62 protein-coding genes and 3 tRNA genes (2 of these 65 only partly in view) are annotated in these 55,101 nt (G+C 54.5%); 38 read left to right on the top strand and 27 right to left on the bottom strand.

Going from position 1 to position 55,101, the window contains the following annotated elements:
* Positions 1–123, top strand: partial view of a very short patch repair endonuclease gene (locus EDF81_RS05290; RefSeq protein ID WP_123346911.1) — the 3' portion only. The gene continues 399 nt to the left of window position 1, outside the view; 123 of the gene's 522 nt are visible here — the last part of the coding sequence; its start codon lies beyond the left edge, outside the window; the stop codon is at positions 121–123.
* Here the strand turns inward: EDF81_RS05290 and yedA are convergent.
* On the bottom strand, positions 76–993 hold the full coding sequence (yedA, locus tag EDF81_RS05285) for a drug/metabolite exporter YedA (protein ID WP_123346909.1): 918 nt from the start codon (positions 991–993) through the stop codon (positions 76–78). The two genes, EDF81_RS05290 and yedA, sit on opposite strands and share 48 nt — an antisense overlap.
* A 184-nt stretch (positions 994–1,177) precedes the next feature.
* Here yedA and EDF81_RS05280 point away from each other — a divergent pair, with 184 nt between their 5' ends.
* The 3 genes from EDF81_RS05280 (at position 1,178) to dgcQ (ending at position 4,093) form a co-directional block, all read left to right on the top strand.
* The gene (locus EDF81_RS05280; protein ID WP_123346906.1) at positions 1,178–2,089 is read left to right on the top strand and encodes a DUF808 domain-containing protein; all 912 of its coding nucleotides are present in this window, start codon (positions 1,178–1,180) and stop codon (positions 2,087–2,089) included.
* Positions 2,090–2,167: 78 nt separating this feature from the next.
* The gene (locus tag EDF81_RS05275; RefSeq protein WP_184999482.1) at positions 2,168–2,350 is read left to right on the top strand and encodes a YodC family protein; all 183 of its coding nucleotides are present in this window, start codon (positions 2,168–2,170) and stop codon (positions 2,348–2,350) included.
* 75 nt (positions 2,351–2,425) lie between these two features.
* Positions 2,426–4,093: a cellulose biosynthesis regulator diguanylate cyclase DgcQ gene (gene dgcQ / locus EDF81_RS05270; protein WP_404851446.1), complete on the top strand. Its 1,668-nt coding sequence runs from the start codon at positions 2,426–2,428 to the stop codon at positions 4,091–4,093.
* Here the strand turns inward: dgcQ and EDF81_RS05265 are convergent.
* Both EDF81_RS05265 and yodD read right to left on the bottom strand, forming a co-directional pair.
* Positions 4,090–4,905 (bottom strand): mannosyl-3-phosphoglycerate phosphatase-related protein, encoded by an 816-nt coding sequence (locus EDF81_RS05265; protein ID WP_123346900.1) that lies wholly within the window; start codon positions 4,903–4,905, stop codon positions 4,090–4,092. The genes dgcQ and EDF81_RS05265 overlap by 4 nt on opposite strands.
* 278 nt (positions 4,906–5,183) lie before the next feature.
* Complete coding sequence (gene yodD / locus EDF81_RS05260) at positions 5,184–5,405, bottom strand: YodD family peroxide/acid resistance protein (RefSeq protein ID WP_123346898.1); 222 nt, start codon at positions 5,403–5,405, stop codon at positions 5,184–5,186.
* A 133-nt stretch (positions 5,406–5,538) separates the two neighbouring features.
* Here yodD and dsrB point away from each other — a divergent pair, with 133 nt between their 5' ends.
* Positions 5,539–5,727 carry a protein DsrB gene (gene dsrB, locus EDF81_RS05255; protein ID WP_184999466.1) on the top strand — a complete coding sequence of 63 codons (189 nt, stop codon included), beginning with the start codon at positions 5,539–5,541 and terminating at the stop codon, positions 5,725–5,727.
* A gap of 52 nt (positions 5,728–5,779) precedes the next feature.
* Here the strand turns inward: dsrB and rcsA are convergent, their stop codons facing one another.
* The 14 genes from rcsA to fliF all read right to left on the bottom strand — a co-directional run bounded on the left by rcsA (position 5,780) and on the right by fliF (position 17,345).
* The gene (gene rcsA, locus EDF81_RS05250) at positions 5,780–6,403 is read right to left on the bottom strand and encodes a transcriptional regulator RcsA (protein WP_123346896.1); all 624 of its coding nucleotides are present in this window, start codon (positions 6,401–6,403) and stop codon (positions 5,780–5,782) included.
* Positions 6,404–6,666: 263 nt separating this feature from the next.
* A complete protein-coding gene (gene fliR / locus EDF81_RS05245; RefSeq protein ID WP_123346894.1) occupies positions 6,667–7,467 on the bottom strand; it encodes a flagellar biosynthetic protein FliR in 801 nt (266 codons plus the stop codon).
* An 8-nt stretch (positions 7,468–7,475) separates the two neighbouring features.
* On the bottom strand, positions 7,476–7,745 hold the full coding sequence (fliQ, locus tag EDF81_RS05240) for a flagellar biosynthesis protein FliQ (protein ID WP_123346892.1): 270 nt from the start codon (positions 7,743–7,745) through the stop codon (positions 7,476–7,478).
* A 10-nt stretch (positions 7,746–7,755) separates the two neighbouring features.
* Positions 7,756–8,493, bottom strand: coding sequence for a flagellar type III secretion system pore protein FliP (gene fliP, locus EDF81_RS05235; RefSeq protein ID WP_123346890.1), 738 nt, complete (start codon positions 8,491–8,493; stop codon positions 7,756–7,758).
* Positions 8,493–8,867, bottom strand: coding sequence for a flagellar biosynthetic protein FliO (gene fliO, locus EDF81_RS05230; RefSeq protein ID WP_123346888.1), 375 nt, complete (start codon positions 8,865–8,867; stop codon positions 8,493–8,495). The genes fliP and fliO overlap by 1 nt, the downstream gene beginning before the upstream one ends.
* A gap of 1 nt (position 8,868) precedes the next feature.
* Positions 8,869–9,288 carry a flagellar motor switch protein FliN gene (fliN, locus tag EDF81_RS05225; RefSeq protein ID WP_123346886.1) on the bottom strand — a complete coding sequence of 140 codons (420 nt, stop codon included), beginning with the start codon at positions 9,286–9,288 and terminating at the stop codon, positions 8,869–8,871.
* The gene (gene fliM, locus EDF81_RS05220; protein ID WP_123346884.1) at positions 9,285–10,289 is read right to left on the bottom strand and encodes a flagellar motor switch protein FliM; all 1,005 of its coding nucleotides are present in this window, start codon (positions 10,287–10,289) and stop codon (positions 9,285–9,287) included. The genes fliN and fliM overlap by 4 nt, the downstream gene beginning before the upstream one ends.
* A 4-nt stretch (positions 10,290–10,293) precedes the next feature.
* Positions 10,294–10,764, bottom strand: a complete 471-nt coding sequence (gene fliL / locus EDF81_RS05215; protein WP_123346882.1) for a flagellar basal body-associated protein FliL — start codon at positions 10,762–10,764, stop codon at positions 10,294–10,296.
* A gap of 104 nt (positions 10,765–10,868) precedes the next feature.
* Positions 10,869–12,113, bottom strand: coding sequence for a flagellar hook length control protein FliK (gene fliK, locus EDF81_RS05210; RefSeq protein ID WP_123346880.1), 1,245 nt, complete (start codon positions 12,111–12,113; stop codon positions 10,869–10,871).
* Positions 12,110–12,553, bottom strand: coding sequence for a flagellar export protein FliJ (gene fliJ, locus EDF81_RS05205; protein ID WP_123346878.1), 444 nt, complete (start codon positions 12,551–12,553; stop codon positions 12,110–12,112). Before fliJ ends, fliK begins: the two co-directional genes overlap by 4 nt.
* A gap of 21 nt (positions 12,554–12,574) precedes the next feature.
* Positions 12,575–13,945, bottom strand: a complete 1,371-nt coding sequence (fliI, locus tag EDF81_RS05200) for a flagellar protein export ATPase FliI (protein ID WP_123347680.1) — start codon at positions 13,943–13,945, stop codon at positions 12,575–12,577.
* The gene (gene fliH, locus EDF81_RS05195; RefSeq protein ID WP_123346876.1) at positions 13,945–14,652 is read right to left on the bottom strand and encodes a flagellar assembly protein FliH; all 708 of its coding nucleotides are present in this window, start codon (positions 14,650–14,652) and stop codon (positions 13,945–13,947) included. Before fliH ends, fliI begins: the two co-directional genes overlap by 1 nt.
* A complete protein-coding gene (gene fliG / locus EDF81_RS05190; RefSeq protein ID WP_123346874.1) occupies positions 14,645–15,640 on the bottom strand; it encodes a flagellar motor switch protein FliG in 996 nt (331 codons plus the stop codon). The genes fliH and fliG overlap by 8 nt, the downstream gene beginning before the upstream one ends.
* Positions 15,633–17,345, bottom strand: a complete 1,713-nt coding sequence (gene fliF / locus EDF81_RS05185; protein ID WP_123346872.1) for a flagellar basal-body MS-ring/collar protein FliF — start codon at positions 17,343–17,345, stop codon at positions 15,633–15,635. Before fliF ends, fliG begins: the two co-directional genes overlap by 8 nt.
* A 227-nt stretch (positions 17,346–17,572) precedes the next feature.
* On the opposite strand from fliF, the gene fliE reads away from it, so the two are divergent.
* From fliE to yedD, 3 genes are all read left to right on the top strand, one after another.
* On the top strand, positions 17,573–17,890 hold the full coding sequence (fliE, locus tag EDF81_RS05180) for a flagellar hook-basal body complex protein FliE (RefSeq protein WP_123346870.1): 318 nt from the start codon (positions 17,573–17,575) through the stop codon (positions 17,888–17,890).
* Positions 17,891–18,297: 407 nt separating this feature from the next.
* Complete coding sequence (locus EDF81_RS24210; RefSeq protein WP_123346868.1) at positions 18,298–18,489, top strand: cold-shock protein; 192 nt, start codon at positions 18,298–18,300, stop codon at positions 18,487–18,489.
* 116 nt (positions 18,490–18,605) lie between these two features.
* Positions 18,606–19,019: a lipoprotein YedD gene (yedD, locus tag EDF81_RS05170; RefSeq protein WP_123346866.1), complete on the top strand. Its 414-nt coding sequence runs from the start codon at positions 18,606–18,608 to the stop codon at positions 19,017–19,019.
* A gap of 66 nt (positions 19,020–19,085) precedes the next feature.
* On the opposite strand, the gene fliT is transcribed toward yedD, so the two are convergent.
* From fliT to fliD, 3 genes are read right to left on the bottom strand one after another with little or no spacing between them, the layout of a single operon-like run.
* Positions 19,086–19,463 (bottom strand): flagella biosynthesis regulatory protein FliT, encoded by a 378-nt coding sequence (fliT, locus tag EDF81_RS05165; protein WP_123346863.1) that lies wholly within the window; start codon positions 19,461–19,463, stop codon positions 19,086–19,088.
* Positions 19,463–19,873 (bottom strand): flagellar export chaperone FliS, encoded by a 411-nt coding sequence (gene fliS, locus EDF81_RS05160; protein WP_123346861.1) that lies wholly within the window; start codon positions 19,871–19,873, stop codon positions 19,463–19,465. The genes fliT and fliS overlap by 1 nt, the downstream gene beginning before the upstream one ends.
* Positions 19,874–19,882: 9 nt before the next feature.
* Positions 19,883–21,307, bottom strand: coding sequence for a flagellar filament capping protein FliD (gene fliD / locus EDF81_RS05155; RefSeq protein ID WP_123346859.1), 1,425 nt, complete (start codon positions 21,305–21,307; stop codon positions 19,883–19,885).
* 388 nt (positions 21,308–21,695) lie between these two features.
* On the opposite strand from fliD, the gene EDF81_RS05150 reads away from it, so the two are divergent.
* The 15 genes from EDF81_RS05150 (at position 21,696) to sdiA (ending at position 38,775) form a co-directional block, all read left to right on the top strand.
* A complete protein-coding gene (locus EDF81_RS05150; protein ID WP_123346857.1) occupies positions 21,696–22,532 on the top strand; it encodes a flagellin in 837 nt (278 codons plus the stop codon).
* Between the two features lie 207 nt (positions 22,533–22,739).
* The gene (locus tag EDF81_RS05145; RefSeq protein ID WP_123346855.1) at positions 22,740–24,143 is read left to right on the top strand and encodes a hypothetical protein; all 1,404 of its coding nucleotides are present in this window, start codon (positions 22,740–22,742) and stop codon (positions 24,141–24,143) included.
* A 45-nt stretch (positions 24,144–24,188) separates the two neighbouring features.
* Positions 24,189–27,542, top strand: coding sequence for a bifunctional class I SAM-dependent methyltransferase/glycosyltransferase (locus EDF81_RS05140; protein WP_260232652.1), 3,354 nt, complete (start codon positions 24,189–24,191; stop codon positions 27,540–27,542).
* Positions 27,543–27,585: 43 nt separating this feature from the next.
* Positions 27,586–28,743, top strand: a complete 1,158-nt coding sequence (locus EDF81_RS05135; RefSeq protein WP_123346851.1) for a DegT/DnrJ/EryC1/StrS aminotransferase family protein — start codon at positions 27,586–27,588, stop codon at positions 28,741–28,743.
* Complete coding sequence (locus EDF81_RS05130) at positions 28,740–29,729, top strand: hypothetical protein (RefSeq protein WP_123346849.1); 990 nt, start codon at positions 28,740–28,742, stop codon at positions 29,727–29,729. The genes EDF81_RS05135 and EDF81_RS05130 overlap by 4 nt, the downstream gene beginning before the upstream one ends.
* Entirely contained in the window at positions 29,716–30,993 is a 1,278-nt protein-coding gene (locus EDF81_RS05125) for an ATP-grasp domain-containing protein (RefSeq protein ID WP_123346847.1), read from the top strand. The genes EDF81_RS05130 and EDF81_RS05125 overlap by 14 nt, the downstream gene beginning before the upstream one ends.
* Positions 30,994–31,054: 61 nt before the next feature.
* Positions 31,055–32,092 (top strand): FkbM family methyltransferase, encoded by a 1,038-nt coding sequence (locus EDF81_RS05120; protein WP_184999465.1) that lies wholly within the window; start codon positions 31,055–31,057, stop codon positions 32,090–32,092.
* Positions 32,089–32,778: a WbqC family protein gene (locus tag EDF81_RS05115; protein ID WP_123346843.1), complete on the top strand. Its 690-nt coding sequence runs from the start codon at positions 32,089–32,091 to the stop codon at positions 32,776–32,778. The genes EDF81_RS05120 and EDF81_RS05115 overlap by 4 nt, the downstream gene beginning before the upstream one ends.
* 279 nt (positions 32,779–33,057) lie before the next feature.
* Positions 33,058–33,777 (top strand): RNA polymerase sigma factor FliA, encoded by a 720-nt coding sequence (locus EDF81_RS05110; protein WP_123347679.1) that lies wholly within the window; start codon positions 33,058–33,060, stop codon positions 33,775–33,777.
* Between the two features lie 60 nt (positions 33,778–33,837).
* On the top strand, positions 33,838–34,389 hold the full coding sequence (gene fliZ / locus EDF81_RS05105) for a flagella biosynthesis regulatory protein FliZ (protein WP_123346841.1): 552 nt from the start codon (positions 33,838–33,840) through the stop codon (positions 34,387–34,389).
* 86 nt (positions 34,390–34,475) lie between these two features.
* Positions 34,476–35,276, top strand: coding sequence for a cystine ABC transporter substrate-binding protein (gene tcyJ, locus EDF81_RS05100; RefSeq protein WP_123346839.1), 801 nt, complete (start codon positions 34,476–34,478; stop codon positions 35,274–35,276).
* 95 nt (positions 35,277–35,371) lie between these two features.
* The gene (gene dcyD / locus EDF81_RS05095; RefSeq protein WP_123346837.1) at positions 35,372–36,358 is read left to right on the top strand and encodes a D-cysteine desulfhydrase; all 987 of its coding nucleotides are present in this window, start codon (positions 35,372–35,374) and stop codon (positions 36,356–36,358) included.
* A gap of 21 nt (positions 36,359–36,379) precedes the next feature.
* Positions 36,380–37,048, top strand: a complete 669-nt coding sequence (gene tcyL, locus EDF81_RS05090) for a cystine ABC transporter permease (RefSeq protein ID WP_123346835.1) — start codon at positions 36,380–36,382, stop codon at positions 37,046–37,048.
* Complete coding sequence (gene tcyN / locus EDF81_RS05085) at positions 37,045–37,797, top strand: L-cystine ABC transporter ATP-binding protein TcyN (RefSeq protein ID WP_123346833.1); 753 nt, start codon at positions 37,045–37,047, stop codon at positions 37,795–37,797. The genes tcyL and tcyN overlap by 4 nt, the downstream gene beginning before the upstream one ends.
* 255 nt (positions 37,798–38,052) lie before the next feature.
* A complete protein-coding gene (sdiA, locus tag EDF81_RS05080) occupies positions 38,053–38,775 on the top strand; it encodes a transcriptional regulator SdiA (protein WP_123346831.1) in 723 nt (240 codons plus the stop codon).
* A gap of 71 nt (positions 38,776–38,846) precedes the next feature.
* Here the strand turns inward: sdiA and EDF81_RS05075 are convergent, their stop codons facing one another.
* Positions 38,847–39,071, bottom strand: coding sequence for a DUF2594 family protein (locus tag EDF81_RS05075; protein WP_123346829.1), 225 nt, complete (start codon positions 39,069–39,071; stop codon positions 38,847–38,849).
* A gap of 458 nt (positions 39,072–39,529) precedes the next feature.
* Here EDF81_RS05075 and uvrY point away from each other — a divergent pair, with 458 nt between their 5' ends.
* The 7 genes from uvrY (at position 39,530) to EDF81_RS05040 (ending at position 43,784) form a co-directional block, all read left to right on the top strand.
* Complete coding sequence (gene uvrY, locus EDF81_RS05070) at positions 39,530–40,186, top strand: UvrY/SirA/GacA family response regulator transcription factor (protein ID WP_123346826.1); 657 nt, start codon at positions 39,530–39,532, stop codon at positions 40,184–40,186.
* Positions 40,183–42,015, top strand: a complete 1,833-nt coding sequence (gene uvrC, locus EDF81_RS05065) for an excinuclease ABC subunit UvrC (protein ID WP_123346824.1) — start codon at positions 40,183–40,185, stop codon at positions 42,013–42,015. Before uvrY ends, uvrC begins: the two co-directional genes overlap by 4 nt.
* Positions 42,016–42,071: 56 nt before the next feature.
* Entirely contained in the window at positions 42,072–42,620 is a 549-nt protein-coding gene (pgsA, locus tag EDF81_RS05060; protein ID WP_123346822.1) for a CDP-diacylglycerol--glycerol-3-phosphate 3-phosphatidyltransferase, read from the top strand.
* Between the two features lie 153 nt (positions 42,621–42,773).
* Positions 42,774–42,849: transfer RNA gene (locus tag EDF81_RS05055), tRNA-Gly, on the top strand.
* Between the two features lie 51 nt (positions 42,850–42,900).
* Positions 42,901–42,974, top strand: a tRNA-Cys gene (locus tag EDF81_RS05050).
* Between the two features lie 12 nt (positions 42,975–42,986).
* Positions 42,987–43,072: transfer RNA gene (locus tag EDF81_RS05045), tRNA-Leu, on the top strand.
* Between the two features lie 220 nt (positions 43,073–43,292).
* Positions 43,293–43,784: a hypothetical protein gene (locus tag EDF81_RS05040; RefSeq protein WP_123346820.1), complete on the top strand. Its 492-nt coding sequence runs from the start codon at positions 43,293–43,295 to the stop codon at positions 43,782–43,784.
* Positions 43,785–43,882: 98 nt separating this feature from the next.
* On the opposite strand, the gene EDF81_RS23885 is transcribed toward EDF81_RS05040, so the two are convergent.
* Complete coding sequence (locus EDF81_RS23885; RefSeq protein WP_148049907.1) at positions 43,883–44,287, bottom strand: hypothetical protein; 405 nt, start codon at positions 44,285–44,287, stop codon at positions 43,883–43,885.
* A 154-nt stretch (positions 44,288–44,441) separates the two neighbouring features.
* Here EDF81_RS23885 and EDF81_RS05035 point away from each other — a divergent pair, with 154 nt between their 5' ends.
* Positions 44,442–45,107, top strand: coding sequence for a YecA family protein (locus tag EDF81_RS05035; protein ID WP_123346818.1), 666 nt, complete (start codon positions 44,442–44,444; stop codon positions 45,105–45,107).
* 61 nt (positions 45,108–45,168) lie between these two features.
* On the opposite strand, the gene tyrP is transcribed toward EDF81_RS05035, so the two are convergent.
* Complete coding sequence (tyrP, locus tag EDF81_RS05030) at positions 45,169–46,380, bottom strand: tyrosine transporter TyrP (RefSeq protein ID WP_123346816.1); 1,212 nt, start codon at positions 46,378–46,380, stop codon at positions 45,169–45,171.
* Between the two features lie 205 nt (positions 46,381–46,585).
* Between tyrP and EDF81_RS05025 the strand changes: the two genes are divergently transcribed.
* A complete protein-coding gene (locus tag EDF81_RS05025) occupies positions 46,586–46,825 on the top strand; it encodes a YecH family metal-binding protein (RefSeq protein ID WP_123346814.1) in 240 nt (79 codons plus the stop codon).
* Positions 46,826–46,864: 39 nt separating this feature from the next.
* Here EDF81_RS05025 and ftnA read toward each other — a convergent pair whose 3' ends face one another.
* Together ftnA and yecR are read right to left on the bottom strand one after the other, a co-directional pair.
* Positions 46,865–47,362, bottom strand: a complete 498-nt coding sequence (ftnA, locus tag EDF81_RS05020; protein WP_123346812.1) for a non-heme ferritin — start codon at positions 47,360–47,362, stop codon at positions 46,865–46,867.
* A 212-nt stretch (positions 47,363–47,574) separates the two neighbouring features.
* Entirely contained in the window at positions 47,575–47,913 is a 339-nt protein-coding gene (gene yecR / locus EDF81_RS05015) for a YecR family lipoprotein (RefSeq protein ID WP_123347678.1), read from the bottom strand.
* Positions 47,914–48,208: 295 nt separating this feature from the next.
* On the opposite strand from yecR, the gene EDF81_RS05010 reads away from it, so the two are divergent.
* A complete protein-coding gene (locus EDF81_RS05010) occupies positions 48,209–48,847 on the top strand; it encodes an RpiB/LacA/LacB family sugar-phosphate isomerase (RefSeq protein WP_123346810.1) in 639 nt (212 codons plus the stop codon).
* A gap of 43 nt (positions 48,848–48,890) precedes the next feature.
* Here EDF81_RS05010 and EDF81_RS05005 read toward each other — a convergent pair whose 3' ends face one another.
* Positions 48,891–50,312, bottom strand: coding sequence for an MFS transporter (locus tag EDF81_RS05005; RefSeq protein ID WP_123346808.1), 1,422 nt, complete (start codon positions 50,310–50,312; stop codon positions 48,891–48,893).
* Between the two features lie 211 nt (positions 50,313–50,523).
* Between EDF81_RS05005 and azuC the strand changes: the two genes are divergently transcribed.
* Complete coding sequence (gene azuC, locus EDF81_RS05000) at positions 50,524–50,607, top strand: stress response protein AzuC (protein WP_014229869.1); 84 nt, start codon at positions 50,524–50,526, stop codon at positions 50,605–50,607.
* A gap of 114 nt (positions 50,608–50,721) precedes the next feature.
* Positions 50,722–50,970, top strand: a complete 249-nt coding sequence (locus EDF81_RS04995) for a DUF2766 family protein (protein WP_123346806.1) — start codon at positions 50,722–50,724, stop codon at positions 50,968–50,970.
* A 63-nt stretch (positions 50,971–51,033) separates the two neighbouring features.
* Here the strand turns inward: EDF81_RS04995 and EDF81_RS04990 are convergent, their stop codons facing one another.
* Positions 51,034–52,377, bottom strand: a complete 1,344-nt coding sequence (locus tag EDF81_RS04990; protein WP_123346804.1) for an anaerobic C4-dicarboxylate transporter — start codon at positions 52,375–52,377, stop codon at positions 51,034–51,036.
* Positions 52,378–52,650: 273 nt separating this feature from the next.
* Between EDF81_RS04990 and EDF81_RS04985 the strand changes: the two genes are divergently transcribed.
* From EDF81_RS04985 to araG, 3 genes are all read left to right on the top strand, one after another.
* Positions 52,651–53,208 carry a DJ-1 family glyoxalase III gene (locus EDF81_RS04985; protein WP_123346802.1) on the top strand — a complete coding sequence of 186 codons (558 nt, stop codon included), beginning with the start codon at positions 52,651–52,653 and terminating at the stop codon, positions 53,206–53,208.
* Between the two features lie 313 nt (positions 53,209–53,521).
* Complete coding sequence (locus EDF81_RS04980; RefSeq protein ID WP_123346800.1) at positions 53,522–54,502, top strand: arabinose ABC transporter substrate-binding protein; 981 nt, start codon at positions 53,522–53,524, stop codon at positions 54,500–54,502.
* Between the two features lie 72 nt (positions 54,503–54,574).
* Positions 54,575–55,101, top strand: partial view of an L-arabinose ABC transporter ATP-binding protein AraG gene (gene araG / locus EDF81_RS04975; RefSeq protein WP_123346798.1) — the start only. The gene runs 988 nt beyond the window's last position; 527 of the gene's 1,515 nt are visible here — the first part of the coding sequence; its start codon is at positions 54,575–54,577; its stop codon lies beyond the right edge, outside the window.

The raw sequence follows: 55,101 nt of genomic DNA, 5'->3' as shown, positions 1-55,101 counted from the left end.
CTGGAAGAGTGGATCTGCGGCGGCGGCGCTGCCGCGCAGATCGACACTCTGGGTATCCAGCAGTTAGATGACCCGTCAGGAACTCTTGCTGCTGTCGCACGGCGCGGTGACAACGCGCGGTGAGAACAGATATTTTCCGAGGGTAACCAGCACCACGGCGAAAATAATAATCGCCAGCGCCATCCATTCCATCCCAGACAGCATTTCGCCCGCAAAGGTGGTGCCCAGCAGCACAGCTACTACCGGGTTGACGTAGGCGTAGCTGGTGGCAATCGCCGGTGTCACATTGCGAATCAGATACATGTAAGCGTTGATGGCAATAATCGACCCAAAGACCGCCAGGTAACCGACCGCGAGGAAGCCCGATAGCGTGGGCAGGGTGGTCATTTTCTCTCCGGCAATCAGCGAGGCGGCCAGCAGCACAATTCCGGCCGTCAGCATCTCAATCGCGCCCGCCATCATACCGCTGGGCAACGCAATACGTGAACCGTATACCGATCCAAATGCCCAGCTCATCGACCCTATCAGAATAAGCAGCGCGGCCCAGGGATTACCGCTCAGGCTACCGCCGCTGTTAAGCAGGATAATACCGGCGAGGCCGATGGCGATGCCCAGCCATTCGATCTTACGCGTCGCAATACCGAACAGACGGCTAAAGCAGAGGGCAAATAGCGGCACGGTCGCCACCATCACCGCCGCAATACCGGACGGCACGTGCTGGTGTTCGGCCACCGTAACGGCACCGTTACCGACGGCCAGTAGTAAAACGCCCAGCAGGGCCGCATTGAGCAACTGACGACGCGGGGGCAGTTTATGCCCCGTCAGCATCAGCCACAGCATCAGCACCACGCCGGCGGAAAAGAAACGCACGCCCGCCATCATCAGCGGTGGCCAGCTTTGCACACCGATAGCGATGGCGAAATAGGTCGAGCCCCAGATAATATAGAGCGAGAAAAGCGCCCCGATGAGCGGTAAAACTTGCCTGAAACGCATACTCCCTCACGACAAAAGACAAAAATAGAAAGGTCGCTTACAGTAAACGTGAAAATAGTCACACTGGCGAGCGTTTAATTGCTAACGTAAGGTTGTTTAAATGTTGACTTTCAGTAATCCGACGGTCGACGACGGCTTGCGACAGACTTATTGAATAAATCAGAAAATAATCAGGAGTTTTATTTTGGCAGGTACAAGTTTACTAACGCTGCTGGATGATATCGCCACGCTGCTGGACGATATTTCGGTGATGGGAAAACTGGCGGCAAAGAAAACCGCCGGCGTGCTGGGGGACGATCTCTCCCTTAATGCACAGCAGGTGTCCGGCGTGCGTGCCAACCGCGAACTGCCGGTGGTGTGGAGCGTGGCAAAAGGCTCACTGCTTAATAAAGTGATTCTTGTCCCGCTGGCGCTGCTGATCAGCGCTTTTCTGCCCTGGGCGATCACGCCTCTTCTGATGGTTGGGGGTGCTTTCCTGTGCTTCGAAGGCGTAGAGAAAGTACTGCATACCCTGCATGCGCGTAAGCACAAAGAGAGCCCGGAAGTCCGCCAGCAGCGGCTGGAAGCGGTCGCCAGTCAGGATCCGCTGGCGTTTGAACGCGAAAAGGTCAAGGGTGCGGTGCGGACCGACTTTATTCTTTCGGCTGAGATTGTGGCGATCACCCTGGGAATTGTGGCGGATGCGCCGCTGTTAAATCAGGTGCTGGTCCTGTCGGGCATTGCGGTGCTGGTGACTATCGGCGTTTATGGCCTGGTCGGTGTTATCGTCAGGCTGGATGATATGGGCTACTGGCTGGTGGAGCGCAGCAGCGCGTTCGCCAAAGCGCTGGGGCAGGGCCTGCTGGCGCTGGCACCACGGCTAATGAAAACGCTGACCATTGTCGGAACCCTGGCGATGTTCCTCGTGGGCGGTGGGATTGTGGTACACGGGCTGTCGCCTTTGCACCATGCGATAACGGACTTTACTGCCGAGCAAGCAGAGGTTGTGCAGTGGGTGCTGCCAACGCTGCTGAATCTGGTGCTCGGCTTTATTATCGGCGCGCTGGTGGTCGGCGCGGTGAAAATCGTCTCGGCGCTTCGCGGAAGTACCCACTAAAAAAAGCCGCTGCGGTTATGCAAACTCGCCGAATTTCGTCTAAGGTGAAAAAGTTTCACCCTGATACCGGAGGCAATGATGGTCTTTGTAGTCAGCGATGAAGTTACGGCGAAAAACGGCGGGCCGCGTATGGTGGTAACCGGCTACTCCAGCGGAATGGTGGAGTGTCGGTGGTATGATGGCTATGGCGTTAAACGCGAAGCCTTTCGTGAAGATGAGTTGATGCCCGGTAGTCGACTATCGGGTCAGGAACAGACATAACCACCACGCCCGGCTATGCCGGGCGTTTTACTGGCGCGGCGAGTGGACGTCAGGGGTCAGTATCAGGGAGCGTATGTGCGTCGTGATAACCGAGTGAAGCATCCTCGCTGGCTGGCGCAGCTCAGCCAGCAATCCCGCCCGGGGCGGGTGGTCAACCTCTGCTTTATTATTGTCTTATTGCTGTCAACGGTGCTGACCTGGCGAGAAGTCGCGGTACTGGAGGACGCCTACGTCACCGGGCAGCAAACTAGCCTGGTCAATGTTGCACGCGCCTTTGATGCGCATATGCAGCTCAGTATCGATGATATAAGGATTTATCACGACAGCATGCCGGAGGCGATAAACGCGCCGCTCCCCTTTGAGGCGCTGCGCCATGCGAAAAATGACTTCGACGCTCTGCGAAAGCTGCCCGAGTGGGTCATTTCGCTTGATGTGATGCGCACGATCCCTGTTAAAGGCGTGTCTGATGCCTTTGTTGAAGAGACGCACCTGCTGTCACGGGCGCATCCCTGGCTTGAGAATGAGCTGACGGCGACCCTGGAGCTGGGCTATCTGATGTACCTCTCACGTCATGCCAGCCGCTTTGCGTGGCGCACACAGTACATTTCCCGCGCCGGTTTCTATCTCTCCTCTGAGGATCTGCACAATACCGACGGGACGGATATCCTCTCCAGCTACTATTCGCGCGAGTCTGAGCCGTGGATGGTGGAGCAAACCCCGCAGGCGAACCCGTCGCGTAAACTTCGCTGGTACAGCGCTATGACGCCCGAGGTCACGCTGACCGCCAGTATGCCCGTGGACTATCGTAACCAGTGGCTTGGCGTTCTGGCGATGGATTTCGACCTCTCTGCTATCAATACGTTTTTAGCCAACGCAGCGGCCGGAGAAGGGGATGGTCGGTTTCAACTGTACGACCGGCATATGAATCTGATTGCCTGGTCTGGTGATGTAGTGACCCTGAGCGAACGGGAAAATGCGCGTCTGGCCGGTGCAATTGCAAAAAAAAGTCGGGGCGGAATCCGATTTACGGGAGGTTACGTTAGCTGGCAGCGCCTGGCTGATTTTGACGGCGTGATGCTTCGGTTTCACACCTTTGGTGAGGGCGTGCGCAGCGATTTTGGCACTATCTCGATAGCCTTAACCCTCGTATGGCTGCTGTTTACCAGCATGCTGCTGATCTCCTGGGGCATTATTCGCCGGATGGTGCTCAATATGAGCGAGATGCAGCGATCGCTGGAGTGGCAGGCGTGGCACGATCCGCTGACGCGTCTGTACAACCGCGGTGCGCTCTTTGAGCGGGCGCGGCAGCAGACCAACCTTTGCCAGCAGAGGCAGGAGCCGCTGGCGGTGATTCAGCTGGATCTCGACCATTTCAAAAACATTAACGATAGCTGGGGACATCAGGCCGGCGATCGGGTTCTGGTGCACGTGGGCGGGCTTATCGGCAGTTCGCTGCGCGGTGGGGATATTGCCGGTCGGGTGGGCGGGGAAGAGTTTTGTATTCTGCTGCCGGGTACCGACCTTGCTGACGCGTACCAGATAGCGGAACGCATCCGCCAGCGTCTTAACAGCAAGGAAATTTTACTCTCCAGAGGCACGACGATACGTATCAGTGCCTCCCTGGGCGTGAGCAGCAGCGAAGAGCATCAGCAGTATGACTTTGAACAGCTCCAGTCGGTGGCGGATAACCGGCTCTACCGGGCAAAACAGCAGGGGCGTAATCAGGTCCAGGCCACCGATTAAAGGGGGCCGAGAAAGTGCTCCAGTCCTTCGCTCCAGCCGTTCGGGCCTTCCTGAGTCGTGTGCCAGACGCGCTGAGGGCGGTCATCGCGTAGCGTCACGCCCTGGCGGTTAAGCCCCTTGATCACCACCGCAAAATCGACGCAGTCCAGCAAAGGGGCGTCGTTAGGACCATCGCCCAGACCCAGGGTCGTGTAGTCGAGACGCTCCCGCTGGCGGTATTGTTCGGTCAGCCAGCGACAGGCTTTATCCTTACCGGCCTGCTGGTCGAGAACATGCCAGAAGCGGGCACCCTGCATAAAGCGCAGGCCGTACTGTGCCAGCGCCGCGCTGAAGGCGGCCATTTGCGCGTCGTCATCGCGCCAGATCAGCGTTTCCGACGCGATATGCAGCTTCGCCAGTCCCGCCTGGCTGCGGCTGACCCCGGTCCAGTCAGCAATCGCCTGGTCGTCGACTTCAGCAAAGCAGGTGAACTTATAGCCTCCCTCTTCGCGCAGCTTCTGCAGGATACGCAGGATATCTTCCACGGAGGCGCCGGTAATCAGCCGGGGGTAGTGTGGATCGGCCTCCCAGCGGGTATCGAGCTGGATGACCGCGCCGTTCTCCGCAATCAGCGGCAGACCTTCCAGCCCCAGGGTTTTCTGCAGCTGGGTCATTTCCGCCGCCGTCTTACTGCTGCACAGAATGACCGGCACCTGTGCCTCACGCAGGCGCATCAGCCAGGGAGCGGCAGGCTGCCAGTCGAGGGTATGGATGTCGAGCAGGCTGCCGTCCAGGTCGGTGAACACCAGCAATGGATTGTGCAGATTCGGCATGGGGTCTCCTCGATGATGAGCGGTTTATCCCAGGAATAATCTTAAAAATAATCGCAGGGATGATTTTATCTGGCCGGGATCGATCCCAGCGATATCAGGGCCTGCCGAAGCCTTATTCCGCTTCTCGTATGCGTTATGGTCATTCAGCATGATGATATATCTTGTCTTGCAAAATAATTGTGGATAATGTGTTCCCGACATCAGACTTCCTGATGTAACGAATTTTATGTGGCTTTAGTTTCACAGTATTTCATCCCGACCTCCCGGTCGGGTTTTTTTTAGCGGTTTATCTCCGACACGCTAAAGTCGTGAACATCGAGTTCAAATGCTTCTGCCAGTTCCCGCCATGTATGATAGTCATGCCCGTTTACGCTAAGCCGGTTCGGATCGTCACCGTCGGCAAAACGCACCTCACTCTCGCTGATCTCATTAATGGCGGCCAGCAGCGCCTCTACGTCAACGCCCGGGTCACGGTCGCTGTACTCTTTAGCGGTTTTCATTACCTTTGCCTCACAGGGTTGCGTGCTCGCCCTTAAGTATAGACGGTTGAGAAAATCACCACTTGCGCAGGCTGACTCTGCCCGCCGACGGGGTTTTGTTCTACACTGGCGTAAACGTGAAAGGAGGTTATCTATGCAGGTCAACGATCGGGTCACGGTCAAAACGGACGGGGGTCCTCGCCGCCCGGGTGTCGTACTGGCGGTGGAAACGTTTAGCGAAGGCATTATGTATCTGGTGTCGCTGGATGACTATCCGCTGGGGATTTGGTTTTTTAATGACAATGGGCACCCGGACGGGATCTTTGTGGAGAAGGCGGACTGAGTGGAGTGGAGAGCAAACGAACTGGCGGAGCAGACCGCCAGTTCGCGACTGCTTAACGCATATTAACGAAAATGCCGTTGGTGACATTATCGGTCAGACGAACCACGTGATAGATCACCTGCTTGTTGTGCGTCTTGATTTTCCTTTTAATATTTCCTTTATGTGAAGAGACGGTCTTCGCTTTTATATTCATTTGGTCGGAAATCTGAATCGTTCCCTGGCCGGACATCCACATTTTGAGCATGCTCGATTCCGTTCGGCTTAATGAAAGAGTCGGAAGATTGACATCGTGTGCGTCCGCAGTTTCCTTTTTAAGGTGGTCGCCAATAATATCGTCCAGTGATTCGGGCTTTATTGACTTGGAACTGATTAGCAGATTTTTACGCACCAACAGATATTCATCGAAATGTACGTTGGCAATCGCCATAAAAACGATAAACAACGTGCCGGGATGTTGATTAATGATCTGCTTGATATGCTGACTGCTTGCGGGATCGTGGATAAAACAGTCTTCATTAATAAACACCACACTGGGCTTGCGCGCATGGCAAACCGCTTCGAGATCGTCGACACCCGTTAGTTCGTCAATGTCTCGTTTCTTCACCCCCCGACTAACCAGGTACCCGGCTAATCCCAACCGGGTGTAACTGCACAGATCCATAATAATCGTCGACATGGCATACCCTCACTCAATGCGTAACGATAATTCACCCATACCTGAAGTTACACAATCGCCATATGGCTGAAAAATTTATGAAATATAACCACAAAAAGGCGATGGTAACCCGGCAAACCCACTATCCAGTAAAGTTACGTATAATTTGCCAGGAATCTTCTTAAAGTAAAGTAAATATTAGCTTCTGTGAGTGAGGTAAAAACAATTAAACCGCGCCAGGGATATCCTGGCTGAATTATTGACGATTTATTTTAAGATTTTCCTCAGGGTGAACTGACGCCGGAGGTGGGCAGTTCGCCAACAACATCCGCTAACAGATTGAAAACTTCGCTGAATAAACGTTCACAGTAAGGCGCGATTAACGGCATCAGCGCCGCCATCAGCAAAATACCGACCGTCAGGGTCAGGGGAAAACCGATCACAAACACCGACAGCTGCGGCGCCATGCGGTTGAGCATCCCCATGGCCAGGTTAAGCGCCAGCAGCAGCGTAAGAATGGGCAGCGCCAGCATCAATCCGTTGAGGAAAATCATGCTTGCCGCGCGGGTCAGGGCGAGAAACGCATTGCTGCTCAGCGGCTCACCGCCGATAGGCAGGGTGTGGAAGGTATCCACCAGCATCGAAATCAGCCACAGGTGGCCGTTAAAGGTCAGAAACAGCAGCAGCGCCAGCATATCGATTAAACGCGCCAGCACGGGCATGTTCAGCTTGCTGCCGGGGTCAATAAAGGTGGCGAACGACAGGCCCATCGCCAGGCCAATATACTCGCCCGCGGCACGGACCGCAGCAAAGGCGAACTGCATGGTAAAGCCCAGCGCAATACCGATCATAATCTGCTGCGCGGCGACCCACAGCATCCCGCCGGAAAACGGTGTGATTTCGGCGGGCGGCAGGGTCGGGGCAACAATATACGTAATCATCACCCCCAGACCGAGCTTCACGCGTTTCGGGATGGAGCGTTCGGCCAGAATAGGGGCGGTGGAGATAAGCGCCAGCACGCGCAGCAGAGGCCAGAAATACATACTGAACCACTGCACCCACTGATCGCTACTGATCTCTACCATAGGTTCGCTTAGCCGATGATATAAGGCAGATTGGTGAACAGGCCGCGCATATAGTCGAGCAGCAGATTCAGCATCCAGGGGCCGGCCACGATGATGGCGATAAACACGGCAACGATTTTCGGAATGAACGAAAGTGTCATTTCGTTAATCTGGGTCGCGGCCTGCAGGATACTGATGATAAGACCGGTGATAAGGGCAACCAGCAGCAGCGGTGCCGCCAGGGCCAGGGCCACTTTCATGGCCTCTGTCCCCATCATCATGACCGATTCTGGCGTCATTTGCGGCTCCTCAACTGTAGAAACTTTGCGCCAGCGATCCCACCAGCAGCTGCCAGCCGTCAACCAGCACGAAGAGCATTAGCTTAAAGGGTAACGCAATGGTTGCCGGTGGCACCATCATCATCCCCAGTGCCATTAGCACGCTGGCGATCACCAGGTCGATCAGCAGGAACGGAATAAAAATGGTAAAGCCAATCTGGAAGGCGGTTTTCAGCTCGCTGGTCACATAGGCCGGAAGCAGGATGCGCATGGGGACTTCTTCCGGTCCCTGCAGCGTGCCGGTATTCGACAGGCGTGCAAACAGGGCCAGGTCGGCCTCACGCGTCTGGCGCAGCATAAATTCACGCAGCGGCTGAGCGCCGCGCTCTATCGCCACATCCATTGAAATCTGGTTCTGGCTGAACGGCTGATAGGCGTCGGTATAGATCTTATCGATAACCGGCGACATGATAAAAAAGGTCAAAAACAGGGCCAGTCCCAGCAGCACCTGGTTAGGCGGTGCAGAAGGCGTGCCAAGAGCGTTACGCAGCAGGCCAAAAACAATGATGATGCGGGTGAAGCTGGTCATCATCAGGAGAATGGCGGGCAGGAAGGTCAGTGAGGTAATAAAGACCAGGGTCTGCACCGGCAGCGACCAGGTCTGGCCTCCGCCCGGCAGCGGCTGGGTGACTAAGCCCGGTAATTGCGCAAAGGCAGAGGGTGCCACCAGCCAAAGTCCGGCCAGCAACAGGCATAACAAACGGCGCATCAGGATCTCCCGGAACGCTTGAGTATTGACTTCATCAGTGACGGAAAATCGCTGGCGGCGGCTTTCGGCTCTGCGCTTTGCGGCGGAGCAGGGGGAAGCGTGTGCAGCAGGGTGATCTGTGCTGAAGTGACGCCAAGCACCAGCCTTGCGTCTTCAACATCGACAATCACCACGCGCTCACGCGGGCCCAGCGAAGTCGCGGCGCTGACTTTCAGGCCGCGGGTGCTGGCGCCTTTGACGCCCATACCTAAACGCTTTGCCAGCCAGGCGGCGGCGAGTATCAGCAGTATAATGCCAAACAGCGCGCTGCTGACCTGCACCAGCGGAGAGCTGGGGGCCGCAGCAGGCTGTGTGACCGTCGCCTGGGTTTTCATCTTAACGGCTCAGGCGGCGCATACGCTCGGACGGCGTGATGATATCGGTAATACGCACGCCGTATTTATCCGCAACCACCACAACTTCACCCTGGGCAATCAGGTAGCCGTTGATCAGGATATCCAGCGGTTCACCCGCCAGACCTTCCAGCGACACCACGGAACCCTGCGTCAGGCGCAGCAGCTCTTTGATGGTCATCCGGGTACGACCCAGTTCAACGGTCAGCTTGACCGGAATATCCATGATCAGGTCGATATCCTGCAGCGTACCGCTGACATCGCCACCGCCAAGCTGCTGAAATACGGAGTCAGCCGGGCTTTTATTGCCGCTGGTGGTGGTTTGTTGCTCGTTCAATGCATCAGCCCACAGATCGTCCAGTGCTCCATTGTTCTCGTCGGACGGATTATTCATATCACTCATTTGGGCTGTTCCTCGTTCAGCGAGTTCAAAATTGGGTTGATCAAATGCTCTACGCGCAGCGCGTACTGACCGTTAACCGTGCCATACTGGCTTGTCAGTACCGGTACGCCATCTACATGGGCGATAATGCGATCGGGTTTATCAATCGGCAGCACGTCGCCTGGCTGCAGCTTCAGGATCTGCGACAGGCGCAGAGGAACATCGGCAAAATTCGCAATCAGCTCCAGCTCAGAGTGCTGAACCTGACGAACCAGGTTTTCACGCCAGTTCTGATCTTCATGGCGGGAGTTTTCCAGCGGCGGATTCACCAGCGTTTCACGCAGCGGCTCAATCATGCTGAAGGGGAGACAGATATTGAACTCGCCCGTCAGGTTACCGATTTCTACATGGAACGGTGTATTTATCACGATGTCGTTAGGTGACGTGGTGATATTGGTGAATTTCACCTGCATTTCGGAACGCACATACTCCACGTCGAGCGGGTGAATGGCTTTCCATGCATCGCTGTAAGCTTCCAGCGCCAGTTTCAGCATACGGTTAATAACACGCTGTTCCGTATGCGTAAATTCACGGCCTTCCACCTTCGTCGGGAAACGTCCGTCGCCGCCAAACAGGTTATCCACGGCGATAAACACCAGGCTTGGCGAGAAGACGAACAGACCCGTACCGCGCAGCGGCTTCAGGTGGATCAGGTTAAGGTTGGTCGGTACCGGCAGGTTACGTGCGTATTCGTGATACGGCTGAATACGGATGGCACCTACCGTGATGTCCGGGCTACGACGCAGCAGGTTAAACAGTCCCATACGGAACTGACGCGCAAAACGTTCGTTAATGATTTCCAGCGCCTGCAGACGTTCACGAACAACGCGACGTTGCGTATTGGGGTCATAAGGACGTACTCCGCCGTCACCGGCTGCCCCCAACTGCGGTTCATCGCTCTTGTCGCTGTCGCCGTTCAGCAGCGCATCAATTTCGGCCTGAGAGAGAATGCTATCGCCCATGTCGTTACCGCAAAATGAAAGCTGTATACAGAACGTCAGTGACTTCCTGCTTCGGCTGACCCGGGACCAGTGGCGGCGCGATGGTTTCTTTTATCGCGTTGACCAGATTCTGTTTACCGGCATCGGTCGCAAGCTGAGTCGCATCCTGACGAGAGAAAAGCAACAACAGACGGCTGCGCACATCCGGCAGGTATTCGCTGATACGTGCACGGGTTGCATCGTCTTTCAGACGCAGGGTGATACCCACATACAGCACCCGATCGGCATCGCCAAGGTTTACGGTAAACGTATCCAGCGCGAAAAAGACCGGCGTCGGCGGCGGCGGTGGTTCTGCGGCTGCGGCTGGCGCAGACGGCTCCTGATGCATACGCCAGTAACTATAGCCCGCGGTAGCGCAGGCGGCGAGGGTGATCAACACCAACAGCGGGATCCAGATAGAACGCTTACGTTTTTTGTTGAGGGCTGAGTCAGTCATCTGATACGGGCTTCCTGTTTCGGTACTGCTTATGGCCTGATTATCCCGTGTCCTGTCCACGTCAAAGCGTGGAAAAGACGAGGATAATCACGCTACCTCTGGCGTTAGGCGAAGATATCGACCGCGCCATTCCCTCGAGCGACGGACTGCAGGCTGGCCGGGACATTCAGGGGCTCATCCTCTTCAGCGCCAAAATTGCCCGTGCCGGATGTTCCGGAACGCTGCGCCTGCTGCTGCTGTTGAGAGGAGGATTGCTGCTGTCCGGCAAAGCTTTCACTGCTGATGCTGCTCTGGCCCAGCTGAATGCCGCTCTCTGCCAGATGGGTGCGCAGAACCGGCAGAGCCGCTTCCAGCGCCGCACGCACGTGGCTGTGGGCAGAAATCATCTGTAGCTGAGCCTGGTTGTCATCAAGCTTCAGGGTGATCTGGATCTGGCCCAGATCTTCAGGGTGCAGACGCAGCTCGGCGGTCTGCTGGCCCTGACGGGTGAACATTGTTATATGCTGGCTGACCGACTGCTGCCAGTCCGGACTGCCGAGCGGAGCGTTAATCAGCGGTGCGGCAATACCCGACGGCGCGGCTGCGGTGATATGGCTGGCAGCGGACGGTGCCGCGATGATTGTCGGCGCGGTTGGCGTCGGGGTCGTGTCAACCTCTACCTTCGTCGCGTTCACCGGCGCGGCGGCCAGCTGCTGCGCAAAGGTCGTCATGTCGTTACCTTTTGCTGCCGCGTTGCTGTCTTTACCTTTACCCGCCGCCAGTGCTGCGGCATCAGTGCTCAGGGCACCTTTTGCGGATGCGGCGGCTGCAGAAGCCAGAGAAGCGGTGCCGCCAGCGGCCGCTGCCGTCGTCGGCGTGGTGGTTGCGGTCTGCTGATGCGGGAGCATCGCCAGCAGGGCGCTCAGGCCAGCCAGCTCTTCTTCGCTCAGAGAGCTGTCGACATCGGCGGTCAGATCGCTGCCACGCTGGGCGCTTTTGGACAGGGCACTCAGCGCATCGGTTTTCAGCGGTGTTGTCGTCAGACCCGTCAGCAGGCTCTGCCCGGCGGTCAGCTGAGCCAGCGAATCGTCGGCCAGAGTGTCCTGGTGGGCCAGAAGCTCGTTGAGTTTTGCGTTCAGCGCCAGCTTAGCGTCTTTACCCGCAGCAAGATCCGGCAGGCCTTTTTGCAGACGCGCGCCTGCGGCCTGTAAATCCGCCAGAGAAAGGGCTTTATCGCCCTGCATCGCGCCATCACCCAGCGCACCAGCCAGCAAAGCCAGAAAATCCTGCGCGCCGTCTCCGCCTTTGGCCGACTGGCCAAAGATCGAGGTATCGGCATCGCTTGCTACAATTTTTGGCAAAGAAATCATTCGGGTTTCCTCATGGTTGCCCGCTGGGCAAACTCATCCATTTTTTTCTGGTCAAGACGGTTTTCCGCCAGCAATGCTGCGGCAGCCTGTCTGTCCTGTAGTGTCTGCCACGCCTGCAAACGTTGTTTCTTTTCACGCCAGAAGTCGAGCGCCAGCTCAACTTTTTTTGTCCACTGCGCCAGCTGCATCCGGTGCTGGTCAATGGCTTTTTCCAGCGTCTGAATAAACTGCTGGTAGTTCAGCCATCGCTGGCTGCCGATACCCTGACTCATGTCGCTATTCAGGTTCAGACTGTACTCATGCTGATAATCAATCAACATTTTTAGCTGCTCTTCGGCCTGCTGGCAGCCGCGTCGCATATCGCCTAGCTGAATCGCTGCACTTTCAACTTCTTTTTCGGCCAGTTCTTTCAGCGTTGTTAAAGCGCCATTCTGCGTCATAATCGTCGATCTCCCGCATCATTACGCCGTTGGGAAGATAAGCTCAAGTGCCTGCAGCGAATCTTCCCAGCCTGCTTGTTCGTAAATACCCTGCTGAAGGTACGATTCCAGTTGTGGCCACAGGGCAATGGCCTTATCCAGCATAGGGTCGCTGCCCCGGGCGTAGGCGCCCACGCTGACCAGATCGCGGTTGCGCTGGAAACTGGAAAGCAACTGCTTAAAGTGTCTCACGCGCGCATAGTGCTGTTCAGTGATCAGCGATGTCATCGCACGGCTGATCGAGGCTTCAATATCGATGGCCGGATAGTGACCGGCTTCTGCCAGGCGGCGCGATAGCACGATGTGACCATCGAGAATGGCGCGCGCCGAATCGGCAATCGGGTCCTGCTGATCGTCGCCTTCGGTTAATACAGTATAGAAAGCGGTGATGGATCCGCCTCCATGAATACCGTTACCGGCGCGTTCAACCAGCGCTGGCAGTTTGGCGAACACCGAAGGCGGATAGCCTTTGGTCGCTGGCGGTTCGCCGATAGCCAGGGCGATTTCACGCTGGGCCATCGCATAGCGGGTCAGGGAGTCCATAATCAGCAGGACGTGCTGACCGCGATCGCGGAAATCTTCGGCGATACGGGTGGCGTAAGCGGCACCCTGCATACGCAGCAGCGGTGAAACATCGGCCGGGGCGGCGATAACCACCGAGCGGGCACGACCTTCAGCGCCGAGAATGTTTTCAATAAAGTCTTTTACTTCACGACCACGTTCGCCGATCAGCCCGACCACGATGACATCCGCCTGAGTATAGCGGGCCATCATGCCGAGCAGGACGCTTTTACCCACGCCGGAACCGGCGAACAGGCCCATACGCTGGCCGCGACCAACGGTGAGCAGGGCGTTAATCGGGCGCACGCCGGTATCGAGCACGTGTTCGATGGCGGTACGCTGCAGCGGGTTAAACGGCTGGGTGATCAGCGCGCCGGTTTCGGTGGTATCGGGCGAGGGCAGGCCGTCCAGCGGTTTACCGGCACCGTCCAGGACGCGACCGAGCAGGGCAGGGCCAAGCGGCAGTTGCTTACCGCTTTGCAGGCCTTCGCCAAAGGTGCTGCGCGCGTAGACGCGAGCGCCGGGCAAAATACCTTCGACTTCTTCCAGCGGCATCAGGAACAGCCGCTGTCCATTAAACCCGACGACTTCGCTTTCGACTTCGCGCATTTCAGTGCCGTCGTGGCGCTCAATAATGCAGGTTGCGCCCAGCGGGAGCTGCAGGCCGGTGGCTTCAAGGACCAGACCGGTCGCCCGGGTCAGTCGGCCATAGCGGCGCGTTGCGGGCAGCTGGGCCATCTTCGCTTCAAAATTATCCAGCGTGGTCAGCCAGCGCGTCAGTCGGGAGGTCATCAGCAGGCTCCCGGTGCCGCCAGGCGGCACAGTTCCTGCCAGCGAGTGGCGACGCTGGCATCCAGATCGCCTTCATCCGCAGAGACTTTGCAGCCGCCCGGATGCAGGGTCGGATCGGCGCGCAGGCGCCAGCCGTGCAGGCTGAGGGTCGCCCCCAGCATATCTTCGACACGCTGGAGATCGTCAGGATGCACGCGCAGCTGCGGTTTACCGCTAAACAGCGGCTCCTGCTGCAGCAAGAGCTGAATCTGTTTAATCAGCGCCGAGTTGTCGACGGAAGGCGAATAGCCAATGACCTGACGTGCCGCTTCCAACGCCATCTGCATCAGACGCGAGGCGATAACGCTGTCCAGCGCGTCAAGGGTGTTCTGAAATTCGCTCACCAGTTGCTGCATGCGGGCATGAATCGGTGCCTGCTGCTGCTGGGCCTGAAGTCGACCCTGCTCCAGACCCTGGGCCAGCCCTTCCTGATAACCCTGGTCCTGGCCGAGTTTACGACCTTCGGCCAGACCGTGGTTATAACCCTGTTCGTGCGCCTGAATCTGAATCTGCGCCAGCTGCTGCTGTTGCAGCTGCTCGGCAGACAGCTCTTCTTCGTCTTCTTCCGCATCCAGCGGCTGCTCAATAAGCACCTGCGGAACAAATTCCGTCATCGGTGGAAGGAGGTCATCAGGCCTCCAGACTTTCCACTGCGGCTGGTTAGACATAGGTATCCTCGCCGCTGCCAATTACCATCTCGCCGGTTTCGGCCAGACGACGCACGATAAGCAGGATAGCTTTCTGTTCGTTCTCCACCTGAGAGAGACGGACCGGGCCACGGTTGGCAAGGTCGTCGCGCAGGATGTCCGCAGCACGCTGAGACATGTTGCGCAGGAATTTCTCGCGCAGCGGCTGTTCGGCGCCTTTGAGGGCGATAAGCAGCGATTCGGAGTCCACTTCCTGCAGCAGGCGCTGGATACTGCGATCGTCCACTTCGACCAGGTTTTCGAACAGGAACATCTCGTCGATAATTTTCTGCGCCAGTTCGCCGTCGAATTCGCGAACGGCGGTAATAACGGCTTCTTCCTGCTGGGTCTTCATCAGGTTGATGATTTCCGCCGCGGTTCTCACGCCGCCCATTTTGCTGCGCTTGAGGTTCTGGCCGTCGAGGAGGCTGTTAAGCACTTCGGTCAGTTCCGCCAGCGCCGCCGGCTGGACGCCGCCGAAGGTGGCAATACGCAGCATCACGTCGTTACGCAGGCGCTCGTCGAAGAGGGCCAGAATATCGGCCGCCTGACCACGCTTAAGATGCACAAGAATGGTCGCGATAATCTGCGGGTGCTCGTCGCGGATAAGGTCTGCCGCGCTCTGAGGCTCCATAAAGTTGAGCGTTTCGATACCGCTGGCGGTATCGCGGGTTTCGAGAATATCTTCCAGCAGGCTGGAGGCACGCTCTTCGCCCAGGGCTTTCACTAGCACCGAACGCAGGTAGTCGTTGGTGTTGATGTTCAGCGCGGTGTACTGCTCGGCATCCTGCTCAAATTCCTGCAGCACCTGGGTCAGCTGCTGGTTGGAAATCTGCCGCACGTTGGCCATCGCCGAGCTGAGGTGCTGAACTTCACGAGGGGAGAGGTGTTTAAACACCTCTGCCGCACGGTCTTCGCCGATGGTCATCAGCAGAATGACGCTTTTTTCCGTTCCGGTCAGATTACTCATTTTCGTTACTCATCCACTGGCGAATGACCAGCGCAACCACGCGCGGATCGTTGTCTGACAATTCACGTACGCGCTGGCTCATCACCTCAGCGCCCAGACGCTGGTTAGCACGACGCTGTTGATGCTGCTCGTCTTTGCTGAGGGTGACTTCCACTGAGTCTTCTGTTTCCTGGCGCATACGAGTTGCTTCAAGGGCCGCTTTCGCTTCTTCCTGACGGCGAATCAGCTGCGGACGAACTGCTTTACGCCACAGGATCCAGGCCACCAGCAGGACGATTAACCAACGACCGGCGGAAAGCATCTGATCGATAAAGGCCTGTGTCTGCCAGAATGGCAGTTCGCCACCGGTCTCGTCGCTCGCGGTAAACTGCGAGTTAACCACGTTCAGGGTATCGCCACGGGTATCAGAGAAGCCCATCGCTTCGCGGGTTAAGTCTTCAATCTGCTTCATCTGCTCGGCGGTCAGCGGCAGCGGCTTACCGTCCGGCAGATTACGGTAGTTAACCACCACGGCCACCGACAGACGCTGGATATCGCCAATGTTCTGTTTGGTGTGGCGGATGGTGCGGTCAACTTCATAGTTGGTCGTTTCGTTACGTGAAGTGTTACGCGGACCGGCAGGGGTCGCTGCGGTTTGCTGCTGTGCATTCTGCTGACCGTTTTGCTGCGCGTTCTGCTGTCCGTTCTGTCCGTTCTGTGCGTTTGCCGCTGGCGGCGTGGTGATCGGACCTGCGTTGGCCGGTGCCGGCTGGTTAGAGAGTGCGCCAGGTACGCCGCCAGGATACTGGCCGCCAATCTGGTCACTTTCATTGGTCTGACGCGAACGCAGCGCCTGCTGAGCGGCATCGCCGTTTGGACGATATTGCTCTTCGGTCTGCTCTTTATTGGCAAAATCGAGCAGGGCGGTAACCTGCGCATGCACGTTGCCGTTGCCGACAATCGGGCCGAGAATAGCTTCGATACGGCGCTGAATGCGGCCTTCAACGTCGGCAGCATATTTCAGCTGGGCATCGTTAAGGTCGCGTCCGGTGGTGCCGGACTGGGTCAGCAGGCGTCCACTCTGGTCGACCAGGGTGACGTTGCCCGGCGGTAAGCCCGCAACGGCGCTGGAAACAAGGTGTACCACCGCGCTGATTTGACCTTCATCCAGTGCGCGACCCGGTTCAAGGTTAACGGTCACCGACGCGGAAGGCGATTTCTGTTCACGAACAAACAGCGATGGTTTCGGCATGGCAAGGTGAACGCGGGCGCTTTTAAGCGGGCCAAGCGTTTCGATGGTACGGGCCAGCTCACCTTCCAGCGCACGCTGGTAGTTCACCTGCTCGCTGAACTGGCTGATACCGAATTTTTCCTGATCCAGCAGCTCGAAGCCGACCGCGCCGCCTTTCGGCAGACCCTGCTGGGCAAGACGCAGACGAAGCTCGTGCACTTTATCCGCCGGGACTTCGATGGCGGAGCCGTTATCAGAGAAACGATAGGGAACGTTCATCTGGGTCAACTGGGTGACGATGGCACCCCCGTCCTGATCGGCCAGATTACTATAAAGGGTGCGGTAGTCCGGGCTTTTCGCCCACAGTACCAGCGCGACAACGATAGCAACAGCGGCGGCACCCGCCACCATTAATGGGATTTTGGGGTTAGCGCGCAGGCGATTGATCCACTCGAGGGATTTATTCTGCGGTGCAGTTGTTGCAGTCGCACTCATTGCTCACCTCGTAGAACCTGGTGGATAACGTTATTGGTGTATTGAAGCAAAACTGACTCCCGAGTCGGCAAACACGACAAAAATTCCATAGTGATGGCGATATCATTATTTGATGAATCAGGATTTTCTATGGACCAAATAACCCAGTTTTTTGCCGTCATTTGCCGCCATTATCTTATTGACAAGCTGTTACTCTCACCGAGTCAAAAAATATCAGGGGAAGTAGCATGGCGATTCAGGGTATCGAAGGGGTGCTCAGTCAACTGCAGGCCACCGCATCGGTCGCGCGCAACCAAAGCGTTGGTGCTGGGGCAGATTCGGGCGTCAGCTTTGCCGGACAGCTGCATGCCGCGCTCGATCGCATCAGCGAGAAGCAAGGTGCGGCACGTGCGCAGGCAGAAAAGTTTACCCTCGGTGAACCGGGCATTGCGCTGAATGACGTAATGACCGATATGCAGAAAGCGTCTGTATCAATGCAGATGGGCATCCAGGTGCGTAACAAACTGGTAGCGGCTTACCAGGAAGTGATGCAGATGCAGGTGTAGTCAGTTTTACTGGCTTACCGCATAACGATTTTAGTGATAAAGCGCGCCGCTGTTGGCGCGCTTTATGTCTTATCTGAAATTTATAGCTTGCATTTAAAATGCCGACGTGCGTTAATCTGTCGATGGTTTGATAATCAGAAATTATCTGAAGTCGTTTAGTAAAGTCGTTCTCTTCCCACAGTGCTTCTTTCGCTCCTCTTCCTGGTTTGTTGTTTCATACACCGATAAATTTTTGTCACGTCATCCATGCCGCGAAATGCGTTGGCTTTATCCTGAGATATTTCCGTAAAGCGCCGCGCATTGTTTAATGATTTTAAAATTTGTGTTTAGAATCAGAAAGTTGATTTTTTGCGAATACGGGCTTCCGGCCTGTCGCTGTAATATAATTATTTTATTAAGGAGAGCGCATGACTGCTCACACTCATTTCCGCTGCCCGTGCTGCCACGGGTCGCAATACAGAACATCAAACTTTGATGTCACTGAAAAAAATCCCCACGGGGCAAAATGTATTTTTTGCAAATCGTCGATGGTGGCATTTGAAAATCTGCACGCCTGGATCCAGTCCGGCAGTGCCGTACCCCTCGATTTCCGCAAGTAACGCGATCCCGCCTTCTCTTTATATCTTCAGAGGCCGACCCCGCTGCTCCCGGGAAAGGCTGGCGAGGATAACGCTTTAATGCCAGAATACTTTTTTCTCTTTGTGCAGGATAAACAATGAAAAAAGTAGCGCTTGTTGGCGCACTGTTAGCGCTGACTGGCTGTGTGCAGGTGGATAACTATGCGACCGTCGTGAAGACGCCGGCGCCGGCTGAACTGGCAGGATACTGGCAGTCGGCAGGGCCGCAAAGCGCACTGGTGAGTCCACTGGCCGTAGCGAGTCTGATTGTGACCCCTGAAGGTGATACTCTCGACTGTCGTCAGTGGCAGCGGGTGATTGCGCGCCCAGGTAAACTGATGCTGCGCGGTGACAATTACTACAACGTGACCACCGCTGTCGATGTGTACCGTCTGAAACAGGAAGGCGGAGAGCTGGACTATGACGGAATGACGCTTAAGCGTGTGCAAAAGCCCACAACAGAGTGCGCGGAATTTCTGACGAAAAATCCGCTGGCTTCGGCGTTGCCATAATCATTGGGTGAAAATATTAGCCTTACTCCAGAAATCATCAGGTTAGTCTCTGGAGTAGGGGTTGGACTACGGGTTGATTTCGTTAGCTTCGCCAGGAAATAACACGTTTCCAGAAAGATTACCGTAGGCCATATTCAGCGTGCGCTGCTTTCCGGTCTGGGCCATCAGTTCCTGCAGTTCGCCCATACGTTCCTGTAATAAACGCTTGAGCTCAATTTCATTTTCCAGAATTCTGGCGAGCAGAGCCTGCGCCTTATCCTGGATAAATTGACCCCCTGGCCCGGAAGGGAGGGGGTTTTTGCTGATTTGTTCCACCAGCGTGACGTAAACGACTTCCTGTTCAATGAGCTCATCCCATTTCCCGGATTGAGCAAGGCTCAGCATTGTGTTGCTTAATGCGTATAGTGCGTGCCAGTTTTTTAGGGATAAGCTGGAGTCGTTCATCAAAATTGATCCTGCGTGATAGAGTTACCAGGGCCGATTTGCTTCCAGGCGTCGGAAATATTCAACAAGAGGCCTTCCACTTCCACGATAGCCTCGACATCATTGCGCAGGTTAGCAACCAGCAGGCGACGAACCATATAGTCATATAGCGCAGCAAGGTTATGAGGCAGATCGCCGCCAACCTCCATATTGAGCCCGGCTTTCAGTCCGTTCTCAATAATATTGATGGCTTTTGAGAGCGCCTCACCTTTTGCAGGGATATCTCCCTGCTCAAGGAAAAGGCGCGCCCGAACGAGCGCGCTATGGACACCGTCGAACAGCATCACGACCAACTGGTGTGGGCTGGCACTCAATACGGCAGATTCAAGACCCACCTTTTGATAGGCCTGTACACCAGAGTTGTTATACATATCGGTTCCTTAGCTGCTGCTGGTCTTAAACTGATTAGTCAGATAGCTGGCGGTGCCATTTAGCTTAGTGACTAACACATCTAAATCATTAAACTGCTTTTTGTAACGGGCCATCGTAGCTTCGATAGTCAGTTCCATTGCTTCATAACGCTTACCGATTGATTTCAGGGTGGCGTCGATGCCGTTCTTGGCATTCTGAATCACACCCTCTTTACCAACGGAAGTGCTGAGCATTTCGGTCAGCTTGCTGTCCATCTGCGTAGCAAAACCGGTGGTTTTGCCATCGCCTGCAAAGTAGGCCTGCACGCCTGCCGGGTTATCCGCCAGTACCTGGGACAGCTTTTTATCATCAATTTTCAGGTTGCCGGTTTCGCCGTTAGCGCCTTTTACCGGGTCCTGAGTGATGCCCAACTGAGCCATAATTGCATAAGAACCGCTCTGTACATTGGTTAATAAAGAGCGAAGATCTGACTGTACTCCGCGGATAGTGCTGTTACCCATCAGTACGCCATTGCTGGATGACTGAGCGGTCGCACCGGTTGCCGGCGGAACATATTTGGTCAGCGAGCCAATCGTCGACTGCAGCGCGTTATAGGCGGTAACCCACTCGGTGATCGCTTTTTTGTTATCATCCGTAGCACGGGTCACCGACAGCGTTTCATCTGCGGTGCTTTTGGCTTTCAGCGTTAGAGTCACGCCCGGTAGTGCGTCAGTAATGGTGTTGCTCTGACGAGTAATCTCGATGCCGCTGACGTTAACAATCGCGTTTGCTGCTTCAACCTGTTCGGTCAGTGCGCCGCTGCCGATAACGCCTTTTAGCGTATCGTCGCCGGTCACCGAAACCGTCATATTCGAATCTGTACCGGTAGTTTTCGATGTCAGCATCAGGCGGTAATCGCCGGTATCTGCTTTCACTACGCTCGCCGAGACATTACCGTTAGCCGCGTTAATCGCTTTTGCGATACCGTTCAGCGAGGTATCGCCGTCCGCCAGGGTGACCGTCAGCGGTTTGCTATCGGCGCCGGCCTGGGTAATGGTAATGGTACGGGTGTTATCAGCCGTGGTACCGCCCAGCTGTTTAGTGTTGCTGTCAATAGTGCCTGCAGCCGTGGTCAGAACCTGAGCACGCGCAATCTGGGTCACATTAACTTTAAACTCGCCGACGTTCGCGTTAGACGTCGTCGTCGCGCCAAATGCCGTATTGGTACTGGTAATTGACGTAGAGTTCCAGGTATCTGCATTGGCCAGTTTCGCGGTGGCCGTTTGCAGGGTAGTCATGGCACTCTGCAGCTTACCGAAGCCGGTAATCTGATTGTCGTAAGTTGTTTTCTGCTTCGCGATGGCCGTTAACTTTGTCTCTTCTGCGGCCTGTAACTTATCGTACAGATCCGACAGACCGGACAAACCCACCCCGAGGTTGCTGATAGTCGCCATACATTGTTCCTTGTCAATGGTAGTGTCAGACGTAATATCGGCCCCATTTGCAAAAAGTTTACGGTAAGCCAAAAAAAATAAATCCAGGAATAGCCACCAGAGTTGGTAGCTTATAAAAGGATAGGGGCGGGAGCTGCCTCAGTGAGAAAACGTGAAGTTGCTCTATAGATGTGTCCGACCGTATCCCTATAAAGAGGCCTCTCTCTAAGTATATGGCAGCCTTCAAAAGTGATTTGCAAAAATAATTCCTTTAAAAACAATTAAATAAAAAAATTATGCGATATTTTCTAAAGTCTCTGAGCAGGGCGTCGATAACCTTGTTGACGGTGAGAGACGCCGTAAGTGTTAGGCACCGACCCTAGAATCCATTTTTGAAGGAATTAAAATTATGGCAGTTATCAATACTAACCTGTTGTCCCTGACCACTCAGAACAACCTGAACAAATCTCAGTCTTCCCTGGGTACCGCTATCGAGCGTCTGTCCTCCGGTCTGCGTATCAACAGCTCTAAAGATGACGCTGCTGGCCTGGCGATTGCTAACCGCATGAACTCCCAGATCAAAGGGATGACTCAGGCAGCACGTAACGCCAACGACGGTATCTCCCTGGTTCAGACCGCTGAAGGTAACCTGAACGAAATCAACAGCAACTTACAGCGTATCCGTGAGCTGGCTGTTCAGGCTGCGAACGACACCAACGGCACTACTGACTACACCTCAGTAAGTACTGAAATCACTCAGCGTCTGGCCGAAATCGACCGTATCGCTGGCGCAGCTAACTTCAACGGCAAAAAACTGCTGGATGGTTCTCAGACTGCTTCCCTGAACATCCAGGTTGGTGCAGGTACCGGTGCTACCGATACCATCTCCATCACCACTGGCGCGCTGATCGATGCGAAAGCAACCAGCCTGTCTACTGGCCTGACCGGTACCATCACTGATAACAGCACTGCTAAAGCATTCATCACCGCTGCTGACGCTGCTATCACCAAAATTGATACTGCTCGTTCAAACATGGGTGCGATTCAGAACCGTTTCGAATCTACCATCAACAACCTGAACAACTCTATCACTAACCTGTCTGCTGCTCAGTCCCGTATTCAGGATGCTGACTACGCTACCGAAGTTTCCAACATGTCTCGCGCGCAGATCCTGCAGCAGGCTGGTACTTCTGTACTGTCTCAGGCAAACCAGGTTCCGCAGACCATGCTGTCCCTGCTGCGTTAATAGACGCATCAAGTTCCAAAAAAGGTTGCTGGAAACAGCAGCCTTTTTTTTCGTCATTTATCTCCAATTTTCCCTAACGCAATCTGCAAAATAAGCCCGTAATCACCGGTTTTATCACGCCATCGCCCCCGCCTGTGCAGTGCTACTCTGCGTAAAATCTCTTATTCCGCATGTCGTCTGACGACAGCTTACCGATGAGCAATAACGATGAGTGAATTTGCACGCACGCGGGCAATGCGCCAGTTTTATCGCGATGTTTTTACCCGTTTGATCGACCTGCCGGAATCCGATGCGATGCCCGCACACATTGTGGCGGAAATCTTTAACTTTAAGAGCGCCGATTTCGATCGCCTTGAGCCCATGATTGCTGCGGCAAATACCGGGCTGGATGCGGATAAAGAAGAAGCACTGAAGAATATGCTGCGTGCGATCACGCTCGCTAACCAGGCTTTTGAGGTGAAGGAACAGAGCCGTCAGAAGGCTTTACCCGCCGAGCTAAGCGCCCGGATTACGGAATATGTTGTTGCAGCGTTAAAAGCTGACAATAACACCCACTATATTGTGGCCGCGATTCAGATCCTTTTCCGCGTCAATGAAATCAGCTCCGCGCTGTTCCTGATTAATAACAATCTTTCACTGATCAGCGATTCTGGTACGGTGCTGAAAATACTCCTGCTGGTCTGCCTGATGGAAGAGGACTACAACCAGGCCATGGTGGTGATCCAGGCATTGACCTCCGATGCTGCACTTATCGGCGAAGACCCGATGACCCTGCTGATGATTACCTGTGGAATTTACAAGCTCGGCGGTCTGCCTGATTCCTTTATCGATTTCAGAACCCTCGATGACAGTAATGGCCAGCTCGAGGGGGCAGGATATACATGGCTGCTGGAGAAGGACAGCAAGGTCAATACCACGGTACTGCTGGCCTGCGATAAAGCCGACTATTTTGCCCATACGCTGCCGTTGGTGTACTCGCTTTACGAAACAAACCGTGGCGTGCTGGATGTGCATCTCCATCTTTATAACAGCGACGAGGAGATGAATGAGAGCGTGAAGGCGTTGCGTCAGCAGCTGCCGGAACTGCATATCTCCGCCACCCTTGAGCAGGTCTCAGCCTGCGATGAGATGGCCGTTGAGTACGCTGCGCGTCGCACGCTATTCCTGCGCGACGCTCTGCAGGAATTTGCGACGCCTGTTATCGCGATGAACAGCGATGTTCTGGCTCGCCAGGCCTGGGTCTCTCCGGGGGCAGCGCTGCAGCTGTTAGAAAATGAAGCCTCGCCATTCTGGGATGAACTCTTCGGCGGTTTCATTTATGCCGAACCGGGCAGCATCACGCATCGCTATTTCGATATTGTCGGCCGGTTTATTGCCAGCAATCTGAAGGCGGCCAACCGCGTCTGGTGTCTGGACTCTGTTGCGCTCTCGGCAAGCCTGGACCGGCTCTCCGGCACGGAGCAAATGGCGATTTCTCGCGTTAAACGCGCGTCCATACTGAGTGACGAAGATGAGGCCGGAGCGTTCTGCTGGGCTTCCGGCGCAGGACAACATGCTGAGGAACCGTCTCAGCAATATAAAGCCGCTTTGATTAAAAAATATCAACGCTAGCAGGCATTGCTACGTTTTCAGCACAATTAGAACCAGGAACAAGACGTGACGACACTCTACCCGTGCCACCGTGTAACACCCGCAACGATTCATGCCGCTGCCGCGATGAATCATCTTGCAACGACGCCACCTGCAACGGCGCGTATTCTTGAGCTGGGTTGCGGTACGGCCTCTCGTCTGGTGATGAACGCCAGCGTCTGGCCGCAGAGTGTTGCCGTGGGTATCGATCTTGATGAGCAGAATATTCATCAGGGCCAGACGCTGGCTGCCGCACTGGGGTGCAGTAATGTTGAGCTTTTTGCCGCCGGGCTGGGTGATTTGCTGGCGGTCGATCCGGGTGAGTTTGATTACATCATTATTCACGGCGCTTTTACCTTCCTCGGTCAGACGGAACGTGAAGCGTTGCTGGGCTGGTGCCAGGCGCATTTATCCGCTCGCGGCGTTATTGCCGTGCGCTGGTCGGCACTGCCTGGTGCGAGCGCCCGAGGCGCGCTCGCTGAAGCACTGCAATTCCACCTTGAGCGTGCGGAAGAGGGGACCGATCTTCTGGCCGCCGCCCGCGGCATGCTGAGCTTTATGCTGGTGACCCTCGACGAGGGCGCGTTAAAGGCGGAAGCCCTGGCCGCTGAAAAAATGGATGACCTCACGCTGACGCTGGCTTATCTGAGCCCCGGCACAGAGGCCTGCACCCTGAGCGTATTTAGCGCCCGTGCTGAAGCCGTAAGTCTGCAGTATCTGGGGGATGTTTTGCCTCAATACGAGCTGGGACACCATTACAGCGACACCACGGAACAAATGCTTAATGCCGTCAGCGGCGGCACTGGCCGGGTGATGTCTCAACAATATCTGGATTATGCCGTCCAGCGCAGAGAGCGTTTTACGCTGCTCTGCCACCGGGAGGCGACAGCGCCACCCGCTGCGCCGGATCTTACCCGGCTTAAAGCGCTTCACTGGGCGGGGAATTTCCGCCATCTGCAGGACGATCACGCTAAGACGTCGAACGCCTTTGAAGACAGCAACGGCAGAATCATCAATACCGACAACGGAATTTTAATTCGCATCATGGAGGTGCTGGGCAGTGCCTGGCCGATGTCTCTCAGCTTTGAACAGCTGGTCTTTAACTGCCAGGCACCTGAAAATCAGGAGGATATTCAGGAGGTCGTATGGGATGCCCTGGCCGCCTTATTTATGACCAATGCCGAAGGATTCCACTGGAGTGCATCTCCGGGCATTTACAATACGGCACAAAATGACCGGCTGCTTCCGGCAGTCCTGCTGCCAACCCAACGCCCGGAACAGGATACTGCACTGATCAATCTCTGGAGTGAGACGGTCTTACTTACCCCAGACGAATGGGATTATCTACAGAGCGATATGACGGGTTCAGATACGTCTGCATGGGCGACTTTTTCGTCCCTGAAGCGAAAAGGGCTGATCGGTGGGGCTCCGGTGGCGTGGAAAAAACATCTGCAGCGTTTTCTCCGTGCCGGGCGCATCGATGTTCTGAAATCCCAGCTTTCATTATTGCTACTGCTCAGCGTTAACCAGCAGCAGGGCGGTTTACTTTATGATGAGATACCGGAATCTGCGGTTCCTGATGCGGATGTTGATGCTATTTATGCTCGCGTTAATGCTCTCATTAATGCCGGAAGCTCGCAGGAAGCCAGAGAATATACCCGTGGGTTAATGGAGCAGGATCCGGAAAATATTCACGTCCTCCGCTGCTATTCTCGCGCCTGCGTGCTGACATCCGCCTGGGACGAAGCCCTGGCATCCCTTTGCCGCCTGATGGGGTATTACTTCTCCAGCCTCGAGATTTATTACGATCTGGCGACCACGCTGCAGAAAAAACGCGAGTTTTATTGCGCACGTAATATTGTCCGTACGCTCGTGCGGCTCGACAGCAAAAATATTGATTACTGGCTTAGTCTTGCCTCACTCCATCATGCTTATGGAGATATGGCGCTGGGTGAAAAATGCTGTCGGGTGATGCTGCGTTTTGGCTGTCCGGGCGCCACCTACTATGGGATGACCGGGATCATTTTAAGTGACAACCATAAAATGGATGAAGCCCGCTACTTTATGGAGAAAGCGGTCGAGATGAGTCACTATAATTCCGGTTATTTTAGTAACTTACTTTTTGTTATGACGCACGATGCCAACGTCACCCCGGAAGATTTGCTGGCAAAACATCTTGAATTTGGCCACCGGCTTGATGAGTGGGCTGAACGAACTGAGATCTCCCTGTCGCTCAATAATGTGAAAGATCCGCAGCGCAAACTGCGTTTAGGCTTTGTGTCCGGGGATCTGCGTAACCATCCGGTGGCCAATTTTGTGCTGCCGTTCTGGGATGGCCTGGACCGCGATAAATTTGAGCTGGTGGCCTACAGCACGGTAGTTTCTAATGATGATGCGGTCTCCAGGCATTTTCAGGAAACCTCACTGCTGTGGCGTGACGTTGATTCCATCAGCGACATTGAGCTGGCGAAAACCATCGCCGAGGACGGGATCGACATTCTGTTCGATTTGTCCGGCCATACGGCGCATAACCGTCTGCCTGCATTTGCTCTGCGTCCGGCACCAGTCCAGATTACCTGGATAGGCTATCCGGGAACGACGGGGCTTGCACAGATGGATTACATTATCCTGCCGGCAACCCTGGTTAACTCGCCGCGGCTTGAGGAACAACTGTCCGAAAAAGCCATGTATATCGCCAGCCGTAAGTGCTTTGAACCCCATCCTCTTGCCCCGGAAGTCAACGTGCTGCCCGCGCTGCGTAATGGGTATATCACCTTTGGCAGTTTTAATCGCTCGAAAAAGATTAATGACCAGGTTCTTGGCGTGTGGGCGCGACTGCTGCTGGACTATCCTGAATCAAAACTGCTGATCGGTTTTATGACCGACAACGACATGATCGCGGCAATGGCGAAACGGATGCTCAGGCTGGGCATTACGCAGGACAGGCTGATCTTCAGGGGCCTTGTGGAGATGGAAGAGTATCTGACTTATCACCACGAAATCGATATTTTGCTGGATTCGTTCCCCTATACCGGCGGGACGACCACCCACCACGGTGCCTGGATGGGCGTACCGACCCTGACCCTGTGTGGTCCAACTATCGCCTGCCAGCAGGGGGTCGACATTATGACCTCCTACGGGCTTGAGCAGTTTATCGTCTATAGCGAACAGGAATATATCGATAAGGCTGTTTACTGGCGTGACCATATTCCCGAGCTGGCGGCGATCCGTGCCGGGATGCGGGCGCAGATCCCGATAAAAAATGAACCTGGATTTAATGTCGCAGCGAACTTCGAGAAAGCGCTGCGTGAGGCATGGCAATTATATTGCCGTGGGGAACAGCCGCGCACCCTGATGATTACGGATCAGGGCACATGCTGAATACACAATCGAACTTTTTATGGTGTAAACACCGAGGCGTGATATGAGCAATGTTTACGTTACCAGCCCTTTGCTGCCACCGCTGGAGGAGTTTATCCCCTATCTGGAGCAGATTTGGCAAAACAAATATCTGACCAACGGCGGTCAATTCCATCAGCAGCTGGAACAGGAGCTGGCGGACTATCTGGGGGTCAAGTATCTTTCACTGTTCTCTAACGGTACGCTGGCGCTGCTTACGGCGCTGCAAACGTTGCGCATTACCGGCGAAGTGATCACCACGCCGTACTCATTTGTGGCCACGTCTCACTCGCTGTTGTGGAACGGCCTGACGCCGGTATTTGCGGATATCGATCCGATCACCTGCAATATCGATCCGAGCAAAATTGAGCAGCTGATTACGCCTGCCACCTCGGCGATCCTGCCCGTTCACTGCTACGGGATACCCTGCGATGTTGATCGCATCCAGAGCATCGCAGATGCCTGGGGCCTGAAAGTGATTTACGATGCCGCTCATGCCTTTGGCGTTAAGCAGGATGGTCAAAGCGTACTGAACTTCGGCGATCTGTCGATTTTAAGCTTCCACGCGACAAAGGTCTTTAATACCTTTGAAGGCGGCGCCATTATCTGCCAGGACGCGCGGATGAAGCAGCGTATCGACTACCTGAAAAACTTTGGCTTTGCGGGCGAGACCACCGTGGTGGCTCCGGGTATCAACGCCAAAATGAACGAAGTTCAGGCCGCATTCGGCCTGGTTCAGCTACAGCATATTGATGGAGCGCTGGCGTCGCGCAAGCGTATCTATCAGCGCTACTGCGCATTGCTGGGCGATATCCCCGGCATTAAGCTGTTCCACGCGCCGGATAACGTGGAGTGGAATAACGCTTACTTCCCGGTACTGGTCGAGGCGTCCTATCCTGTCGACCGCGATTCTCTTTATGAGGCGTTAAAAGCGCAGGACATCTATTCCCGCCGCTACTTCTACCCGCTGATTAGTTCGTTCTCAATGTATCGGCATCTGCCGTCGGCGAGTCCGGATAATCTGCCGGTCGCGGGAGATATTGCGTCGAAGGTGCTGTGTCTGCCTATTTTCCCGGATCTTACCGACGAGGATCTGGCGCGCGTTGTGGCGGTGATTCGTCAGCACAGCAGCCTGACGCAGCCGCAGCACGTTGCCCATACGGCCAGCGGTGACGTTGCGTGAAGGATGCCATCGGCGGTTATTTCCCGCTGGAGCTGCCGCTAAAAGAGCGGGCCTGCCACCAGGATGCAGAGCGTTTTAATACGGCACGTGCGGCCTTTTATGCCCTGCTTGAGGCGGGAAAGCCTGCGGCGGTATGGATGCCGCGCTGGATTTGCGATGCGATGCTGGCACCGCTGCATTGGCTGAACGTACCGGTACATTTCTATTCGCTGGATACCCGGTTCAATCCTGAACCTGGCCTGACATTAGGCCCGGGGGAATGGCTGCTGTACGTTAACTATTTTGGCCTCTGCGATGAACAAGAGCAGGCGTTACTGCAGCGCTTCAATCCATCGCAGCTGATTCTGGATCGTTCTCAGGCCTTCTTTGCACCGCCCCGTGAGGTGCTGGCGACCCTCTACTCGCCGCGAAAATTTTTTGGCGTGCCGGATGGCGGCCTGCTGGTTAGCGGTGTTCCCGTCATCCTGCCTGAGCAGGCGGCATTGCCCGCCGCGGAGCATCTGCTCCTGCGCTTAGCCCGTGGAGCCGAAGCGGGTTTTGACGCCTATAAACAGGCTGAAAATAGCTTATGCGCGCTGCCGGGCAGTGGAATGAGTCTGCTGACGCAAACGCTGCTGGGCAATGTCGATTATCCGCTCGTAGAGCAGGCAAGGCTGCGTAATTTCCGCTACCTGCAGTCCAGGCTCCGGCATCTGAATGCCTTGCCGCTTCCTGAGAGTCAGCCCTATGGGCCGCTTTGTTATCCCCTGTTGCTACGCCGCGAGGGGTTGCGCCAAAGCCTGTACGCAGCGCGGATTTACACGGCGACGTTCTGGCAGGATGCGGCCGCGCGCGTGCGTCCAGGCGATGTTGAGCAGGACTATATTGATTATCTCATCCCTCTGCCTGTCGATCATCGTTACGACCTGGCGGATATGAATACCATTGCGGATACTATTCTGGCGTGGATCGCCAGCACGGACGGGGAGAAGGATGAAAAAGCTTAACGTACTGGTATTCCCCTGTGGGTCGGAGAATGCCGGCGAAATTTATCAGGCGCTGCGCTACTCATTACACGTCGATAAACTGGTAGGCGCATCAAGCGTCAGCGATCACGGTGAGTTTCGCTTTGAAGACTATGCCGGCGATCTGCCGAATATCAGTGAAGAGAACTTTCTGAGCCGCTTTGAAGCGCTGATTGCTCACTATCGCGTTGATGTGGTTTTTGCCACCCATGATTCCGTCGCGCAGAAGCTGGCAGAGTTAAACAAGGGAGCGAGCTGGTATCTTGTTAATGGTCATACTGAAACGGCCAGGATACTCCGGCATAAATCCGCTACCTATGAACGCTTCGCCGACTGTCCGTGGACGCCGGCGCGCTACCATAGTGCGGCAGAGATAGACCGCTGGCCGGTTATTGTTAAACCCGACTGCGGGCAGGGTGGGAACGGCATTGAACGCGTGAGCAGTCCTGAGGCGCTTGCGGGCGCGCTCGAACGCGTCAGCGATGCCGTGATCGTAGAATATTTGCCGGGGGATGAAATCACCGTCGATTGCTTTACCGATCGTAATCGACAGCTCATCTGGTCCGGGCCGCGCACCCGCGAGCGTGTCAGAGCCGGTATCAGTATGCGATCGCGCACGGTACCGCTGGATGCAGAGGTTACGGCGATTGTGACATTAATTAACCAGCGTCTGGTTCTGCGTGGACCGTGGTTTGTGCAGCTGAAGCGGGACCGCGATGGGCAGTGGAAGTTGCTGGAAGTCTCATGTCGTGTGGCGGGCGCAATGGTGTTCCAGCGCGCACGCGGCGTGAACCTGCCGCTTATGGCGCTTCATGACTTTATGGGCCGGGATGTCACCGCGCTTCCTAATTCCGCCATTACGATAATCGATCGCAGTATCATTAGCCGGACGCGCAGCGACTGTGCCTTTACGCAGGTCTATGTCGATCTCGATGATACCTTGATTATCGATGGTGAAGCGGTTCCGACGGTGATGGCATTTATCTATCAGTGTCGCAGACAGGGTATTCCTGTCCGGCTGATCACCCGCCATGAGACCGTGCCGCAGGCTTCCCTTGAAAAGGCGGCCATTGCCGTTTCCCTGTTTGATGAAATTATTCATTTAACCCGCGGGGAGAAAAAGTCTGCATTTATTGCGCCGTACTCGCTGTTTATCGATAACTATTTCCCTGAGCGCCTGGATGTCAGCCAGATCCCGAATACGGTGGCGATCGATACGGATGCCGTTGAATTTTTCCTGCGTTAATGAACAGAAGAATAATGCCATGCTAACTAGCTCAGAGAGTGCCCTTTTTTTTCAGGAATTTATGGCGCAAAAGCGTCCTCGCTATATCTTTGGCGTTACGCCGTATGGCAAAGAGATTGCCGAAAAATTTACCCTGGATGGGTTTATCGACGACAGAGTCAGTGAGCGTGAAATAGCGGGGCTGCCGGTGATCAAACTTCACCAGGTGCCTGAAGATGCTCTGGTGGTTTGTGCCGTTGTCGATGCCCGACCCTTAACCGCCTGGCGGGTGCTGGCGGAAAAGGGCGTTCAGCAGATGGATTACTTCCGTTTCTACCAGCAATTTTCACATCTGCTCACGAAGCCCTCCTGGTATCATCAGGAGGCTTTTCAGCGTGACTATATTGCAGAACGCGTGCGCTATGATCGTATCAGGGAGAAACTTGCGGATGATAAATCCCGCGAGACATTTGATGCGCTGGTCAATTTCAGACTGACCAATTCATTAGAGTGCTTATCCGGATTCACCTGTCGCATTCATGAGCAGTATTTTGATGTCCCCTTCGTGTCGCCGTTCACGTCACATTTTGTCGACTGCGGAAGCTACGATGGTGAAACAACCGCTGAGTTTATCCGGCGTTTCCCTGATTATCAGTCAGCGCATGTCTTTGAGCCGGAGCCGGAGCAGTTTGCGATGGTGAAAAAGCGCCTGGCGGATGCCCGAAGGATTCACTTCTACCCGTGTGGCGTGTCCGATCGTAAAGAAACCCTGCGTTTTGCCTCTGCCGGTACGGCCTCAAGGATCAGTGAAACCGGTGATATTACCGTTGCCGTTGAATGCCTTGACGATTTGTCGTTAGGAGAGGTGACCTGGATAAAGCTGGACATTGAAGGTTATGAGTCCCAGGCCCTGGCCGGTGCCAAAAATATTATTCAGCAGCAGCATCCTCTGCTGGCCGTTTGCTGCTATCACAAGTACGACGATCTCTGGAAATTACCGGAGCAGGTGCTGAGTTATCGGCAGGATTATCGTATCTACCTCCGACACTACACTGAAGGACTGCTGGAATCCGTTTATTACTTCGTTCCGGTTGATTCATCAGGCCAGGTAGGGCTATGAAAGTCGGTATTATGCAGCCGTACCTTTTCCCTTATCTGGGATACTTTCAACTGATTAATGCGGTCGATACGTTTATTATTTACGATGATGTTAACTATATTAAGCAGGGTTATATCAATCGTAATAATGTGCTGGTGGACGGTGAAGCGAAGCGCTTTACCGTTCCCGTGCCGGGAGCCTCTTCCTTCCTAAAAATCAATGAACTACAGTTTTCAAACGATGTTGAGAAGGTGCTCAAGACGATTCAGCAGGCCTATAGCAAGAAACCCTACTTTAACGATATTTATCCGCTCGTAGAGCGGGTTTTATTGTCACCAGAACGTTCTATTCCGCAGATGTGCCTGCGGGCCTTTAGGGAGATTTTTAGCTGGCTGGATTTGGCGCCGAAAATTCGTTTATCCAGTGAGCTAAGCTACCCGCGTCCTGACGGCGCGGCAGAAAAGGTGATCAATTTATGCCTCGCGGTTGGCGGCAAGCAGTACATCAACAGCATTGGTGGCAGACATCTTTATCAGCAGGAGCTTTTTGCGTCACATGGCCTGGATTTGTCATTCCTTAAAATGCAGGAGATTGTTTATCCACAAGGAAATCACCCATTCCAGCCGAATCTGTCAATTATTGACGTTTTGATGCACTGTTCTGCAGACGATATTAAGGCGCATTTAATGCGCTATGAATTGTTATAGTCTACTTTGTATACATTAACTGTGCGATATCACAATTTGGCTTAGGCGTGGTCGGATGTCGTACTCTGGGCCAGTAATGTAAATTTTCATCGCTGGTGGGTAATGCCTTGATAAATAATGTGATTTTTACACAAATTTGACAAATTGTGGCAAATAAGTCGATTTACCACGGCATAACCTAAGAATAACCCCTCATTTCACCCACTATTCATCCGATTAAACGCCCTACAGAATCGGATAATTGTGCCGATAACTCAACAAACGCAGGGCTTGTTTATCGTGAATTCAATGTATACCGCTGAAGGTGTAATGGATAAACACTCGCTGTGGCAGCGTTATGTACCACTGGTGCGTCACGAAGCATTGCGCCTCCAGGTGCGATTGCCGGCGAGTGTGGAGCTAGACGACCTGCTGCAGGCGGGCGGTATCGGACTACTGAACGCAGTAGAACGGTATGACGCTCTGCAAGGAACGGCATTTACGACTTACGCAGTGCAGCGTATTCGTGGTGCGATGCTGGACGAACTGCGCAGCCGTGACTGGGTGCCGCGCAGCGTCCGCCGCAACGCCCGCGAAGTGGCACAGGCGATAGGGCAACTGGAGCAGGAGCTGGGACGTAACGCAACGGAGACGGAAGTTGCACAACGCCTTGCTGTTTCTGTTGAAGACTACCGGCAGATGCTGCTCGATACCAATAACAGCCAGCTGTTCTCCTACGATGAGTGGCGAGAAGAGCACGGCGACAGTATCGAGCTGGTCACGGAAGACAACCAACAGGAAAACCCGCTGCACCAGCTGATGGAGGGCAATTTGCGCCATCGCGTCATGGAGGCGATTGAAGCCTTACCGGAACGCGAACAGCTGGTACTGACGCTCTACTACCAGGAAGAGCTTAATCTCAAAGAGATTGGTGCGGTACTGGAAGTGGGAGAATCAAGGGTCAGCCAGCTGCACAGCCAGGCCATTAAACGTCTGCGAACCAAGCTGGGTAAGTTATAGGGGGCTGATAACCTCACCCCCACCAAATGCCGCACAATGCATTGACAACCAGGAGTTATCATGACGGTGCAGCAATCTAAAAGACGGCCCCTAAGCCGCTATCTTAAAGACTTTAAACACAGCCAGACACATTGCGCCCACTGCCACAAATTGCTTGATCGCATTACGCTGGTCCGCCGCGGGGAAATCGTTAATAAAATTGCCATTTCCCGGCTCGATACGCTGATGGATGAAACAGAGTGGCAGCATGAGCAGCAGGAGTGGATGGCTTTGTGCCGCTTCTGTGGCGATCTGCATTGCAAGGAACACAGCGACTACTTCGACATTATCGGTTTTAAACAGTATCTGTTTGAACAAACCGAAATGAGCCACGGCACCGTGCGCGAGTACGTTGTCCGCCTGCGCCGCCTTGGCAATCACCTCGACGAAAATAACATCTCCCATACGCTGCTGCAGGAAGGGTTTATCGATGAAAACCTCGAACCCTGGCTGCCATCAACCAGCACCAACAACTACCGCATCGCCCTGCGTAAATATGCGCAGTTTAAAACGCAGATGCCGGTGCCTGTTGCCCGTAATATCGTGCTCAATTCAACTTCTGATATATATTAAAAGTGCATAAGATGTAGCGAAGTGATGTTGGTGATGACCTCACCGACTCACTACACTACCGTCATTTTAATAATATTGGGGTGACTATGAAATTAGCACGCGTGGGTCGTCAGGCGCTGATGGGCGTCATGGCTGTTGCACTGGTGGCGGGAATGAGTACCGCCAGCTTCGCGGCAGAAAATCTGTTAGGCAAAGTGAAAGAGCGCGGCACGCTGCTGGTGGGGCTTGAAGGCACCTATCCGCCGTTCAGCTTCCAGGGCGATGACGGTAAGCTCACCGGCTTTGAGGTGGAGTTCGCTGAATCTCTGGCGCAGCATCTGGGCCTGAAAGCGTCTCTGAAACCGACCAAATGGGACGGCATGCTGGCCTCGCTCGACTCTAAGCGCATTGACGTGGTGATCAATCAGGTGACCATCTCCGATGAGCGTAAGAAGAAGTATGATTTCTCCACGGCCTACACCGTCTCCGGTATTCAGGCGCTGGTGAAAAAGGGCAATGAGTCCTCCATTAAATCTTCTGCCGACCTGAAAGGTAAAAAAGTCGGTGTGGGTCTGGGAACCAACTACGAAGAGTGGCTGCGCGCTAACGTTCAGGGCGTGGACATCCGTACCTATGATGATGACCCGACCAAATACCAGGATCTGCGCGTTGGCCGCGTGGATGCCATTCTGGTAGACCGTCTGGCGGCGCTGGATCTGGTGAAAAAGACCAAAGATACCCTGGCCGTTGCCGGTGAACCCTTCTCCCGTCAGGAAGCCGGTGTTGCCCTGCGTAAAGGCAATGAAGACCTGCTGAAGGCTATCGACGATGCGATTGCCGACATGCAAAAAGACGGTAGCCTCAAGGCGCTGTCCGAAAAATGGTTTGGTGCCGACGTGACGAAATAATCGTCCAGGCAAGGAAAAGGCGCTGATATCGGCGCCTTTTTTATTTCCTGCTGCATTGCGTGCATAATAAAAAGAACTGCAGAATCGGAGGTGCCATGTCACTGCAAAATCTAACCCGTTTTCCCCGGCTGGAATTGATCGGTGCGCCGACCCCGCTGGAGTATCTTCCACGCTTTTCGGACTATCTGGGCCGCGAGATCTTTATCAAGCGCGATGACGTCACGCCGATGGCGATGGGCGGCAACAAGCTGCGCAAACTGGAGTTCCTCGCCGCCGACGCGCTGCGCGAAGGGGCCGATACGCTGGTGACTGCCGGTGCTATTCAGTCCAATCATGTTCGTCAGACTGCCGCCGTTGCCGCCCGCCTGGGCCTGCACTGCGTGGCGCTGCTGGAAAATCCCATTGGAACCCGGGCTGAAAACTACCTCAGCAACGGCAACCGTCTGCTGCTGGATCTTTTTAATGTCCAGGTCGAAATGTGTGACGCGCTGACCCAGCCTGACCAGCAGATGGAAGCCCTGGCGACGCGACTTGAGGCCGAAGGTTTTCGTCCTTACGTTATCCCGGTCGGTGGCTCAAATGCGCTGGGCGCGATGGGCTATGTCGAGAGCGCCCTGGAGATTGCCCGTCAGTGCGAAGACGCGGTCAATATTTCCTCCGTTGTCGTGGCCTCCGGCAGCGCCGGAACCCATGCCGGTCTGGCAGTGGGGCTGGAACAGCTGATGCCGGAAGCGGAATTAATTGGCGTAACGGTCTCGCGCAAAGTCGCCGAGCAGCGCCCTAAAGTGGTGGCGCTACAGCAGGCTGTCGCCGCCGAGCTCGAACTGACGGCGCGTGCTGAGATTGTGCTCTGGGATGACTATTTTGCGCCGGGATACGGTACGCCCAACGAAGAAGGGCAGGAAGCCGTGAAACTGCTGGCGCGGCTGGAAGGTATTCTTCTCGACCCGGTCTATACCGGCAAGGCGATGGCCGGATTGATCGACGGTATCAGCCAGAAGCGCTTTAAAGATGAAGGCCCAATCCTGTTTGTGCATACCGGTGGGGCGCCCGCGCTCTTTGCCTATCATCCGACAATTTAAACTCCAGGCAGAGCACCCATAATGCAAGAAAGTCTTCAACTGGTGATCGATTCCGCCCCGTTCCTGTTAAAGGGGGCGGTGTTTACCCTGCAGCTCAGTATCGGCGGTATGTTCTTCGGCCTGCTGCTGGGCTTCCTGCTGGCGCTGATGCGTCTTTCTCCCTTCTGGGGATTCCGGTGGCTGGCCCGCTTCTATATCTCCGTTTTTCGCGGAACGCCGCTTATCGCACAGCTCTTTATGATCTACTACGGCCTGCCGCAGTTTGGTATTGAGCTGGACCCGATCCCGGCGGCGATGATTGGCCTGTCGCTGAATACGGCGGCCTATGCTGCGGAAACGCTGCGTGCGGCAATCTCATCCATCGATAAGGGCCAGTGGGAAGCGGCGGCCAGTATCGGGATGACGCCATGGCAGACCCTGCGAAGAGCCATTTTACCGCAGGCGGCGCGGGTCGCACTGCCGCCGCTGAGTAACAGCTTTATCAGCCTGGTAAAAGATACCTCGCTGGCGGCCACCATCCAGGTTCCGGAACTGTTCCGCCAGGCGCAGCTGATCACCTCCCGCACGCTGGAGGTCTTCACCATGTATCTCGCCGCCTCGCTGATTTACTGGGTGATGGCGACGGTACTGTCGACGCTGCAGAACTACTTTGAAAACCAGCTTAACCGCCAGGAGCGCGATCCGAAATGAGTGCTATCGAAGTCAAAAACCTGGTGAAAGCCTTTCACGGGCAGAGGGTGCTGCACGGAATCGATCTTGAGGTTAAGCAGGGCGAGGTGGTTGCCATCATTGGCCCCAGCGGCTCGGGTAAAACCACGCTGCTGCGCAGCATAAACCTGCTTGAACAGCCGGAAAGCGGCACCATTCGCGTCGGCGAGATCACCATCGATACTGTCCGCCCGCTGAGCCAGCAGAAGTCGCTTATCCGCCAGCTACGTCAGCACGTTGGTTTTGTTTTCCAGAACTTCAATCTGTTTCCACACCGAACCGTGCTGGAGAACATCATTGAGGGGCCGGTGATTGTCAAAGGCGAGGACAAAAATGAGGCCATCGGCCGCGCCCGTGAACTGCTGGGCAAGGTCGGTCTGGGCGGGAAGGAGACGAGCTACCCGCGCCGTCTCTCCGGCGGGCAGCAGCAGCGGGTAGCGATTGCCCGCGCGCTGGCAATGCGCCCGGATGTAATCCTGTTCGATGAACCAACCTCTGCGCTTGATCCTGAGCTGGTGGGGGAGGTGCTGAACACCATTCGCCAGCTGGCGCAGGAGAAACGCACTCTGGTTATCGTGACCCACGAGATGAGTTTCGCCCGTGACGTCGCCGACAGGGCGATTTTTATGGATCAGGGTCGTATCGTCGAGCAGGGGGAGGCTAAAGCCCTTTTTGCTAACCCGCAGCAGCCTCGCACCCGCCAGTTCCTTGAGAAATTCCTGGTTCCCTGACAGCCTGGCGTACCGCCGTCTGCGCTGCGCCTGATTATGCTGACATAACGTAAATTAACCTTATTAATCTGGCCTGAGACAGCATTGTCTCAGGTCATACAGCGCTATTTTTTTGGCGCTATCTCTCAGAATTTGAGGGTGAAATTCAGGTAATCCGCAGAACACAGGTTATTTTATACATATTAATAAGCTTTATGTGTTAGCCTGATATATATATAATAATGATTATTACTCTCAGGGATTCGAAGATTAAGTATGCAGGATATCGATTTCTTTACCTGGCGGCGCGATATGATGTACCGCTTCCAGGGAATGACGGCAGCGGAAGAAGTACATCGGACATTACAGCAGCAAACCCTGCTGATGGAATTTGAATACTACGCGCTCTGTGTCCGCCACCCCGTGCCGTTTACCCGCCCCCGGATCTCGCTGCATACTACCTATCCTTCCTCGTGGATGGCGCATTATCAGGCTGAAAATTATTTTGCCATTGACCCTGTATTAAAAGCGGATAATTTTATTCAGGGCCACTTACCCTGGAGCGACCAGCTATTTTCTGACGCACCAACCCTGTGGGAAGCCGCCAGAGATCACGGTCTGCGCAAAGGATTCACCCAGTGCCTGATGTTGCCTAACCATGCCCTGGGCTTTCTCTCTGTCTCCAGTAATCGCGTCGGCGTGCCGATGCCGTTCAGCGCGGATATCGATCTGCGGCTGCAGACATTACTCCAGCTGAGCATGATGACCTTATTACGGCTGGAAGATGAGATGGTGATGCCGCCGGAAATGCGATTCAGCAAGCGCGAACTGGAAATTCTGAAATGGACAGCGGAGGGAAAAACCTCGGCGGAAATCGCCATTATTCTGTCTATTTCCGAGAATACGGTTAATTTCCATCAGAAGAATATGCAGAAGAAATTCAACGCGCCGAATAAAACGCAAATCGCCTGCTATGCGGCTGCGATAGGGCTGATTTGAAGTAAGGCAAGGTTCTGCGTGTCAGACATCGAACGAACCGGCTGCAACCGAGAGGGGCAGCCGGTTTTTTGTTACTGGCGGTATGCCTGTTTAATTTGCTGAACGGTGGCGGAGAAGACCGCTGCCTGAGCTTCATCATCCAGCTGGGCAATTTGTTTTTCCATTTTCAGGATCACACGGCCGGCGTCAGCCTGGCCCATCGCCTGCAGCATCAGGGTCAACAGCGCTTTCATGCAGGAGATTTCCTGGGCCAGATGTTGGTTATTCTCGGCGGTGGAAAAGTCAGGTGTACTCATTTATTTCCTCGTTTGATAACTGCGCACTCGCGCGACGATAATTGGCAAGGCGGCGGAGTATACCACAAGGTGGGGCAAAAACAGGAGCGGTTGTTTTTTAAGCACCGGTAAACAGATTGTCAACAATAAATGCGATGAAAAATAAAAGTAATAACCATATAACCTTTTAAATGTATAAATACGGTTTTTTACTGGTTATTTGTTGTTACAATTTGCGTGCGTCAGGCGCGCGTTTTGTCGCTTCGTTTTTGTCGCGTTTTGAAAATTGCTAACTTAAAAAAATGTACACAGACCGCACCAAAAGGGGGATGTTTCCACCTTCTGTACAGCAGAATTTCCGAAAACGAGAGGCGAAGCCGGGCGCCGACCGTTTTTACATTTCAAACTTAAGTTAAAACCCGTTAATATAGGCAGATTCGCTGTCAGTAAGCGTTATCCCTATTCAGGAGATTATTCCTTTGATCAACGTACTTCTTGTTGATGACCATGAACTGGTGCGCGCAGGGATACGACGCATTCTGGAAGATATTAAGGGTATAAAGGTCGTTGGCGAAGCGTGCTGCGGCGAAGATGCCGTCAAATGGTGTCGCGCTAACGCGGCCGATGTGGTGCTGATGGACATGAGTATGCCCGGCATCGGCGGCCTGGAAGCCACGCGCAAAATCGCCCGTTCGGTTCCTGATACCCGAATCATCATGCTCACCGTGCATACCGAAAACCCGCTGCCGGCAAAAGTCATGCAGGCCGGTGCCGCAGGCTACCTGAGCAAAGGTGCTGCGCCGCAGGAGGTGGTCAACGCCATTCGATCGGTGTTTTCCGGTCAGCGTTATATCGCCTCCGACATCGCGCAGCAGATGGCGTTAAGCCAGATCGAGCCGGATAAAACAGAGTCGCCTTTTGCCAGTTTATCCGAGCGTGAACTGCAAATTATGCTCATGATCACCAAAGGCCAGAAGGTTAACGAGATCTCAGAGCAGCTTAATCTCAGCCCGAAAACGGTGAACAGCTACCGCTATCGTATGTTCAGTAAATTAAACATTCACGGCGATGTGGAACTGACGCATCTGGCTATCCGCCATGGTCTGTGTAATGCGGAGCCGTTAGCAAGTCAGTGAGCAATGATTTCGATTCACACGCCTTCCTGAAAACGGTGACCAGCCAGCCCGGCGTATATCGTATGTACGACGCTGCTGGCACCGTTATCTATGTCGGTAAAGCGAAAGACCTGAAAAAAAGGCTCTCCAGCTATTTCCGCAGCAATCTTGCCTCGCGCAAAACCGAAGCGCTGGTGGCGCAAATTCAGCAGATCGACGTGACGGTCACCCATACGGAAACCGAAGCGCTGCTGCTGGAGCATAACTACATCAAACTGTATCAGCCGCGCTATAACGTGCTGCTGCGCGACGATAAATCCTATCCCTACATTCTGCTGAGCGCGGATACCCATCCCCGGCTGGCGACGCACCGTGGGGCGAAGCATATCAAAGGCGAATATTTCGGGCCTTTCCCCAACGGCTATGCGGTGCGTGAAACGCTGGCGCTGCTGCAAAAAATCTTCCCCGTGCGCCAGTGTGAAAACAGCGTCTATCGCAACCGTTCTCGCCCCTGCCTGCAATATCAGATTGGCCGCTGCCTGGGGCCCTGCGTCGCGGGGCTGGTCAGCGAAGAGGATTATGCTCAGCAGGTTGATTACGTCCGTCTGTTTCTTGCCGGTAAGGACGACCAGGTTCTGACGCAGCTTATTGCGCGGATGGAAAAAGCCAGCCAGGCCCTGGAATTTGAAGAGGCGGCGCGATTCCGCGATCAGATCCAGGCCGTGCGCCGGGTGACCGAGAAACAGTTTGTCTCCAATACCGGCGACGATCTCGATGTGATTGGCGTGGCGTTCGATGCCGGAATGGCCTGCGTACACGTGCTCTTTATTCGTCAGGGTAAAGTGCTCGGTAGCCGCAGCTATTATCCTAAAATTCCAGCGGATACCGAAGTCGGGGAAGTGGTCGAAACCTTCGTTGGCCAGTTCTATCTGCAGGGCAGCCAGGCGCGAACCCTGCCCGGCGAAATCCTGCTGGACTTCAATCTTACGGATAAAACCCTGCTGGCCGATTCGCTTTCCGCGCTGGCAGGACGTAAAGTCAATGTGCAGACTCGCCCACGTGGCGATCGCGCCCGTTATCTTAAGCTGGCGCGAACCAACGCGGCGACGGCCTTAACGACCCGTCTGGCACAGCGCTCTACGGTTAGCCAGCGTCTTACCGCGCTGGCAGCGGTTCTGGGACTGCCTGCGGTTAACCGCATGGAGTGCTTCGATATCAGCCATACCATGGGTGAGCAGACGGTGGCCTCCTGCGTGGTTTTTGACAGCAATGGGCCGCTGCGAGCGGAGTATCGTCGCTATAATATTACCGGTATTACACCGGGCGATGACTACGCGGCCATGAACCAGGTCTTGCGTCGACGCTATGGTAAGGCCATTGAAGAGAGTAAAATCCCCGACGTTATCGTGATTGATGGCGGAAAAGGGCAGCTGGGGCAGGCGAAGGCCGTTTTCGCCGAACTGGATGTGCCCTGGGACAAACAGCGGCCGCTGCTGCTGGGCGTCGCCAAGGGGACCGACCGTAAGGCCGGGCTGGAAACGCTCTTTCTTGAGCCGGAAGGCGAGGGCTTTAGCCTGCCGCCGGACTCGCCTGCGCTACACGTGATTCAGCATATCCGCGATGACTCGCACGATCATGCTATCGGCGGGCATAGGAAAAAGCGGGCGAAGGTGAAAAACACCAGCAGCCTCGAAACCATCGAGGGCGTTGGGCCGAAGCGGCGGCAAATGCTGTTGAAATATATGGGTGGCCTGCAGGGGCTGCTGACCGCAAGCGTTGAAGAAATTGCGAAAGTGCCGGGTATTTCGCAAGGTCTGGCAGAAAAGATCTACTACTCGTTGAAACATTAGGTGCTCTGTAGCAACATAGGGCTAATTTTCACAAACAACAGATAGTTACATGCATTATGCGATTTAATATCCCTACGCTGCTTACTCTGTTTCGCGTCATACTGATCCCGTTCTTTGCGCTGGCATTCTATCTGCCATTCACCTGGGCGCCGTTTGTCTGTGCGCTGATCTTCTGCGTTGCTGCCGTTACCGACTGGTTTGATGGATTCCTGGCCCGTCGCTGGAACCAGAGTACCCGCTTTGGTGCCTTCCTCGATCCGGTTGCGGATAAAGTGCTGGTGGCGATTGCCATGGTGCTGGTGGCCGAGCACTACCACAGCTGGTGGGTGACCCTGCCAGCGGCGACCATGATTGGCCGTGAAATTATTATCTCCGCACTACGGGAGTGGATGGCCGAGATGGGCAAGCGCAGCCAGGTTAAAGTGTCCTGGATCGGTAAAGTGAAAACCACCGCCCAGATGACCGCCCTGGTGGGGCTGCTGTGGCGGGCAAATATCTGGATGGAGTACGCCGCTATCGCGCTGTTCTTCGTTGCGGCCGTACTGACCCTGTGGTCCATGTTCCAGTATCTGAACGCCGCACGCGGTGATTTGCTTGAACAGTGATCGTTTCGCCGTAATTTTCAGCAAACGATCCTGCGTTGAGAAAAATAACGTTGACTCAACGCGTCAGGTAAGTAGAATGCATCGCATCGAACGGCAGCACTGTCTGCCAGACGATAGCAAAATCAAGTAATTATGAATATTGATTGCTGATTTGCGGGAATAGCTCAGTTGGTAGAGCACGACCTTGCCAAGGTCGGGGTCGCGAGTTCGAGTCTCGTTTCCCGCTCCAGTTTAAAGCATCGGCAGTAAGCGGGTGCTGGTCGTAAGACCTGAATATTCTGGCGCGTTAACAAAGCGGTTATGTAGCGGATTGCAAATCCGCCTAGTCCGGTTCGACTCCGGAACGCGCCTCCAATTTCCTACTGTGCCCGGATGGTGAAATCGGTAGACACAAGGGATTTAAAATCCCTCGGCCTTTGGCTGTGCGGGTTCAAGTCCCGCTCCGGGTACCATTGGAAATTCCAGAATAATCAAAGCAATAAGCAGTGTCGTGAAACCACCTTCGGGTGGTTTTTTTGTGCCTGCATTTTATCCCTACATCATTTTTCTGTTCCCGGTAGTAAATTGTCCTGTTTCTCCTGTAGTGGTATCGTTAAGCGACTGTAGAGCGTCATCTGAGCTGGCGGCTGGACGATCTGCAGAAAATAGCTAAGAACTAAACCGAGAAGAAATATGCATTCGCTTTCAAAGTATGTTTTTTATTCCACTCTGATTCTTTATATCCTGACCTTACTGACCGTGAGCTACGTTGGCGTATATTTAACCTATGTGGCGATACCGGTGATCGTTGTTTCTGGATTGTTGATGAAGATGTTCAGCAAAAAATCCAGTCGCTCTGGTGCTGTTTCAGCTACCGTCGCTAAGGTTTTCAATGACGCAAACACGGGTCTGGAACGTTTCAATGAAAACATGTACTGGTACAACGAGAAGAACAGAATTATTGGTGAAAAGGTTGAACCCTATAACGAGCGTATCCAGGCAATAAGAGCAAAAATGATCGAGCCGGAAGTTAAATTAAAATATGAAACAGATCCTGAAAAAAGAAAAATACTTGCTGCTTGCCTTGATAGTCTGGAGGAGGGCATCCGAGAGATAGAATCTGAAAAGGATCAAATCAAAATGGCTGTCGAGATAGATATTGCGCATAAGAGATCTAACGGCTAAGGCGCGAAATGGCTGGTATTTGCCGTCTGCAGAAACTGCCCGATACCAATAAGTCAGAGTCTTACTGCCTGGTTGTGATTGAGCAGTCATTCTACCCTTCAGCCAACAACCAGCCACAGCCCCACCCAGAAAAGGGCACTCACCAAAAAAACCACGATCCACGCGCTGCGAGGTGACATTTTTACATCCTTCTGGTGCTGACGAGGAGATACCAGGATAGAGCGCCTGGCGTAACATCGGGTTCCCGACGTCAAAGCATTTTGGGTATTGCCCTGGCGTGCATTTCGGCGCTGTGTGCCGCCGCCGACGTACTGCCTGTCAGGCCTGGCAGGGTAAAGGTAATAATCAGAAACAGTGTCATTAAGAAACACAGAATATACAGAAACATTTTCATTATACTGCACTCGCAAAATAACCCGGCGCAGATTATCTATATTGCTGCGATAAGCGTCTACCACGTCATTGACATCGTTTGTTAACCGTTTAGAAAAACGCCATCCCATTCATCTTCTGATTAAATATCCGGGTTAATGTCGATAAATACTATTGTTACGTGAATGTTTTTATCTCGATCCCGGCGACGAAGATGGGCTGTTGCAAGGATCCAGGCTATCATTGCGCGCTAACAATATTGACGCGTCGGGAGAGGCGATATCCATGAAACAAGGGCCTTTAACAGAAAAAGAGCTGGAGTGGCTTGATGAGCTGCTGGCGAAGTACAGCCACGACAAATCAATCCTCGATGTTTCCGAGCTGGACGGGATGCTGACGGCGATTTTATCCAGTCCTTCAGAGATCGACCCGGATGAGTGGCTGCTGGCGCTGTGGGGCGGGGCAGAGCATGTGCCGAGCTGGACCAATGAACGCGAGCTGGATCGGTTTATGAATCTGACGTTTCAGCATATGAATGACATTGGCGAGAGGCTGTTCGACTATCCCGATCAGTTTGAGCCGCTGTTTGGCGAGCGTGAAGTGGACGGGTCGTCCCTGACTATCGTCGAAGAGTGGTGCTATGGCTATATGCGCGGCGTGGCGTTACGCGACTGGTCCGGGCTGCCTGACGCATTGAAGCCGGCGCTTGCCGCTATCTCACTACACGGCGATGAAGCGCAGGAAGCGCTGCTTGATGAGATGGAGCCGGAGGCATTTATTGACTCTTTAGACGCGATTCGCCCGGCGGCGCTGGCGCTGCATGAATACTGGTCGACCCATCAGGTTGAGCCGGTTGTACAGCAGCCGCACGTTGCTGAGAATAAAACGGGTCGCAACGATCCCTGCCCGTGTGGCAGTGGTAAAAAGTTTAAACAGTGCTGTCTGCACTAAGTTAAGCCAGTATCAATAAAAAAGGTCTGACGCCGTGTGGTGTCAGACCTTTTTTTATACCTTAACCCACGGCGGGCAGCAGGCCGGCGGCAATAGAGAACTGAATGGCGATCACGGCGATACCGCAGGCGAAGACCAGGCACAGAGCCGGTTTACCTCCGGCAACGCGCCAGGCGCTCTCCGGCGTACGTTTGCGGCTCTGCCAGGCCAGCATGGACGGAACCAGCAGGGCCAGCACGGCCAGCGCGACCCCGGCATAGCCTAAGGCCATCACAAAACCACGCGGGTAGAAGAGGGCGAAGGCCAGCGGCGGCAGGAAGGTGATCGCGCCCGTCTGCAGACGACCACCGGCCGTATTGCGGCGCTGGAACAGATCTGCCAGGTAGTCGAACAGCCCCAGCGTGACGCCGAGGAAGGAGGTTGCCAGGGCCAGGTCTGCGAACAGATGCACCGCCAGCTCAACGTGCGGGGAGGCGACGACCTCGCGAATAGCCTGCAGCAGGCCATTCAACCCGGCCTGGCTGGCCAGCATACCGGCAAAGGTGGAGGACTCAATGCTGCCAAGCGTGGCGAGCTGCCAGAAAATATAGGCCACCAGCGGGATAAAGCTGCCGATAATAAACACCCGGCGCAGTTTGCGCACGTCCCCGCCCAGATAGCTGACAATACTGGGTACGCTGCCGTGGAAACCAAACGAGGTAAAGATAACCGGGATCGCCGACAGCGCCAGTCCCTGCTCCAGCGGCAGAGTCAGCAGATTCACCTTGTGAACATGCGGCATCAGCAGCACCAGCATCACCACCAGGAACAGCGTCTTGGCGGCAAACAGAAAGCGGTTAAACAGATCCACCAGCGAGGTGCCGACGCAGACGACGCCCCCGGCAACAAAGGTAAAAAGGAGTACCCCAACGGCGGGCTGCAGGGCGAGATCCAGCCACTGGTTCAGGCTGGCAGAGAGCAGCTCTCCCGCGCCGCTGATATAGGCGGCGGTGAGGGCATACATCAGAAACAGCATACTGAAGCCGGTCAGCCACTGGCCGTAACGACCCAGATAGCGCTGAGCCAGGCTGCCAAGCCCCGTATCGGCGGGGACGTGCTGATAAACTTCCAGCAGCAGCAGGGCGGTATAGCACATCAGCCCCCACAGGCCGACAAGCAGTGCCAGCGTCACGCCGAAACCGACTCCGGCGGCTGCCAGCGGCATCGCCAGCATCCCTGCGCCGATAGTGGTACCGGCAACGATTAAAATACTTCCCAGACTGCGGTTTTTCACGCTTTCCTCTGCGACTAACGGCTTCATCAACAAAATATGCGGCGCAGAGTAAGGCAAAAGCTGGATTTCGTCAAACGTGGCTTACAGGCTGTGTAATCAAAACTTTACGGAAAAAGTTAATGCGGAGAAACCTGTGCCAGCGCAAAACATGCGGGAAAAATGCAGGTTAGCCTGCGTTTCTAATGACGGATACAGAGAAAAGAGAATGACATCCATTCACGGCCACGAAGTGTTAAATATGATGCTGGACTCGGAGACGGGCTATAGCGAGAAAAGTCTGGAGCAGGCGATTATTGCAAAATTTGGTGACGAGGCGCGTTTTCATACCTGTTCAGCACAGGGCATGACCGCCGGGGAGCTGGTTTTGTTTCTGGCTGAACGCGGGAAATTTATTCCGCAGCAGGATGGCTTTACTACACATGAAAGTAAAATCTGCCATCATTAATAATGGCGGTAATAGCCGCAGCCATTACCGCCACAATAATCAATTCTGCGCGTCGAGGGTCGCCAGTTCTTTATCGATAAAGTAAAGACCTTCGCCGCTTTTGCCGACCAGCGCCAGCTTATCAATAACGGATTTAAACAGCTTCTCTTCTTCGTGCTGCTCGGCAACGTACCACTGCAGGAAGTTAAAGGTTGGATAATCCTGGTTGATCATCGCCGCGTGTACCAGCTCGTTGATCTGACGGGTGATCAGCTGCTCATGTTCGTAGGTCGCTTTGAACAGTTCATCAAGGGAAGCGTACTCGGCAAACGGGGATGAAATCTGATTAATACGCGGCAGGCTGCCGGTATCGGCCAGGTAATCAAACAGACGCTGCATATGCGTCATCTCTTCCTGGGCATGGCGACGCAGGAATGCAGCGGCACCTTCAAAGCTGTGGAAGCTGCACCACGCGCTCATCTGTTGATAGAGCAGCGATGAATAAAGTTCAAGGTTCATCTGCTCATTCAGTTTTTCAATCATTTCAGCTTTAAGCATCGTGCGCTCCACAATAAATAATAAGGGTGGTGATCATGGGCGTACTATAATTTGTTATTTAATTATTTGCAAAAGGTAAAATAATTAAATTATTTATTAAAAATGCGAATGGGAATAAAACGCATTGGCGCTTTAATAGCAAATGAGAATAGAATTTATTTACTCTGTTATTACCCGAAAATAGGGCCAGCAAATAATGCTGGCCCTGGCGATTACCAGTAATGCGCTGAGCTGCTCTGGCTAAAGGCGACCCCGCGGCACTGATACTGAAGAGTCACTTTTTCATTCAGGCACACTGACGCGCTAAACACGCTACAGGTCGTGACCGGCTGGCCAAAGGGCTCCGCCGTGGCATAGCCCATCTGCTGGCACTGGCGGGTCGCCGTACCATTGGCTACGCTGGTGTCGGTATAAGCATTTTGTAGCGCGGCCTGACCATAGGTCAAACGCACCACGCCGCTGGTCGTGTCAACGTTACTTACTTCCGCTTCACGATTAATAGAACAACCACTCAGCACAAAGAGTGCGGTGATAAGGATGACTTTCTTCATGGCGTCGCTCGGCATTATCCTCAGATCTTTGCATCTTATCCCGCAAATGTCAGCGTCAATGGCCGGAATAGCCTGAGTATCCAGGCTTACTTATCGCAACGGTGGACGGATCTACCCTCGCAATGCCGGGTGAGGGAACAGACGAACCCGGACGTTTTTGGCAAAAATGTGAGCCCATCTGTAATTTTTAAAACCATTTTTCACTAAATTTGAAAGTATGTTTGTGAAGTAGTAAGGTTTGCCCAACATTAGCTATCCACGGCGGATCGACCGCCCGCACTCAGGAGAGTAAAGAATGAAAATTGCACTGATGATGGAAAACAGCCAGGCACCGAAAAACGCCATCATTCACAATGAGCTGAAAGCCGTCGCTGACGAAAAAGGTTTCCCGGTCTTTAACGTAGGTATGAGTGACGAAAACGATCACCATCTGACCTATATCCATCTGGGGATCATGGCCAGCATCCTGCTGAACTCCCGTGCGGTCGATTTCGTGGTCACCGGCTGCGGCACCGGTCAGGGCGCGCTGATGTCCCTGAACATCCACCCGGGCGTAGTTTGCGGCTACTGTATCGATCCGGCGGATGCGTTCCTGTTCGCGCAGATCAACAATGGCAACGCACTTTCTCTGCCGTTTGCTAAAGGCTTTGGCTGGGGTGCAGAGCTGAACGTTCGCTTCATCTTCGAAAAAGCGTTCACCGGCCGTAAAGGCGAAGGCTACCCGCCGGAGCGTAAAGAGCCGCAGGTACGCAACGCCGGTATTCTGAACCAGGTGAAAGCTGCCGTGGTAAAAGAGAACTACCTCGACACCCTGCGTGCAATCGATCCGGAGCTGGTCAAAACCGCCGTCACCGGTCAGCGTTTCCAGCAGTGCTTCTTCGAACACTGCCAGGACAAAGAGATCGAAGCCTTTGTTCGCGAAATTCTTGCCTGAGGCGAGAAATAATAATGAGGCCAGCATTGCGCTGGCCTTTTTTTTATGCCTTTTTCCGGGAGACCGCGCTGCCGGCATTTTTGGTCAGATGCAGCGTATCCACCATGCCGATCAGGCAAATCAAAGCGATCACCACAAAAGCCAGCCTGAAACTGATGCCCGGCACATTTGTCAGCGCCAGCCACTCGCCAACATGTTCACCAATACGGATACCGATAGCGCCTAACGTAATGCCGAGGCCAACGGCCAGCTGTGTCGCCGTGCTGAACAGCGTGTTGGCATAGCTCATCTGCGCCGAGGGGACATCGGCGAAGGCAAGGGTACTGACCCCGGTAAACTGAATGGATCGGAAAACGCCGCCAAGGTAGAGGATCAACATCGTCAGCCAGACCGGCGTTTGCGGCGTCAGCAGGGCACAGGCCAGCAGGGCCAGCACATTAAGCGCGCCGTTAATCAGCAGCAGACGACGGAAGCCCAGCCAGCGGATAAGCGGCGTTGTCGCGGGTTTGATGGTCAGATTCCCGGCGAAGACGGCCAGCACCAGCAGGCCCGAATGGAAAGGGTCCATCCCGAAACCCACCTGGAACAGCAGCGGCAGCAGAAACGGTACGGCGCTGATCGAGGCCCGGAATAGCGATCCGCCGTACATGGTGACGCGGAAAGTGGGTACCTGCATGGCATCAAGCCGAATCATCGGCCAGCGTGCGCGGCGGAAATGGTGCAGAGAGTACCAGAAGGCAAGGCCTCCCAGCGCCAGCAGTCCTGCGGTTAATCCGGCCTCGCTGTGTTGTGCGCCCAGGGTTTCCATCGCGTAGACCAGACTGACCATTGCCACGCCGGTTGCCAGAAAGCCCGGCAGATCGAACGGCCGTCGCTCCTCTTCACGAATATTCGGAATGATACGCAACGCCAGGGCGATACCCAGCAGCCCCAGCGGCACGTTAATAAAGAAGATCCAGCGCCAGTCGGCGAAGCGGGTGATAAATCCGCCCAGCGGCGGCCCGATAATCGGCGCCACCAGCGCGGGCCAGGTGAGGGTGGCGATAGCGGCAATCAAATGCTCCTTCGGCGTGGTGCGCAGCACCGCCAGTCGGCCAACCGGCACCATCAGCGCACCGCCGACGCCCTGCAGTATGCGCATCGCCACAAAGCTGTCGACGCTGGTGGCCAGTCCGCAGAGGACGGAAGCCAGGGTAAAAATCGCCAGTGCGAGGGTAAAAACATTTCGGGCGCCGAAGCGATCCGCAATCCAGCCGCTGGCCGGGATCAGTACGGCGAGGGTAATCAGATAGGCGCTGATGCCGATATTAAGGTCGACGGCGGTGACCCCGAAGGTTTGTGCCATCTCCGGCAGGGCGGTGGCGATGACCGTGCCGTCAAGAAACTCCATAAAGAACGCGCCGGCAACCAGCAGCGCGGTGGGCGAGAGCCCCCGGCGGTTACTGACGGACGTATTGTCACTCATAGTGTGCTTGCCATATCAAATAAAGTAGAAAATTTTACCGCTAAGTTGAATTGTAAGCGGCGGATTCGTAATGACTTTTGTTTAAAATTTAACAAAATTGATTAAATTTTATGTGATTTGAGTCACGAATTGGTTGATTTTTGTGATGAGTGTCATATTATATGTCTATCGACAATAACACCTGCTTAACAAAAAACATCCGGAGCATTCCATGAAACTGCGTAAAATCCTGAAAAGCATGTTCGAAAACTATTGCAAGACTTTCAAAGACGTACCGCCAGGCGCTATGTTCTGATAAAAAACCTGCCGCGGCAGGTTTTTTTATGCCCGCAAAACGGCAGGGGGAACAGACTACCGTTTTCTGCCGTCGGACGGTACTATTACGCTGCCTAATAATAAGGAGCGTTTTATGTCCCAGGTTCCAAATGCCAGCGATGAGCTGGTTTCCGACGTTGTCGCCTGCCAGCTGGTGATCAAGCAGATCCTTGACGTGATTGATGTCATTGCGCCGGTAGAAGTGCGTGAGAAGATGTCCGCCCAGCTGAAAAGTATTGATTTCGGCAGCAGTCCGGCCGCCGATCCCGTCACCCAGCGTGCGGTGCAAAAAGCGATCGCGCTGATTGAGCTTAAGTTTACGCCGCAGAGCGAAGCGCATTAAAAAAGGCCTCTGTCGAGGCCCTGCAGGACAAGACAACGCCGGGTTAGTCCCGGCGTTGCTGTATCAGAAGATTGCCTGAACCAGCATATAGCTGGCCAGGCAGGCGCAGCTAACGCCAATCAGCCCTGGGATAATAAAGCTGTGGTTCAGAATATATTTGCCAATGCGGGTTGTTCCTGAGCGGTCAAAGCCGATACAGGCCAGATCGCTGGGGTAGGTGGGCAGAACAAAATAGCCGTAAGAGGCCGGGAAGAAGGCCAGCAGCATTTTAGGTTCGACCCCGAGCATTAAGCCCATCGGTGCCACGGCGGTCAGAGCGGCGGCCTGGCTGTTAACCAGCTTTGACACCAGAAACAACACGATTGCGTAGGTCCAGGGATGGCTTTTCACCACACCTTCGAGGGCCATCTTCAGCTCATCCAGATGGGCCTGGAAGAAAGTATCGCTCATCCACGCCACGCCGAAGACGGAGAAAATCGCCACCATCCCGGCCTTAAATACCGCCCCGTTGGCAATCGCCGACGCATTCACTTTACAGCCAATTAAAATCACCGCCCCGGCAATCAGCATCATCATCTGGATCACCAGATTCATCGACAGCGCGGCGAGCTTGCCTTTTACTTCAAACGCCGGACGCAGCTCGGGGATCGCGCCAAACAGCACCACCAGCAGGATTGCGGTGAAAAAGATCCACGTTGACCACCAGGCCTGTTTCGGGAAACGCTGGTCCATCAGCGTTTCGCTGCTGCCGTAAATAAACTCGCGCTGAACCGGGTCGCTGATGCGGGCCTGGAACTCCGGGTCATCCGCCAGATCTTTACCCCGGCGCAGGCTCCACAGGGCGGCAATCAGCACGCCAAACAGGGAGGCCGGAACTGAAACAGCCAGAATTTGCAGGATCCCCCAGGCATGACCGACGCCGTGCTGGGCAGCCAGAATCGACACCAGGGAGACTACGGCAACCGACACCGGAGAGGCGGTAATGGCCATCTGCGAGGCGATAGAGGCCACCGCCATCGGCCGCTCCGGGCGGATCCCTTTTTTCAGCGCGATATCGGCAATGATCGGGAACATGGTATAGACCACGTGGCCGGTGCCGCAGAGAAAGGTCAGCGTCCAGGTCGTAAAAGGCGCCAGCAGGGTGATGTGCTGAGGATGCTTACGCAGCAGTCGCTCGGCGAACTGCATCATCACGTTTAGCCCGCCAGCGGTCTGCAGAGTCGCGGCACAGCCGATGACCGCGAGGATCGTCAGCATGACGTCGACCGGCGGCTTACCCGGCTGCAGCCCGAAAACAAAACTCAGAATGAAAATGCCGATACCGCTGATCAGACCTAAACCCATACCGCCATAGCGGGTTCCCACCAGAAGGCAGGCAATAATGACAATAAACTCGATGGTAATCATGCAACACCTGTGAGTATCAGTAAGAGGATTACGTAAATCATTGCATTTTGTATGGGTAAGCAGTGCGAGCGGGATCGGATTTATCAAAACGTAACAAAAACATAACGTTACGATAAAGTTGTTGGCCTGTTATCGCCTTGTTTGATCGTGACAAAGGAGAGAGGAATGCGTGGCGTCAGGTGGCGGTATTGTGACCGGACCGGGGTTTATCCATGGCGTGCCAGGACACAATGGCTTGTTTTGTCTCAGCTTAGATCTCTACAGGAGTAAAAGATGAAGAAAGTTGCTGTGCTTTTGGCGCCGGGGTTCGAAGAGGCGGAAGCCATCGTGACCATCGATATTCTGCGCCGTTTACATATTGAGGTGGAAATTGTGGCCTGCGCCGAGTCGCGGGCGGTGGTGAGCTATCACGATATCCCGATGGTGGCCGATACCACCCTCGCCGAACGGGCCGAGGTACGCTATGACGCGGTCGTGCTCCCCGGCGGTCCGGCGGGAAGCGTTAATCTGGCCGCCAATAAAGCGGTTATCGCGTTTGTCGCGGCCCATGACGCTGCGGGTAAATTAATCTGCCCCATTTGCTCGGCGGCGGCACGGATCCTTGGGGGCAACGGGCTGCTGAAAGGGCGGCGCTATGTCTGCTCCGGCGATCTCTGGCAAACCGTAACCGACGGCGAGTATGTTGATGCGCCGGTTGTTGAAGACGGCAACCTGATCAGCGGCAAAGGGCTGGGGCATGTTTTTGACTTTGCCTTTACGGTTGCCGCACGTCTGCTGGGCGATGAAGCACCGGTGCGCGATCACGCCGATCATATTTACTACCGCTGGTAATCTCCGTTCTGCCCGACGGCGCAATGTCGTCGGGAGTGTTTTGCTGGTCTTATGGATAATTTCACTGTCGCTATTTAAATTCATCATACAAATAGCCTCTTTCTTATGCCTTTTCCCACTGAATCTATGCACGCATCCACTGTAATTCTGCGGTGTGATGGCGCTCTCCTATGGAGAATCAATTTCCCGCTAAAAATACCCTCAGCACCTGCATCCGGTGACCTGTGGATGCTAATGCATTGTTTTACGTCAACTTAATAAGATTCGTGCTTTTTCTACCCTACATAAAAGAACGTTAAAGCTGGAGTTTACCATGCACAAATTCACTAAAGCGCTGGCGGCCATTGGTCTGGCAGCCGTTATGTCACAATCCGCTATCGCAGAGACGATGAAGCTCGGTTTTCTGGTGAAACAGCCGGAAGAACCCTGGTTCCAGACGGAATGGAAATTTGCCGATAAGGCCGGGAAAGATCTCGGCTTTGAGGTGATCAAAATTGCCGTTCCTGACGGTGAGAAAACCCTTAATGCCATCGACAGCCTGGCCGCCAGCGGCGCAAAAGGCTTTGTTATCTGTACCCCTGACCCGAAACTCGGTTCAGCCATCGTTGCCAAAGCCCGCGGCTACGACATGAAGGTGATTGCCGTGGACGACCAGTTCGTTAATGCCAAAGGCCAGCCGATGGAGACGGTACCGCTGGTGATGATGGCGGCCAGCGAGATTGGCGCACGTCAGGGCCAGGAACTGTATAAAGAGATGCAGAAGCGCGGCTGGGATGTGAAAGAGACGGCGGTAATGGCGATTACCGCTAATGAACTGGACACCGCCCGTCGTCGCACCACCGGCTCGATGGATGCGCTGAAGGCTGCCGGCTTCCCGGAAAAACAGATCTATCAGGTCCCGACCAAAGCCAACGATATCCCTGGCGCATTTGACGCGGGCAACTCCCTGCTGGTGCAGCACCCGGAGGTCAAACACTGGCTGGTGCTCGGCATGAACGACAGCACCGTGCTGGGCGGCGTGCGCGCGACCGAAGGGCAGGGCTTTAAAGCGCCTGACGTCATCGGCATCGGTATCAACGGCGTGGATGCGGTCAGCGAACTCTCCAAAAAACAGGCGACGGGCTTCTTTGGTTCGCTGCTGCCGAGCCCGGACGTCCACGGGTATAAAACCAGTGAGATGCTCTACAACTGGGTTGAAAAAGGCGTAGAGCCGCCGAAGTTCACTGCGGTAACGGACGTGGTGCTGATCACCCGCGATAACTTCAAAGAAGAGCTGGCGAAAAAAGGCCTGTAAGTCTGGCCATAACGCAGGGTGACGCCGTTTAGCGGCGTCACCTCTGCAACGCTGTTAACTGGTGGAGTCGTTATGCAACAGTCTACCCCTTATCTCTCTTTCCGTGGGATCGGCAAAACTTTCCCCGGCGTCAAAGCGCTGTCGGACATTAGCTTCGATTGCCATGCCGGACAGATCCACGCCCTGATGGGTGAAAACGGCGCGGGGAAATCAACCTTATTAAAAGTGCTCAGCGGCAACTATGCCCCCAGCAGCGGCACGATGGCTCTACGCGGCGAAGAGGTCGTTTTTCCCGACACCACCGCCGCGCTGAATGCGGGCGTCGCCATTATCTACCAGGAGCTGCATCTGGTGCCGGAAATGTCGGTGGCAGAGAACATCTATTTAGGCCAGCTCCCGCACAAGGGCGGCATTGTTAACCGATCCCTGCTCAATTATGAGGCGCGGCTGCAGCTGGAGCATCTCGGGCTGGATATCGACCCGGAAATGCCGCTGAAATATCTCTCCATCGGCCAGTGGCAGATGGTGGAAATTGCCAAGGCGCTGGCGAGAAACGCCAAAGTTATCGCCTTTGATGAGCCGACCAGCTCCCTGTCGGC

Origin of the sequence: Enterobacter sp. BIGb0383 (assembly GCF_003751845.1) — a bacterium.
Lineage (GTDB): Bacteria > Pseudomonadota > Gammaproteobacteria > Enterobacterales > Enterobacteriaceae > BIGb0383.
The sequence above is the reverse complement of the archived record's forward strand: the minus strand, read 5'-3'. Positions and strand labels throughout refer to the sequence as shown.

Bases quoted from the DNA above. Each gene is read 5' to 3' on its own strand.
- yedA (WP_123346909.1), bottom strand. From the start codon at position 993: ATGCGTTTCAGGCAAGTTTTACCGCTCATCGGGGCGCTTTTCTCGCTC.
- EDF81_RS05275 (WP_184999482.1), top strand. From the start codon at position 2,168: ATGGTCTTTGTAGTCAGCGATGAAGTTACGGCGAAAAACGGCGGGCCG.
- EDF81_RS05265 (WP_123346900.1), bottom strand. From the start codon at position 4,905: ATGCCGAATCTGCACAATCCATTGCTGGTGTTCACCGACCTGGACGGC.
- yodD (WP_123346898.1), bottom strand. From the start codon at position 5,405: ATGAAAACCGCTAAAGAGTACAGCGACCGTGACCCGGGCGTTGACGTA.
- dsrB (WP_184999466.1), top strand. From the start codon at position 5,539: ATGCAGGTCAACGATCGGGTCACGGTCAAAACGGACGGGGGTCCTCGC.
- rcsA (WP_123346896.1), bottom strand. From the start codon at position 6,403: ATGTCGACGATTATTATGGATCTGTGCAGTTACACCCGGTTGGGATTA.
- fliR (WP_123346894.1), bottom strand. From the start codon at position 7,467: ATGGTAGAGATCAGTAGCGATCAGTGGGTGCAGTGGTTCAGTATGTAT.
- fliQ (WP_123346892.1), bottom strand. From the start codon at position 7,745: ATGACGCCAGAATCGGTCATGATGATGGGGACAGAGGCCATGAAAGTG.
- fliP (WP_123346890.1), bottom strand. From the start codon at position 8,493: ATGCGCCGTTTGTTATGCCTGTTGCTGGCCGGACTTTGGCTGGTGGCA.
- fliO (WP_123346888.1), bottom strand. From the start codon at position 8,867: ATGAAAACCCAGGCGACGGTCACACAGCCTGCTGCGGCCCCCAGCTCT.
- fliN (WP_123346886.1), bottom strand. From the start codon at position 9,288: ATGAGTGATATGAATAATCCGTCCGACGAGAACAATGGAGCACTGGAC.
- fliM (WP_123346884.1), bottom strand. From the start codon at position 10,289: ATGGGCGATAGCATTCTCTCTCAGGCCGAAATTGATGCGCTGCTGAAC.
- fliL (WP_123346882.1), bottom strand. From the start codon at position 10,764: ATGACTGACTCAGCCCTCAACAAAAAACGTAAGCGTTCTATCTGGATC.
- fliK (WP_123346880.1), bottom strand. From the start codon at position 12,113: ATGATTTCTTTGCCAAAAATTGTAGCAAGCGATGCCGATACCTCGATC.
- fliJ (WP_123346878.1), bottom strand. From the start codon at position 12,553: ATGACGCAGAATGGCGCTTTAACAACGCTGAAAGAACTGGCCGAAAAA.
- fliI (WP_123347680.1), bottom strand. From the start codon at position 13,945: ATGACCTCCCGACTGACGCGCTGGCTGACCACGCTGGATAATTTTGAA.
- fliH (WP_123346876.1), bottom strand. From the start codon at position 14,652: ATGTCTAACCAGCCGCAGTGGAAAGTCTGGAGGCCTGATGACCTCCTT.
- fliG (WP_123346874.1), bottom strand. From the start codon at position 15,640: ATGAGTAATCTGACCGGAACGGAAAAAAGCGTCATTCTGCTGATGACC.
- fliF (WP_123346872.1), bottom strand. From the start codon at position 17,345: ATGAGTGCGACTGCAACAACTGCACCGCAGAATAAATCCCTCGAGTGG.
- fliE (WP_123346870.1), top strand. From the start codon at position 17,573: ATGGCGATTCAGGGTATCGAAGGGGTGCTCAGTCAACTGCAGGCCACC.
- EDF81_RS24210 (WP_123346868.1), top strand. From the start codon at position 18,298: ATGACTGCTCACACTCATTTCCGCTGCCCGTGCTGCCACGGGTCGCAA.
- yedD (WP_123346866.1), top strand. From the start codon at position 18,606: ATGAAAAAAGTAGCGCTTGTTGGCGCACTGTTAGCGCTGACTGGCTGT.
- fliT (WP_123346863.1), bottom strand. From the start codon at position 19,463: ATGAACGACTCCAGCTTATCCCTAAAAAACTGGCACGCACTATACGCA.
- fliS (WP_123346861.1), bottom strand. From the start codon at position 19,873: ATGTATAACAACTCTGGTGTACAGGCCTATCAAAAGGTGGGTCTTGAA.
- fliD (WP_123346859.1), bottom strand. From the start codon at position 21,307: ATGGCGACTATCAGCAACCTCGGGGTGGGTTTGTCCGGTCTGTCGGAT.
- EDF81_RS05150 (WP_123346857.1), top strand. From the start codon at position 21,696: ATGGCAGTTATCAATACTAACCTGTTGTCCCTGACCACTCAGAACAAC.
- EDF81_RS05145 (WP_123346855.1), top strand. From the start codon at position 22,740: ATGAGTGAATTTGCACGCACGCGGGCAATGCGCCAGTTTTATCGCGAT.
- EDF81_RS05135 (WP_123346851.1), top strand. From the start codon at position 27,586: ATGAGCAATGTTTACGTTACCAGCCCTTTGCTGCCACCGCTGGAGGAG.
- EDF81_RS05125 (WP_123346847.1), top strand. From the start codon at position 29,716: ATGAAAAAGCTTAACGTACTGGTATTCCCCTGTGGGTCGGAGAATGCC.
- EDF81_RS05120 (WP_184999465.1), top strand. From the start codon at position 31,055: ATGGCGCAAAAGCGTCCTCGCTATATCTTTGGCGTTACGCCGTATGGC.
- EDF81_RS05115 (WP_123346843.1), top strand. From the start codon at position 32,089: ATGAAAGTCGGTATTATGCAGCCGTACCTTTTCCCTTATCTGGGATAC.
- fliZ (WP_123346841.1), top strand. From the start codon at position 33,838: ATGACGGTGCAGCAATCTAAAAGACGGCCCCTAAGCCGCTATCTTAAA.
- tcyJ (WP_123346839.1), top strand. From the start codon at position 34,476: ATGAAATTAGCACGCGTGGGTCGTCAGGCGCTGATGGGCGTCATGGCT.
- dcyD (WP_123346837.1), top strand. From the start codon at position 35,372: ATGTCACTGCAAAATCTAACCCGTTTTCCCCGGCTGGAATTGATCGGT.
- tcyL (WP_123346835.1), top strand. From the start codon at position 36,380: ATGCAAGAAAGTCTTCAACTGGTGATCGATTCCGCCCCGTTCCTGTTA.
- tcyN (WP_123346833.1), top strand. From the start codon at position 37,045: ATGAGTGCTATCGAAGTCAAAAACCTGGTGAAAGCCTTTCACGGGCAG.
- sdiA (WP_123346831.1), top strand. From the start codon at position 38,053: ATGCAGGATATCGATTTCTTTACCTGGCGGCGCGATATGATGTACCGC.
- EDF81_RS05075 (WP_123346829.1), bottom strand. From the start codon at position 39,071: ATGAGTACACCTGACTTTTCCACCGCCGAGAATAACCAACATCTGGCC.
- pgsA (WP_123346822.1), top strand. From the start codon at position 42,072: ATGCGATTTAATATCCCTACGCTGCTTACTCTGTTTCGCGTCATACTG.
- EDF81_RS05040 (WP_123346820.1), top strand. From the start codon at position 43,293: ATGCATTCGCTTTCAAAGTATGTTTTTTATTCCACTCTGATTCTTTAT.
- EDF81_RS23885 (WP_148049907.1), bottom strand. From the start codon at position 44,287: ATGGGATGGCGTTTTTCTAAACGGTTAACAAACGATGTCAATGACGTG.
- EDF81_RS05035 (WP_123346818.1), top strand. From the start codon at position 44,442: ATGAAACAAGGGCCTTTAACAGAAAAAGAGCTGGAGTGGCTTGATGAG.
- EDF81_RS05025 (WP_123346814.1), top strand. From the start codon at position 46,586: ATGACATCCATTCACGGCCACGAAGTGTTAAATATGATGCTGGACTCG.
- ftnA (WP_123346812.1), bottom strand. From the start codon at position 47,362: ATGCTTAAAGCTGAAATGATTGAAAAACTGAATGAGCAGATGAACCTT.
- yecR (WP_123347678.1), bottom strand. From the start codon at position 47,913: ATGAAGAAAGTCATCCTTATCACCGCACTCTTTGTGCTGAGTGGTTGT.
- EDF81_RS05010 (WP_123346810.1), top strand. From the start codon at position 48,209: ATGAAAATTGCACTGATGATGGAAAACAGCCAGGCACCGAAAAACGCC.
- EDF81_RS05005 (WP_123346808.1), bottom strand. From the start codon at position 50,312: ATGAGTGACAATACGTCCGTCAGTAACCGCCGGGGGCTCTCGCCCACC.
- azuC (WP_014229869.1), top strand. From the start codon at position 50,524: ATGAAACTGCGTAAAATCCTGAAAAGCATGTTCGAAAACTATTGCAAG.
- EDF81_RS04995 (WP_123346806.1), top strand. From the start codon at position 50,722: ATGTCCCAGGTTCCAAATGCCAGCGATGAGCTGGTTTCCGACGTTGTC.
- EDF81_RS04990 (WP_123346804.1), bottom strand. From the start codon at position 52,377: ATGATTACCATCGAGTTTATTGTCATTATTGCCTGCCTTCTGGTGGGA.
- EDF81_RS04985 (WP_123346802.1), top strand. From the start codon at position 52,651: ATGAAGAAAGTTGCTGTGCTTTTGGCGCCGGGGTTCGAAGAGGCGGAA.
- EDF81_RS04980 (WP_123346800.1), top strand. From the start codon at position 53,522: ATGCACAAATTCACTAAAGCGCTGGCGGCCATTGGTCTGGCAGCCGTT.